The sequence below is a fragment of the Sphingomonas sp. CARO-RG-8B-R24-01 genome (assembly GCF_022662295.1).
Taxonomy (GTDB): Bacteria; Pseudomonadota; Alphaproteobacteria; order Sphingomonadales; family Sphingomonadaceae; genus Sphingomonas.
Genome location: NZ_JAKNQI010000005.1, coordinates 115343 through 173013, shown reverse-complemented (window position 1 = coordinate 173013; position 57671 = coordinate 115343). Strand labels below are relative to the sequence as shown.

Here is a 57671-nt window from a genome sequence, read left to right as displayed (position 1 = left end):
TTCGGCGCGTCATGCCCGATCAGCTCGCGCCCGATCAGCATCCGGCGGATCTCGTTGGTCCCCGCCCCGATGTCGAGCAGCTTGGCGTCACGGTAGAACCGCTCCACCGGCCAGTCCTTGGTATAACCAGCGCCACCAAGCGCCTGCACCGCCTCGTTCGCCACCCGCACCGCATTCTCGCTCGCGAGCAGGATCGCCCCCGCCGCGTCGAACCGCGTCGTCTTCCCCGCATCGCACGACCGCGCGACCGCATAGACGTAGGCCCGCGCCGAATTGAGCGCGACGTACATGTCCGCGATCTTCCCCTGCATCAGCTGGAATGCGCCGATCGGCTTGCCGAACTGCCGCCGCTCGCGAACATAGGGCACGACCACGTCGAGGCACGCCTGCATGATCCCGAGCTGGATCCCCGCAAGCACGGTCCGCTCATAATCGAGCCCCGACATCAGCACGCCGACGCCGCCATTGACGGGCCCCATGATGTTCTCCTCGGGAACCTCGCAATCGGTGAAGACGAGCTCGGCGGTCGGCGACCCGCGCATTCCCATCTTGTCGATCTTCTGGCCGATCGCGAAGCCCGGCATGTCCTTCTCGATCAGGAAGGTCGTGATCCCGCGCGAACCCTCGCCAGTCTTGGCGTAAACGACGAGCGTATCGGCGTAAGCCGCGTTGGTGATCCAGAACTTGGTGCCGTTGAGGACATAGCCGCCCTGCACCTTCTCCGCCTTGAGCTTCATGCCGACGACGTCGGACCCTGCCCCCGCCTCCGACATCGCCAGGCTGCCGACATGCTCTCCCGAGATCAGCTTGGGGAGATATTTCGCTTTCTGCTCCGGCGACGCCCAACGTGCGATCTGGTTGACGCACAGGTTCGAATGCGCGCCATAGCTCAAACCGACCGACGCCGACGCGCGCGAAACCTCCTCGCACGCCAGCACATGCTCGAGATACCCGAGCCCCAGGCCGCCGTCCTCCTCGGCGACGGTGATCCCGTGTAGCCCAAGCGCCCCCATTTCAGGCCACAAGGCTTGCGGGAACCAGTCCTCGGCATCGACCTTCGCCGCCAGCGGCGCAATCCGGTCGGTGGCGAAGCGCTGCGTCGTATCGCGAATCATGTCCGCAGTTTCGCCCAGCGCGAAGTCCATTTCGGCGATCATATCCATCTCCTTTTGCGCACCGCCTAAACGTCGCGCCACTATCGGGCAATGGTATGTCGCCGCGCGATGCGATACCGCATGGCGTCATGAGTGAAGAACGATTCGAGCGCCATCGCCAGCCCTGGACGACGGACGAAATCCAGAAACTGCACACCCTTGCCAAGAAGGGCATGGCGCTCAAGGCGATTTCCAAGGCGCTCAAGCGCAGCGAGGAATCGACCAAGGATCGCGCTAAAGCGGACGGTCTTACCATCGCAAAGTTGCGGTAGCTCTCCCGCAGCGCAATAGGGCCGTACCGAGACAGTTGATCCGCCGCCGGAACAACCCTTATGAGGCTTCGTTAGGCGACAATTGCGCAGGGTATCCTCCTGTGGCGCATACCCCTGCGGAGCAGCGGCTCGGATGAAATTGCGGTCTTTTCCCGTGTGCGCGATCGGCGCATTTGGCCTTGCAGCGATCACCCTCGGCGGATGCGCCCAGAAAACCGATACCAAGGGCGGCCGCGGCGGCGCCAAGGGGCCGCCGGAAGTCGGCTATGTCGAAGTGCAGAAATCCAGCGTGCCGACCGTGACCGAGCTCGCTGGCCGTACCTCGGCCTATCAGACCTCCGAAGTCCGCCCTCAGGTTACCGGTCTGATCACCAAGCGCTTCTTCACGGAGGGATCGATCGTCCGCAAGGGACAGGCGCTGTATCAGATCGACCCGAGCCTGTACCGCGCGTCCGCCAATCAGGCTGCCGCCAATCTCGCGAGTGCCGCCGCCAACGCGTCCGCGACGAAGGTCAAGGCGGACCGCTACAAGCCGCTTGCGGACATGCAGGCGGTCGCGGCGCAGGATTACACCGATGCGGCAGCCGTGGCTCGCCAGGCCGCGGCATCCGTCCAGCAGACCCGCGCGGCGCTGGACACGGCGAAGATCAACCTGCGTTTCACGACGGTTCCGGCGCCCATTACCGGCAAGATCGGGCGCTCGCTCTACACCGAAGGGGCCCTCGTTACGGCAAGCCAGACCGATCCGCTGACCGTCATCCAGCGGCTCGATCCGATCTTCGTCGATATTCAGCAGGCCAGTGCGGATCTGCTCCGCCTGCGCCGCGCGCTGGCGGGTGGCGGGTCGTCCGCCGCGGGCCGCGCCGACGTTCGGCTGAAGCTCGAGGACGGCAGCGACTACGGCATGGTCGGAGACGTCGAGTTCTCCGAAGCGATGGTCGACGCAACCACTGGGACGGTGACGCTGCGCGCCCGCTTCCCCAATCCCAACGGCCTGCTGTTGCCGGGGATGTTCGTCCGCGCGAGCTTCGCGCAGTCGATCGACAACAACGCATTCCTCGTCCCCCAACAGGCGGTGTCGCGGGATGCCAAGGGCAACGCGACGGTGTTCCTCGTCGGTCCCGGGAACAAGGCGGTGCAGAAGAGCATCACCACCACGCGGACGGTGGGCACCAATTGGGTCGTGACCAGCGGCCTCAATCCAGGGGACAAGATCATCACGCAAGGTGTCGGGAAGGTGAAGCCAAACCAGGTGATCAAGCCGGTTCCGGCCAATGCGCCGCAACAGATCCGCGATCCCGGCAAGGGTAACGCCGCCGACAAGAAAAAGAACTGACGCGCCGTGATATCCCGCATCTTCATCGACCGGCCGATTTTTGCCTGGGTCATCGCGATCATCATCATGCTGGCGGGCATCGGCGCGATCTACACGCTGCCGGTCGAGCAATTCCCCGACATCGCGCCACCCCAGGTCAACATTCGCGCCACCTATCCCGGTGCCAACGCGCAAACTCTTGAAAACTCGGTCGCTCAGGTGATCGAACAGCAGCTCACCGGCATCGACGGCCTGCTGTATTTCTCGACCAGTTCGTCGTCGCGCGGTCAGGTGACGATTGCTGCGACGTTCTCGAAGGGCACCAATCCGGACATTGCGCAGGTTCAGGTCCAGAACAAGGTCCAGCAAGCCCTGTCGCGTCTTCCGCAGCAGGTCCAGCAGCAGGGCCTGACCGTCACCAAGTCAAATCCGGACTTCCTGCTGATCGCCGCGATCTACGATACCAGCGACAAACAGACGAACCAGGACGTCTCGGACTATCTGGTGTCCAATCTGCAGGACACCATCGGCCGCATCAAGGGCGTTGGCGACATCAACGTGTTTGGCGCGCAATATGCGATGCGCATCTGGCTCGATCCCAATCGGCTCGCCAGCTACAGCCTGATGCCGTCGGACGTGACGACCGCAATTACCGCCCAGAATGCGGAAGTTGCGGCGGGCGAGATCGGCGGCGTGCCGAACACGCCGGAACAGGTGCTCGACGCGACCGTCACCTCCCAGTCTCGGCTGTCGACCCCCGAGCAGTTCCGCAACATCGTCCTCAAGACCCAGTCGGACGGATCGACCGTCCACCTGTCGGACGTCGCCCGCATCGAACTCGGTGCCGAAAGCTACGCGGTCACCAGCCGCGTCAACGGACACCCGGGTGCCGGCATCGCGGTCAGCCTGGCGCCGGGCGCCGACGCGCTCGGGACAGCGGAATTGGTCAAGGCCGAGATCGAGCGCGCATCGAAGGGGTTTCCCAACGGCTACGCCTACAGCTTCCCGCAGGATTCGACCGCGTTCATCAAGCTGTCGGTCGAGGAAGTCGAAAAGACGCTGTTCGAGGCGATCATTCTCGTCGTCATCGTCATGTTCGTGTTCCTCCAGAACTGGCGCGCAACGCTGATCCCGACGATCGCGGTTCCGGTCGTTCTGCTCGGCACGTTCGGGATTTTTGCGCTGGCCGGCTTTTCGATCAACACGTTGACGCTGTTCGGGCTGGTGCTGGCGATCGGGCTGCTCGTCGACGACGCGATCGTCGTGGTCGAGAACGTCGAACGGTTACTCGAAGAGAATCCCGAGATGTCGCCGCGTGACGCGACCATCCAGTCGATGGATGAGATCACCGTAGCGCTCGTCGCGATCGCGCTCGTATTGTCGGCAGTGTTCCTGCCGATGGCATTCTTCGGCGGATCGACGGGCGTGATCTACCGCCAGTTCTCGATCACCATCGTGTCGGCCATGGTCCTGTCGGTGGTGGTTGCGCTGGTTCTCACCCCGGCGCTGACCGCAACCTTGCTGAAGCGCAAGAGCGATCAGAAGCAGGATGGCTGGTTCGCCCGCAAGACCCAAGGCGCGAAGGATTGGTTCAACAACGGGTTCGATCGTACCGTCGACCGCTATGGTCGCGCCGTCGAGCGCGTCGTGGATCGCAAGTGGCTGTTCCTGCTGATCTATGCGGGGGTCATGGCGGTCCTGGTGCTGCTGTTCGTGCGACTGCCGACCGGCTTCCTCCCGACCGAAGATCAAGGCATCGCGCAGATCCAGTATAATCTCGCGCCGGGGGCCACGCTGAACCAGACGCGCGTTGCGCAGTTGCAGATCGAGAAATACTTCGCGGGCCCGGAAGCCAAGAACGTCGACGGGTATCTGACCGTCGCGGGTGGCGGTAATGGCGGTGGCGGCTCCAACGCCGGGCGTGGTTTCATCGCGCTCAAGGATTGGGCGGATCGCAAGGGCACCGAAAACGGTGCCGACGCGATCACGCAACGCGCGACCAAGGCGCTCGGCGGTCTTCGCGACGTGGAATTCTATGCGACCGTGCCGTCCGCGGTCCGGGGCCTCGGTCAGTCGAACGGCTTCACGATGGAGCTGCAGAACAGCGGCGGGTTGAGCCGCGAGCAATTCAAGGCCGCACGCGACGGCCTTCTGGCCGCCGCGCGCGCCGACCCCACGCTTGCGGCGATACGACCGACCGACCTCGACGACCAGCCGACGCTACAGGTTGCGCTGGATTCCCAGAAGCTGAGTACGTTGGGGCTGACGCAGGCCAATGTGAATGCGACGCTGTCGACCGCCTGGGGCGGCAGCTATGTCAACGATTTCAACGATCGCGGCCGTGTGAAGCGCGTGTACGTCCAAGGCGACGCGCCCTATCGGTCGTCGCCGGACGATCTGTCGAAATGGTTCGTGCGCGGCACGACCGGGACAATGGCTCCGTTCTCGGCCTTTTCGACCATTTCGTGGAGCAAGGCACCGCCCTCGCTCGCGCGATTCTCCGGAATTTCGTCCTACGAGCTCTCGGGGCAGGCGGCGCCCGGACAGAGCTCCGGCCAGGCGATGAACCGGATGACCGAACTCGCCGCCAAATATCCGGGAACGAGCGTGGCCTGGGCCGGGCTGTCCTATCAGGAGCGGCTGTCGTCCGGGCAGGCGCCGTTCCTGTACGCCATCTCGCTGCTGGTCGTGTTTCTCTGCCTTGCCGCGTTGTATGAGAGCTGGACGATCCCGGTGGCGGTGCTGCTGATCATTCCGCTCGGCCTGGTCGGCGCTGTCTTCGCCGTGACGCTGCGCGGGCTGCAGAACGACGTTTACCTGCAGATCGGATTGCTCACCACCATGGGTCTGGCGGCGAAGAACGCGATCCTGATGATCGAGTTCGCGGAACAGGCGGAGAAGCAGGGCAAGCGTGTCATCGAAGCCGCACTCGAAGCGGCCCGCATCCGACTGCGCCCGATTTTGATGACCAGCTTTGCGTTCATCTTCGGCGTTCTGCCGTTGGCCATCTCGACCGGCGCGGGCGCAAACAGTCGTATCGCGATCGGTACGGCGGTGATCGGCGGGATGCTAACGGCCACGATCCTTGCGATCTTCTACATTCCGCTGTTCTTCGTTCTGGTTCGCCGCGGCACACGCGATGTGCTCAAGCACTTCCATCACGACTCGCCGGACGCACCACGCCAGCCGGAGGCCTACGGCCCCCCTGCCCCCCGAACTGCAGATCGCCCGGAGGCAACGGCATGATGCGCAAGATCCTGCTCGGCGTGTCGCTCGCTGCCGTGTCGGCCTGCTCGATGGCACCGAAATACGTGCGGCCCGAACTGCCGGTACCGCCAAGCTGGCCCAGCGGCGACGCCTATCTACGCCGGAGCGAGGCGGCACTGCCCAGCGTTTCGTATCGCGATATCTTTCGGGACCCGCGATTGCAGCAGATCATCGTCGAAGCACTCGCCAACAATCGCGACCTGCGCCTTGCTGCGGCGAACATCGAGACGGCGCGCGCGCAATATCGCATCCAGCGCGCCGAGCTGCTTCCCGAACTTGCAGTGTCCGGGAGCTTTACGCATCGCGACAGCGGAAACGGTGCGACCACCACGACCACCGGAACGGGCACGACGACCGGATCGACCGGGTCAACCGGAACGACCGACCCGACGACCGGCGTCGGCACCGGAAACGGGACCGGCACTGGCATCACGACGACGTCGACGAGCGGCGTCCGGAACACCTTTTCCGCCAACCTCGGCATTACCGCGTTCGAGATCGACTTGTTCGGGCGCGTGAGATCGCTGACCACCGCCGCGCAGAACCGGTACTTCGCGACCGAAGCTGCAGCGCGTGCGACGCGCCTTACGCTGGTCGGGGATATCGCGACCGCCTGGTTGACCTATGCCTCTGACGTGAGCCTCCTCAAGATCGCGCGGGAGACCGCAGCGATCGCCCAGACCAGCGTCAACCTGACCCGGGCGCGGCTTGACGGCGGAATTGCGCCACGGACCGATCTCGCGCAGGCGCAGATCGTGCTGCAGACCGCCCAGTCGGATCTTGCCACGCAGACGACGCTCGTCGCCCAGGACGTCAACGCGTTGCAGCTGCTGGTGGGTGCCCCGGTCGACCCTTCGCTACTGCCGAAGTCGATCGAGGAGGCCGCACCGACCGTCGCCGAACTGCCGGCAGGGCTCAACTCAACCATCCTGTTCCGTCGTCCGGACGTACTGCAAGCCGAATATGAGCTGCGCGCGACGAACGCAGAAATCGGTGCGGCACGTGCCGCCCTGTTCCCGCGAATTTCGCTCACGGCGCTCGCCGGCTTGGCAAGCACGTCGCTGACAAGCCTGTTTACGGGCGGGGCTTTCAACTATTCGGTAGCGCCCAGTGCGAGCTATTCGATCTTTTCAGCCGGTGCTGCGCGTGCTGGCGTCCTGCAGACGCGTGCGCAACGCGATGCGGCCCTCGCGACTTATGAAAAGACGATCCAGACGGCCTTTAGCGAAGTGGCCGATGGTCTGGCGCGCCGGGGTACCATCGACCGTCAGCTGGCAGCCCAGATAGCGCTGTCGGCGGCTGCTACCGACAACTACCGGTTGTCCGATGCGCGCTATCGCGGTGGTATCGATACGTTTCTGCAAAGTCTCGACGCCCAGCGTTCGCTCTATTCGGCACAGCGCACGCTGGTTTCGACACGGCTGACGGGGGCGACCAATCGCGTCACGCTCTATCGCGTGCTCGGCGGCGACGCTCTGCTCGATCCGACGCCTGCGGGGCCACGTCCCGCTGCAGCACAGCCGGTGAGCGGTGCTTCTGCAACGATGAGGTGACTTTACGCCGCTACGCTGTATGGATCGGCGTGGCGCCAAGGTGACCGGTGGCACTGGCCGTCCGGGGGATCGGCCGGGGATATGTTCGACATGAGCCATCGCATCCGTCGTTTCACTGCCGACGATCAGCCCGCGATGATCGCGTTCGCTCAGCAGCTGCCGGAACATGACCTGTTGTTTCTAGGGCGCGACTTGAAGCATCCGCGCGTGGTCGCGGCATGGGTCGAGGCAATGGAAGCGGGCTATATCGATGGTCTCGTCGCCGAGGAAAACGACCAGCTGGTGGGCACTGCGGCGCTCGTGTGTGATCCGCTAGGCTGGAGCACGCACGTCGGTGAGGTGCGATTGCTGGTGACGCCCACGCGCAGGGGCGCTGGCGTCGGCCGTGATCTGCTCGAGGGTATCTACGTGATCGCGCGCGAGCGCGGGTTGCGCAAGCTGGTGGCGAACATGACGCCGGACCAGATCGGTTCCGTCATGCTGTTCGAAAGCCTGGGGTTTCGCGCCGAAGCCTTGCTTCGCGACCAGGTCCGCGACCGACAGGTCAACCCGCACGACCTCGCGATCCTGAGCGCAGATATCGCACGTGAGGCAGGGACGGCTACTGCCTGACCGCAATCAAGCTCGACGTTTGAGGGAGGACGCCCTCTCCCTCACCAGGAAGAGGACGTCGGTTTTTCATCCCTTGTCGCCGCGCATCACCCCAACGGTGTCACGGCCGAACTGCATGATCAGTTCGCCGATCTCGCGCGCCTGCGTCATGTTGCGGCTGCTCTGTTCCCGAATAAAATCCCCCTGGATCTTCATTACTTCGGACAGATCCTTCGCACCCGCCGCAGCGCGCATCGCATTGAACGCCTCGCGCGTGTTGGTCTCCGCCTGATCGAGCATCTTGAGGCTCACGGTCGATCCGGTCTCGGCGATCTTGCCGCCCGCATCGCGCATCGCTTCGCCGGCCTTGCGCGCCGGATCGAGGACCTTTTCGTTGAACGCGTTCTGCATCGTGTCGGTCATGCCATCGGTCCTTTTACTAGGCGCCGCCTGCCGAGCGGCCGGTCCCGGCTTGGGTGCCGGTGTCGTCTCATCCAAACGCACGAAAGGGAATTTCGTACCGTTCAAAGCAGTTGCGCGGCGTAGGTCGCCGGTGCGCGCGGCAGGACGAGGCGGGCCGCCGTTCCGCTGCAGATGACCAGCGCCAATGCTACCCCTCCGACCATCAGTTCGCGCCGCGTCAACGCGCGTTCGGCGACCAGGAGTACGATAGCCACCGTCGTCGCGACCATCGACCACAAGTGATACCGCAGGTCCGACGCAATACTGAGCACCAGGAAACTCGTCTCCAGCAGCACCGCCGACACCAGCAGCGCGAGCGCGAAGTCGCGGATCGCACCCACGTGCCGCCGCAGCGCCACAGTCAGGCCGATGAGCGCACAGCACAGGAATGCAATCGGCCATCCAAGCGGCGTATCGACGGTCCAGCCTTCGATCGTTTGCCAGACAGTCGCCGCAGCGCCCGGGCTCGTCAGACCGAGGTCGTTGGGTTGACTGCGGACGGGTGGCAACGCGCCCGGCGCCCCTGCCCCAACGAGCCAGCGCTCGGTCGAATTCCAATGCCCCAGCCTGTGCTGGAGGTACGCACCCGGCGCGCGGAGGACTGCGCCTGCCAGCATCTGGTAGAGCGTGCCAGGTGAATAGGCATGCAAGCCCTCGACCTGCGGGCCGCAGCGATCCGGTTCGCCGAGCGGATCCCAGAAATAGGGTTTGACGCAGTGCCGCGCCGCAATCGTGCGGATTTCGGACGGCGTCAGTCCGGTGAACACGCCGGGCGCACGAACCGCAATCGCACTCAAATCGTAAATCGCTTCGGTACGCTCGACCCCGCTTTTACCTGCGCCCAGCATTGCGTGATTGATCACCGGCGAAACCGCCAAGACAATCCCGACGCCGACCAGCGCCATCACGGCGCGAGCCCACCAGGACCGCGGGCCGACCAGCATGACGACCAGGGCGACCGTGGCAAACACGGCATTCGCCCGAACCAGCGTTGCATAGCCGAGCAGCACCGCGGCCAGCAGCCAGGCAAAGAAAGGTACGCGCGCCGCCCGCAACCGCCACCAACCCACGATCCCGACGGCCGCCAGCATCGCGCCGAGCATCTGAGCGTCCTTCAGCACCGTTCCCTGCCAGCCCAGGAACAGCGGAACGACACCGACCAGCAATACCGCGATCCCGCCCTGCAGTTTCCCGATCCTGACCAGGGTCACCGCAATCAGACCTAGCCCGAACCAGTACAGCGCCATCTGCAGGAGCAGCATCGGCGCAGCAGGCGGGACGCCGCCTGCGCTTCCTCGCAGCACCGCCCAGAGCCGCGCCATGATCGGGGGGTGCCAGTCCTCATATTCGCCGGCCAGCACTTGCCCGTATTGCGCCACCGTATCGTACATCGCGACGCCCGGCCAGAATAGCGCGAGCGCGGCGACGCACAGGACCAGCGCCGCCCCGGCCAGAATCGCAGGGCGGAGCCGGTCGGCGGTCATGTCAGAAGTGGATCGCCCGGCCGTACGCACCGAGGACGCTCTCGTGCATCATCTCGCTGAGCGTCGGATGCGCGAACACCGTCTCCATCAGTTCGGCCTCGGTCGTCTCGAGCTGGCGCGCGACGACATAGCCCTGGATCAGCTCGGTCACTTCCGCGCCGACCATGTGCGCACCGAGCAACTCGCCGGTCTTGGCGTCGAACACGGTCTTGACGAAGCCTTCCGCCTCGCCGAGCGCGATCGCCTTGCCGTTGCCGATGAACGGGAATTTGCCGACCTTGAGCTCGTAACCGGCTTCCTTGGCCTTCGCCTCGGTGAAGCCGACGCTTGCGACCTGCGGGCGCGAATAGGTGCAGCCCGGGATGTTCCACTTCTCGAACGGATGCGGCTTCAACCCCGCGATCGCCTCGACGCAGACGATCCCCTCATGGCTCGCCTTGTGCGCCAGCCACGGCGCGCCGGTCACGTCGCCGATCGCGTAGATCCCCTCGACGTTGGTGCGCGCATAGCCATCGACCTTGATGTGCCCGCGCTCGGTCTCGATCCCGAGCGCCTCGATCCCGATGTTCTCGGTGTTGGGCACGATGCCGATCGCGACGATGACGTGGCTATACTCTTCCGAGGTAACCGTCCCGTCCTTGCCCTTGATCTTGGCGGTGACGCCCTTGGCCGAGGTCTCGATCCCCTCGAGACCGGTCCCGACCAGCAGCTTGATTCCCTGCTTCGTCAGTGCCTTGTCCATGAACGCGGAAACTTCCTCGTCCTCGACCGGCAGGATCCGCGGAAGCATCTCCACGATTGTAACGTCCGCGCCCATATCGTTGTAGAAGCTTGCGAATTCAACGCCGATCGCGCCGGATCCGATGACCAGCAGCTTGGTCGGCATTTCGGGCGGGACCATCGCGTGCCGGTACGTCCAGATCCGCTCCCCATCCGCCTTGGCGAACGGCAGGTCGCGCGCGCGCGCGCCGGTCGCGACGATGATGTGGTTGGCTTCGAGCTCGGTCGTCTTGTCGCCTTGGCGGACGGTCAGCTTGCCCTTCCCGGTCAGCGCGCCGACGCCCTCGAACACCTGGATCTTGTTCTTCTTCATCAGGCCTTTGACGCCCGCGTTGAGCTGGCCCGCGACCTTGCGGCTGCGCTCGACCACCTTGTTCAGATCGAACGACACATTGTCCGCGCTGAGGCCGTAGCTCTCGGCATTCTGCATGTAGTGATAGATTTCGGACGTGCGCAGCAGCGCCTTGGTCGGGATACAGCCCCAGTTGAGGCAAATGCCGCCCAAGCGTTCGCGCTCGATGATCGCGGTCTTGAGGCCAAGCTGCGCCGCGCGGATCGCGGCGACATAGCCGCCGGGGCCGGAGCCGAGGATGACGAGATCGAACGTATCAGCCAAGGGAGGATCCTTCTTGTAGCGGGAGAGGACGATCGTCCTCCCCCATCGAAACCAGGGTAAAGCGCCCGCTCGCGGCGCGCTCGGTTTGATCGCCGTGTCGGTCGCGACGCCAGACCGAGACGGCGACCGTCATCGACGTGCGCCCGGTGGCGACGATCTCGGCGTGGAAACTGACTTCATCGCCAATCGCAACCGGCGCGGTGAAGCTGAAGGCGTCCGCCGCCACCACGGGCGCACGACCGCCACAATAGCGCGAGGCGACCGACCCGGCCGCAAGCGCCATCTGTCCCATCAGCCAGCCGACGAAGATCTTGCCATAGGGGTTGGCGTCACACGCCATCGCCGTCGCTCGGATCGCTGGCGCGGCACTGGGGGGCGCCTCAGACATTCCCCGTGTCGCCCTGTGCCGCCCGATCGCGCGCCCACGCCCGGCGTACCGGACCGACGCCCATCAGCACCAGCACGATCATCGAGACATAGGCGACACCCCAGATCGACCCGCGCGCGGCGGGGACCGACCAGGTCGCGAGCGATGCGAACACCGCCGCGCCGATCAGCCCCGCCACGATCCACAGCGCTTCGATCAAGGTGCGCCACATCGGCATGTCAGGCGAGCATGCCCAAGGGCGATTCGACCAGTGCCTTGAACGCCTGCATCAACTGTGCGCCATCCGCGCCGTCGATCGCGCGGTGATCGAAGCTGCCGGTCGCCGACATCACCGTCGCAACGCCGAGCGTATCGTCGATTATGTAGGGACGCTTCTCGCCGGCGCCGATCGCCATGATCATGCCCTGCGGCGGGTTGATGACCGCCTCGAACTGCTTGATCCCGTACATGCCCATGTTGCTGAGCGATGCCGTACCGCCCTGATATTCCTCGGGCTTCAGCTTGTTGTCGCGGGCGCGCGAAGCGAGATCCTTCATCTGGGTCGAGATCGCGGCGACGCCCTTGGTGTCGGCGTGCGAGACGATCGGCGTGATCAGCCCCGACGGGGTCGAGACCGCGACCGAAATATCCGCGCGCTCGAAACTGATCAGCTGGTCGGGCGTGAACATCACGTTGCACTTGGGCACCTGCATCAGGCTGGCGGCGAGCGCCTTGATCAGCAGGTCGTTGACCGACAGCTTGACGCCACGGCCCGCGAGCCCCTTGTTCATGTCGGCGCGCAGCTTGAGGAGTGCGTCGAGCCGGATATCCACCGTCAGGTAGATGTGCGGAACGGTCTGCTTCGACTCGGTCAGGCGGCGCGCGATCGTCTTGCGCACGTTGCTGAGCTTCTCCGCGGTGTGCGGGATGTCCGGGATCGCGGCGGGCTTGGGTGCCGCGGCCGGCGCAGCAGCGGTCGGTGCCGATGCGGCAGCGGCGGCACTCGCCTGTGCGGCTGGAGCGTGACCGGTCTTCGCGCCTTCGAGATCGGCGCGGACGATCCGGCCGTTCGGGCCAGAACCCTGCAACGCCGCGAGGTCGATGCTCTTCTCGGCAGCAATGCGGCGCGCGAGCGGGCTCGCCTTGACGCGCTCGCCATCCTGGCGCGCAGCGGGTGCGGGCGTCGGCGCGGGCGCAGCCGACTTCGGCGCAGCGCCGCCCTCGGGGTTGCCATGATCCTCGGCCTGCTCGGCCGTGCGCTCGACCGGCTTGGCTTCGCTGCCGGTCTTGTTGGGGTCGACGGGCGACGGCTTGGGCTCGGATTCCTTCGCGGCGGGTTCGGGCGTCGTCGCGCCGGCGCTCTCGCCGTCCGCGAGCAGCGTGGCGATCACGGTGCCGACCTTCACATTGTCCGTACCCTCGGCGACCAGGATCTTGCCGATCGTGCCTTCGTCGACGGCTTCGAATTCCATCGTCGCCTTGTCGGTCTCGATTTCGGCCATCAGGTCACCCGATTTGACGACATCGCCCTCCTTGACCAACCACTTGGCCAGCGTACCCTCCTCCATCGTCGGGGAAAGTGCAGGCATTTTGATCTCGACCGGCATCGACACGTCCTTGTTTTGACCGAATCCTATGGCCGCCGTCCTTCGCGCCCGATCAAGGTGCGGTCAAGACCGACGCTTGCGTCATGCGGCAGTTAGCCCCACTTATCCGCAGGGGAGAGCCGGTACAAATGCGCATCTATCTGGTCGTCATCGATGAAACGCCCGAAAGCAGCATCGCGCTGAGATTCGCCGCGCGCCGTGCGGTCAAGACGGGCGGCGGGGTCGAGATCCTTGCCTTGGTCCCGCCGACCGAATTCACGCCCTTCGGTGGCGTGCAGGCGACGATCGAGGATGAAGCACGCGAACACGCCGAGGCGCTGGTAACGGGCGCAGCTGGAACGCTCATCCAGGAATCGGGCTTGCGACCGTCGATCACCGTTCGTCAGGGCGAAGGCCCCAAGGTCATCCGCGAGATGATCGCCGCCAATTCCGACATCGCGGCGCTGGTACTGGCAACCGCCGCGGCCGGCGCGCCCGGGCCGCTGGTCACCCATTTTGCCGGGCTGGATGCGGGCGCTCTGCCGATCCCGTTGATGATCATCCCGGGATCGCTGGATCGCGAAGCGATCGATCGGCTGAGCTAGCGGGCGCGATACGCGTCTCGGAGCCGCCCCGTGCCATCTTGCCTGGTAGCGAAGCGATCGATCTTTTTCCGATCGTGATAGCATCTCGTCCAATCCCGTTGCAGCATGGCGCGCCCATCCGGCGAGCCCTGTTCCCCAAACAGGAGCCCTGACGGAGCGTTGCGGCGGGCGAAACGCTACCGGCAGGGGCTTCTCGCTGCGGCAGGAACAGCTAGGGCTCTACTCATCTCCCTCACTATCGCCCCATGCTCCGCGGTTCGTGCAGCGTAGACCGCGGCTCGCGCTGCGATCCTGAAGAAAGATGGCGCCACTACAACCTTTGTCTGGATACCATCATCGACTGACCGCGCGTATTGATAGTCGGCGAGCCAAAGGCCGCATCGAGCCAAAGACCTGAACCGCACTGCGTAGCATCTGCCAATGTCACGTGGTGCGGTTTTTGCGGCGCGTGCCACACCCCGTCCCGATGCGGGCGATCGTCGAGCCCTGACTGCTCGGTGTGATCGTCCGTCGCGATCATCCGTTACAGGAGCACGATCCATGTTCTACACGGTGCATCCCACGTCCGCCCCCAGATCATACCCCGTAGTAATGCTATATTGTTCATGCCAGCGCGACGCTGTTCCATGACGTGGGGCGAGACAAACGGGGAGGGCCAGCAGCACTCGCGACAGGCCCGCGTTCACCGTTCTTGGCGCTTCAGGGTGTTTTGGCGTCAGGCCATCCCGTCTGACGCCATGATCGAGTAGAAAGCGTATCATGGCAGAAGCGGGCGCTATCGCACGTCCTCGTTTTGGCTCCGAGCCGGAAGCGGACAAACACCGGAACGGTGGTCGCCAGGCAGGATCGATCCACGTCCATTTCGATGCGCACCGCGCCCTCATCGCGCGCAGGCATTCTGACACCGTGTTCTTTCCCGAGGTGTTCACGATCCACGATGGCATCGTCCAGTTCCGAAGCAGCACGACGCATGATCTGGTGGAACGCGCACTGAGAAGTGCCCTGGCCCAGGCACCGGCCAATGCCTGCCTTCGCGCGGTTTTTGCGCAACCGCGCTTTGCCGGCTTACCGCTCATTCTTCGATTGTTCGTACAACGCGTTGAAAACGGGCGTTTGGTCGCGCGTCTAACCATCCTCGATCTCGATACGTCGTATCACCTGTCCGAAACGCTGTTGTGCACGACCTTTGCGCTTACCAAGGCCGAGGCGGCCCTCGCGGCCGCCTTGGCCGATGGGGAAACGCTGCAGGACGTTGCCTTGCGGACTGGGGTCCGCGTTTCGACCCTGCGGACTCAGTTATCCAACATATTGGACAAGACCGGAACGGGTCGACAGGCACAGCTCGTCCGCCTGCTCAGCAAGATGCTGGTGATCGAAGCGGACGACGCGTCCTGACGCTTCCCCTCATTTCTCGCGGAACGCATTGTCGGACAGCTTGCTGAACGGCGTCAGCAGATAGCTCAGGATCGTGCGCTTGTGCCCCAGCAAGTCGATCTGCGCGGTCATACCAGCACCGATCGGCAAGGCGCTGCCGTCCGGCGCCTTGAGGGACGCGTCGTGGGTACGAACGCGGATCGTGAAGTGGCTTTCGCCGCTCCGTTCATTGACCGTCGCGTCGGGCGAAATGCCCTCGACCTTCGCGTCGAGGCCACCATAGACGTAATAGTCATAAGCGGTGAGCTTGACCGTCGCGCGTTGGCCCGGATGCATGAACGCGATATCCGCCGGCTTGACGTCCGCCTCGACGACCAGCGTATCGTCCTTCGGCACGATCTCGATCAACGGTTCACCCGGGCGTACGGTGCCTCCCACCGTCGCAACCAGGACGCGGTTGACCGTGCCCGATATCGGCGCGCGGAGCACGGTGCGGCGCACCCGGTCCTGCAACGCCGGCAGTGCCTCGCTCTGGTTGGCCAGTTCCGCGCTGCTCTGCGTCAACTGTTCGACCGCCTGCGCGCGCTGTTTGTTGCGGACGCTGCGCAGGCCCGATTGCGCCTCGGCAACCGCCGACCTTGCCCGGCGGATCGCGAGGACGGCTCCGTTCGCGCCACCGCGCGCCTGGGATTGTGCCGTTTTCGCTCGCAGGAGCTCGATCTGGGGTTCGATGCCCTTGTCGACCAACGGTGAAATCATCGTGACTTCGCGGTCCGCCAGCGCCGCTCCCTCCGCGCGCATCGCCGAGTCGACCTCGGCCTGACCCAATGCACGTTGGGCCTGGTCCAGCTTGGCCTGCTCGACCGAGCTCGCCGCGGCGAGCTCAGCCAATTGCGCCGAATAAAGCGATCGCTCGGTAGCGACGAGCTGGGGCGCGGCGGCGACCAACGCCGGCGGAAAGACCGGCTCCGTGCCGCTGACTTCGCCCTTCAACCGCGCGACCCGTGCCACGAGCGCATTGTATGTTTCCGAGGTCTTCCCGAACTCAGACGCAAATTGCGTGCTGTCGAGTTCGAGCAGTGGTTGCCCGGCGGTCACCGTGACACCCGCCTTGACCAGGATCGTCTTGACCACCCCCCCTTCGAGATTGGAAACGATCTGCAACTGGCGCGACGGGATTACGCGGCCGGTTGCCGTCGCGGTTTCATCGACCTTGGCGATCGCGGCCCAAGCCAGCAACGCACTCGTGAAGGCAGCGATGGCCCAGAACAGATATTGCGACGCCTGGCTGGGCCTGGCGGTCGGGCTGGCGAGGGTCGCGACGGCGGCAGACGACATGGCGGCTTCCTTCAGTTGACGGCGACGGATTTGAGCACGTCGTCGCGCGGACCGGCGGCGACGATCTTTCCGTGGTCCATGATGATGACACGGTCCGCCAACCGCAGCATGGATTGGCGGTGCGTGACGAGGACGACGGTCTTGCGCTGCAGCTCGGTTTCGAGCCGCGCGATCAGCGCGTTCTCGGACTGGATATCCATCGCGCTGGTCGGTTCGTCGAACAACAGGATCGGATGATCACTGGCGAGCGCCCGCGCCATCGCAATCGACTGCCGCTGACCGCCCGACAACCCTTCGCCGCGATCCGCGAGCTTCAGATCATAACCGTTGGGCATCTGGCCGATGAAATCATGCGTTCCCGACACGCGGGCCGCGCGGAGCACCGCGGCGTCGTCGACCGCGCTGTTCCCCAGAGCGATGTTCTCGCGGACCGAGCCGGTCAGGAGGAAGACGTCCTGCAGCACCGCGCCGATATTGCGTCGGAGATCCTCCGGATGAAGCTGGCGGACGTCGGCATCGTCCACGAGCACGGCGCCCTCGCTTGGCTCGTAGAGCCCCAGGATCAGGCGCGCGATCGTCGATTTGCCCGACCCGACCCGGCCGACGATCGCCACGTGTTCGCCGGGCTCGATCAGGAAACTCACGTCGTCGAGCGCGCGGACCGTGCTGCCGGGATACCGGAAGATGACGTTGCGGAACTCGATCGTGCCGTCGAGTTTGGGTCGACGCAGGTAACGGGTATCGTCCCGCGCCTCGCCGCCGCTTTGCATCAACTGGTCGATATGGGCGTAGGCCGAGCGCGTGTGGCTGATGCGGGTCAGCAAGCTTGCGATCTGCCCCAGCGGGGCGACGCAGCGGCTGCCGAGGATCGATGCGGCGATGAGGCCGCCCATCGTCAACTGGTGATCGGCCACGAGATAGACGCCGAGGATGACGACCCCGATGTAGCAGACCTGTTGCGCGGACTGCGCGACGTTGATGGTGACCGCGGCGACCAGGCGCTGCTTCAGCGACGATGCCGCATGATCCTCGACCGCCTGCGCCCAGCGGCGCGCCATCAAAGGACCGGCCGACGACGATTTGATCGTCTCCAGCCCCGAAATGGTTTCGACCAGCACGCCCTGCTTCGACATGCCCTGCGTCAGCCCCTTGCCCGCCAGTTCGCCAAGCGACGGCTGCGAGAACAGCCCTACCCCGATCACCGCCGGAACGAGCGCGAGCGGGACGATGACGACCCACCCGCCGATCGCCCAGATGACGGTCAGGAACAACAGGATGAACGGGACATCCACGATCGCGACGAGCGTCGCGGAGGCGAAGAAATCCCGCAGCGATTCGAATTCGCGGAGCAACCCAGCAAAGGCGCCGTTCGATCCTTTGCGGCTTTCCATGCGCATCGACAGCATACGGTCGAAGATCGCGGTACCGACAGTGGCATCGATCCGCCGCCCCGCGATATCGACGAAGTAGCCCCGCAGCGAGCGCAGGACGAAATCGAACACCAGCACGATGCCCATCCCGACCGACAGTGCAATCAGGGAGTCGGTCGCGTTGTTCGGGACGATCCGATTGTACACCGTCATCGAGAACAGGCTGGTCGCCAGGCTGAACAGGTTGACGAGCGTGGCGGCCAGCGCGACCTGCAGATACAGGCCGCGGCTCGCGCGGATCGGGTCCATCAACCATGCCGCCAGGCGCGGCTTGTGCAGGACGATCGGGTGTTCGGTCATCGTCATCGGCTCCCTGAAGACTCGTTGGAGACAAATTGAAGCCCAGCGAGCGGCAGAATTTCGCCCGTCCGCGTCAGCAGCGTGTACCGCGCGACGTCGACATCGATCGTCGCCTGCAGATAGCTGGTGGCGGCGACGAAATAGTCCTGTTCCGCGCGCAGCAACTCGATCAGCGTGCCGCGCGAGACGCGGAATTGCTCGGCATAGGCATCGCGGACACGGCGATTGGCGATATAGGCCGCCTCCAGCCGCGCCGATGTACGACCGAGCGCCTCGAGGTCGGTGAAGGCGACCCCGGCGTCGCGATCGGCCTCGCCCTCGACCCGGTCCGCGATGAAGTCGGCGGAGCGAGCCTGCGCGCTGGCCTGATCGATCAGCCCGCGCTGATGGCCGCCTGCAAACAGGCTCTGCCGCAGGACGATGGTGCCCCGAACTTCATAATCGCTGCTGGTGAAAACGTCGTAGCGCGCGCCGTTCACGCCCGCCGACAGGCGCGGCAGGCGGTCGTCCCGCACCGCGCGATAGTCCCGCCGCGCCGCTTCCGCGCGATGCCGCGCGACCTGAACGCTGGGCGATTTGCTGGCGAGCGCCTCGGCGGCATCCCGGCTGCGGGCAAGGCTGCTGCTCGGAAGCGGTCGATCGAGACGGTTTGGCGGTTCGTCCTGAAAGACTTCCCGGTAGCGATTGCGCGATTGCGCGAGTTGCCGGTCGAAGCGCGTCCCCTGCGCCTGCGCGTCGGCAAGCATCGCCTCGGCGCGCGCAATATCGCTGATCGGCCCGACACCTTGCGCGGCCCGCAACCGAACGTCGGCCAGTATTTCGGTCTGCCGGGTCACCATTGCGGAACTGAGGTCGCACAGGGATTGATAGGCCAACACGTCGTACCAGGCGGCAATCGCCCGCAAGGCGGTTTCGGCGGCGACGCGTTCGACCTCGGCACTTGCCGCCTTGATCCGGTCGTTGGCAGCGGCGATCCGGTTGCCCGTCGCGCCGAAATCGAACAGGAGCTGGTCGCCCGTGACGGTCAGGTCGGTCCTGATCCGCGGCTGCAGGCTTTCGACGATCGCGGTACGACCGGCGAAATCGCGGGAGAGGACGCGATTGTAGAGCAGTTGCGTGTCGAGCTTGGGAAACAGACCCGAGCGAACCTGGGTTCGCACCGCCTTGGTCGCCTGCTGGTCGGCGATTGCCGACTCGACCGACGGATGGTGTTCGACCGCTGTTCCCAATGCCTGCAGGAACGGTCGCTCCGGCGCCGCCGTATGCGCGAAACGCAACAGCGGGTCCTTGGTGAAGTCGATGTCGAGCGGCGCTCCGCTGGGGGGTGGAAGGAGAATGGGATCAGGCGTCGTTGCGCCTGCCCCCGATACGATCACCAGCGAAGTAAGAAGGAATGCTGCAACCCCGATGTGCCAATAGTGGCATCCACGCTTCATTATTGCTTCCCCATTTGACGAACGCCGCGCCCCGTCGCGGCAAAGCCGACACCGCCGCGATCCCCGCCGCCCGAAGCGGGGACCGCGACGGTGGCGTCAGACGATGAAGTCGACCGCGAGCGGCCCGGTCAGATTGGTGGGCAGATGGCTGACCTCGAACACCCAGTCCTGGCCGGCCTGGTAGCCCGCGATGCCATTGCCATCGATGACCAGGAACGTGTGCCCCGCCAGTGTTCCCGCGGTCGGCGTGAAGAATTCCGCCGAATTGGGTTGCAACGCACCGTTGAAGATCGCCGCCAGATTGGCGTTGAAGGTAGCGGTGCTGAGCGTCCCGCTAGTGATGGTGGGCCGATACGTGTTCCACACATCCACGGCGCCGGGCAGGACGATCTTGTCCTTGGCGAAGTCAAAGTCTGCGAGGAAATCGTAGTTCGTACCGGTGTTCGTACCGGTCGACTCCGAGACCGCGTTGTAGACGAAGCGGTTGCTGCCGCCACCGCCGCGAAGCGTGTCGGCACCGGCGCCGCCGACGATCGTGTCGTTCCCCGCGGAGCCCGTGATGATGTCGTTCCCCGCGCCACCGTTGATCGAACCGATGCCGGTCAGGGTGATGCCCGTGAAATCATAGGTATCGGCGTTACCGGTGCCGTTGATCACGACGTTCGCGAATGCCCCCGCCGAAATCGTTTCCACACCATTGGTGGCCAGGTTGAAACTCGTCCCCAGACCAATGACGACATTGTTCTGCGAGGCGACGATGGTGTCGTTGCCGATCCCACCGAAGATCGCATCGACCCCGCTATTGGCACCGATCAGGAAGGTGTCGTTGCCGACGCCACCGTATAGCGTGTCGTCGCCGGAGCCGCCGTCGATCGTGTCGTTGCCGGCCGACCCGGTAATGGTGTCGCTGCCCCCGCCGCCGCTGATGACGGTAATTCCGGTGAGCGTCGTGCCACTGAAATCATAGACGTCCGTTCCGTTCGTGCCGGCGATCGTTACCCCTGTGAAGGCCCCGGCGGAAATCGCCTCGATACTGTTGGCTGCCAGCGAGAAACTGGTCCCCAGCCCGATCGTCGCCCCATTCGCCGTGGCAAGGATCGTATCCGCACCAGCGCCGCCGTAAAGCGCGTCGACGCCGCTGTTCAGGCCGATCAGGAACGTGTCGTTCCCTCCCCCGCCGTAGAGCGTGTCGTTACCAGCGCCACCGTCGATCACGTCGGCGCCGGCCGAGCCGGTGATGGTGTCGGCGCCCCCGCCGCCATTGATCGAGGTGATGCCGGTCAGCGTGACCGTCGAAAAGTCGAGCGTATCGGCGGCGTTGGTTCCGGCGATGGTAACCCCGGCGTGGCCGTCCGCCGTGATCGCCTCGACATTGGCGATCGACGACAGTGCGATCACGGTATTGTCGGCAATCGCCTTGATCGTGTCGCTGCCCGCCCCGCCGTTGACCGCGACCGCGGCCGTGGTGCCACTGAAGACGAAGACATCGTCGCCCCCGCCGCCGCCCAGCGTGTCCGTACCTCCGAGACCGAAGACCAGGTCGGTCCCGGCGGTTCCGATGGTGGTGTTGGCACCTGCCGTCCCGATATAGGCGGTCTCGGTCGAGGCTACCGTGTGCTGCCCGAATGGATCGGTATAGGTTACCTGGAGCCGGACGAACTGGTTCGCCTGCGCCGCCGTGGTGGTCAGGGAGGCTGTGGTCCGCCCCGCGATATTGGTCCATGCGGTGCCGTTGGCCGACGACTGCCATTGATAGCTGAGCGTCAGCGCGCCGATCACGTCCGGGTCAGCAACCGTGCTGGTCGCGTTGAGCGTGACGGCCGCCCCGTTGATCGAATAGCTCGACAGGTTGAGGCTGCCCGTCGCGGCTTCGTCGACGTTGACGACGCTGACCTTGATATCCTGCATCGTTGCGCCGGCGGCATCGCTCGCCTGCACCACGACGTCGTAGATATTGCCGCCGCCCGCGGCGAGCGGTGCCTCGAAATTGGGTGCTGTGCGGAACGAAAGGGCGCCCGTCGTCGCGTTGATCGTGAACAGCGCCGCGTCGGCGCCGGCGCCGGCTCCGGTAACGATCGAATAGCTGACCGGAAGCGTCGCTACCGCCGCCACCGTTCCAGCGAGCGTCGTGTTCTCGTTGAGCGAGAAGGTCGCCGGGGACTGGAACACCTGCGTCGACAGGTTGAAGACCGTGCCGGTCCCGGTGGTCTCGTTGAAATTGAACTCGAGCGCCTGGATCCCGACCAGCAGGTCGGTGCCATCGCCTGGCGTGATACCATCCGCCAGCAGGCCGGTTGGCCCGACCGGACGATGATCGTGAACCAGCAAGGCCGAAATGACATGGCCGCTCGCATCGGTGACGGTCACGCTCTTGATGTCGTAATCGGTGAAGGCCCCGGTATAGGCCGCGATATTCGCTGTCCCGTCAGTCCCGTTGTCGCCGAGCACATAGTCCTTGTAGGCGCGCGATTGCAGCAGCGTCGTCAGGTGCTTCTCGAAGCTGACCCCGGCGAAGCCGTCGGCGACGACGGCGGCGTTCGCCGCGTCGAGCAGGCCGTTATGCTGCAGCGTCGCATCGTCATAGATGCGGTGGCTCGCCCCTTCGGCATTGGTCGAGAAGTCGTTGGCCGCCTGATAGGCGTCCGTCGGGTGCGAGGGGCTGGCGTAGGTGCCGATCAGGCTGTCGAGCCGGATCGATCCGCCGATGATCACATCGTTGCCACCGCGGCCCATGATCACGTCGTTGCCCGATCCGCCGACGAGCCAGTTGTCGCCATGGCTGACCGGTGTCGCGCTCGGATCGGCCGGGCTGTCGCCGTAGAGATGATCGGCGTTCTTGGTGCCGATGATCCCTTCCATCTCGAACCAGACATCGCCCGTCGTCGTTGCAGCGGTAATCCCCGGAGGCAACGGCGTCTTGTCCCTGGGCAGCTGGCTAACCGCCGCCTGGTTGGCGAGATCGCCGACTAGGCCGTTGGTGCCGGTCTGCTGGCTATAGTCCGCAAAATCGAACCCGTCGTCGGTGCTGGTGCCATTGGCGTTGGTCGCGGAGTCGCCCCCGATCAGCACGTCGCCGCCGCCGCCGTTGCCGGCGACATCGGCGATATCGCCGGGACGCAGGATGTCGTCGCCGCTGCCGCCGAACAATTGGTCGACGCCTGGACCGCCGTCGAGGATATCATCGCCATTGTCGCCGTTGAGCGTGTCGACCCCGGTACCGCCGTTGATATAGTCGTTCCCGTCGCCACCGAAGACGGTCGGGTCGGTATCCTGACCACCATAGATATAGTCGTCGCCGACGCCGCCGAAGATCTTGTCGATGCCGATGCCGCCGAAGATATGATCGTTGCCCGCGCCACCGATCAGCTGGTCGAGACCGTTGACGCTCGAACCCGAGGATTCACCGAAGATCCAGTCGTCGCCGGTGCCGCCATCGATCAGGTCGGGCGCGTCGCCGCCGACCAGATAGTCGTTGCCGTCACCACCGTAGATCGAGTTGTGCCCCGCATTGGCGTTGCCGCCGTAGATGATATCGTTGCCGCCATCACCGTAAGCGGTGTCGTCGCCAATCCCCATCTGGATGAAGTCGTCGAACTTGGTGCCGACGATCACTTCAGCAGAATTGGCGCCGCCATCGATGCTGCCGTCCTTGTTGACCGTCGTGGCGTCGGGGCGCGCATCGTAGATGTAATTCTCGCCGAAGCTGATCACCGGCGAACCCGGGGTGGTGTCGTCGCCGAATGCCAGCGTGACATTGTGCCGCCCGATGTTGCCGTTGAGCGCAGTGGTCGCCGCATCCTCGGAATAGATGCCGACGCCGTGCCCGCCGACGCTGTTCAACCCATTGTCGCTGGTCAGGCCGTTCGTGTCCGCCGCATGCGCATCGATGATCGCACCATATTTGTGCTGGTCCGCGCCGAGATAGACGAACGACGTCGGCGTGGCGCTGGCGACGCCGTTGGCGTCGGTGTTGGCGTCATAATAGAGCGGCTTGCTGCCATCGGCCAACGCCGCGTTGGTCCAGGCCATCGTCGTCCGGTCGAAGACCTTGACGTGGTTGGCGTCGAACAGGTCGGTGACCTGTTGCCCCCACAGGTCGTAGATCGCCCCGGTCTTGACGACCGTGGAATTGAAGACACCCGGCGTCGACCCGGACCACAGATGCGTGGCCGCGTCGAACACCTTGACCCAGCTGCCGTCGGATTTGGACCCGGCGTACAGATCGCCCGCCTTGGTCGGATCGCTCAGATCGCCGGTCGCGACTTTCGCGGCGCGACCCTGGTCGTAATATTCGTCCGCATAGGCAAAGATGTTGCCGTTGAGATGTTGCGTCCCGGTATTGCGCTCGACGATGTCCTTGAACTGTTCGTTCTGGATTTCATTGCCGAAGGACGTGTTGACCAGCCGCTGGAGATAATAGAAGCGGTCGCCGTCCATCAAATTCTCGATCTGGTTGACGAAGATCGCGTCGAACGTTTCACCGAGCAGGCCGCCGGCGACATGGACTTCGGCAAGGCCGCCGATCCAGAGGTCGATATGATTGACCCCGTCGGCAGGATCGCCGACGCCGATGTTGTTCATGAAATTGTGCGCGTAGAGCTGATCCCAGCCGTTGGTCGCGGCGATCGCCGCCTCGCTGTCGGACAGCGTCTGCCCCGCCTGCAAATTCGCGAGATCGACGATCGTCGAAGCCTTGGCCAGATCGCCATCGAAGGAATAGGCCGCGACGAAATCGGCGATCCTCTCAGGGTGGACCATATTCTGCTGGAACGCCGCCCAGCTCGTATAGACCTGCCCGATCCCCGCTGCCGCCTTGAACGCGTTGAGCGTGGGCAGGCCGATATCGCGACCGCGCGCGATGTTGATCGCGCCTAGATCGAGCGGTTGCGCGAGCAGCCCTTCGTTGAGGCTTGGCGTCACGATCTGGTCGACTTCGTTCATCAGCTGGCGCGCCGCACCCTGGACGACCGCGCCCGCACCGACGGTTGCGAACTTGCCGGGGTTGAGGAAGGCTTCCTCCAGCGCGTAGCTCATGATCTTGCCCGTGACGCCTCCCGCCGGATCCATCGTGTCGAGCGTCTCGCGCAGCGTCGAATGGCCGAAGCGATACGCCGCCTGCCCGAATTCGAGCGAGATCGCCGCGTTGCGCGCGGTGCTGACGCCGGCGAACTCCTGGATGTTGGGCGACACGGCGCGGGAGAATTGATCGACCGCGACATGCTGATACTCCATCTCGACGGTCACCTTGGCGCCGTTGAAGACGGTATCCTGGTTCCACGAGAGCAACCCGTTCGCATCGGTGTAATTGCCTGCCGCGGAGATGCCGTTGGTCACCACGCCGCCCTGGATCGTCGCGGACACCGTATTGTCGACCATGACATAGCCGGCAAAGTGATGCTGAGTGTCTGCCTGCGCCGTCGCGAGGGTGGTGCTGGCAGCGTAGAAGTTCCCGTCGGTATCGCGTGCCAGGACGCCGCCGGTCGCCTCGAAGTGGTTACCTGTCCCCTTCGCGTCTTTGACGCTCGAGACGAAGCTGTCGGTGATCGTCTGGTTGGTTACGGCAACCGCGGTTTCCCAATTGTGCACGGTCGTGTGATTGGGGTTGAGGCTGGTGCCGTTCAGATGATCCGACGCGGTCGCCTGCGCGTCGAGGCTGGCGATCGTCGCCTCGAGGTTCTGCACCTGGAAGCCATGCTCCTCGTGCCAGACTTGATGAATCGCGGTCAGGCCGAAATTCTCGTTCGCGCGCCCGTCGCCGGCGACATAATGGTCGCCGACCGAATCCAGCAGCACTTCCCCGACCGCCGCGTGCACCGCGTCGCTGATCGGCGCGCCGGGCGCGTTGAAGAGTGTCTTGGTGATGCTGAAATCGGTGAAGTTGACCCAGGGCGACAGGGCCGCAACGCCGGTATAGGTTCCCGCACCGGGCAAGCCCGCCGCGACGGTGAGCGTCACGACGCCATTGACGATCGCAAGGCTGCCGACTCCCGCAAGGCTCGCGTTGAGCGTGGCGATCGCATCGAGCGCAAGCGCCGACGTGAGGTGTGCGCCGTCCACGTGCGGGTTGATGTCGATCAGAAGCGGTTCGGCGCTGGAATGTGTGATCAACCCGGTCAGGTCGACCGGTCCAGCCTTGGTCGGGTCGACCCAGTGCAATTGTCCGCCGATCACCGTCGTTCCGTTGACGGTCTGGCCGTCGAGGTACGCGACCTCGGTCCCCGTGCTGTCATAATAGCCGACATGGCCTTGCGCATCGCGATGCCGGAGCGCGTCGGTCACGTCGTCCCACGTCAGCGCCGTTCGTCCGGTCGCCGTGACCGCCGCGCGCAGTTCGTTCAGCGTCGGCAGCGTGGCGGTCGTCGCTGCGCCGAATGCGTTGGTGTACGATACGGTCTGGTGCCCATCCAGCAACTTGGCGCCCGCGACATACTGCCCCGGGTGGTTCGGATCGGCCACCCATTCGCGCAGGATCTGCGTGACGTCGCTCGCCGAGCCGTACGTCTGGCTCTGGTCGATATAGGGCGACGAGTGGTTGATGTAGGTCGGGTTCTGCGGCGCGAGAACCGCGCCGACCGTGGAGTTCTGCGTCGCCCCGCCGAGCGAAGCGATGTCATCCGCGGTCCCCCAGACGCCATCCGCGCCCGCGCGCGACAAGGCGAGACCATTGGCATCCTTCACCGCGACACCGTTGGCATCGACCACCGAATGCGCCGGGTCGTGTCCATCGAGGACGTTCCCCGCGGTATCCTTCAGCCAGGTATTGTCGACGGTCGCGCGCGTGATGGTGATCGACGTCGTCGGCCGTCCGTCGTTGCCGATCACGCCGTAGAGCGGATCGTTGACCGCGAGCGGGATCGTGATGTTGACGCTATGTCCCTGCCCGTCGACCGCCGCCTTGCCGATGAAGTCGAGGCCATGATCGAAGAACTGTCCGAACAGCGCGAGAAACTGGTTGTTCGGTGCGTTGCCGCCGATCGAGGCGATATTGCCGTAAAAATATTCGTGATTGCCGAACCCGGTGATATTGTTCGCATCGGTATTCTGCTTGTCGTGCTGCCCGACGGTCGCGAGCGTCCCATACCCCGCGCCGCTGTACAGGTTGGCATCGCCGTTGGGCGTGACGCCTCCCGACCCATCGGGCTGCCCCGGCTGCAGCGGAACCGACGTATCGACGATCGCCGCGCCGACGACCAGTCCGCGGGTATCGATCGTCTTGCTCGCATCATATTGGAACGCCTGGAGCTGCGCCGAGGTCTGTCCCGAATAATAGACCACATGTCCCTTGGCATCGTGCATCAGGACGACGCCGTCGCCGCTGAGATAGTGCCCCTTGGCGTCATAGGTCACATGGCCGCCGGTGGTGACGGTCTCGCTGATCATTCGCGGGGTGTAGTCGACGACGCTCTTGCCCGGATTGTAGCTCGCCATGTCGAGCCCGGTGGTCGTGCCTACGGTCTGCGCCGCGGTGATCTTGGCAGCCAGGCCGGGGTGATAGGTCGGGTCGAGCTCGCCGCCCGAAAGATAGCTCGATGGCGCCAGTGGCGTCGTGACCGGCGCGCCCGCAGCATGGGTCCCGGACGCGTCCGAAATCATCGTCTGGACCGTCAGCGTCTGGCTCAACGTATTGGTCGACACGACGAGATGATGTCCGTCCGTCGTCGTCGTCGTCGTCGCCACGACACTGTGATCCAACGTATTGTACGTGACCGTCACCGTGCCGTTGCCGACCGGAACCGTGGTGGTATGGCTCGTCAGCGGGCCATCACTGGCGACGGCGCTCTGGCTGGTGGAGGTCGAGACTGCGCCCAGCACCTGTTTCAGGTAATGATTAAAATCCGCCGCCGACTGCCGCGTGAACGGTTGATTGGCCGCGCCCCAGAATTGCTGGCCAGGCAATAGGTTATTGTAATTTCCTGTTACGTAGCGCAGCCCCGCGATGTCGACATACCCGCTGTACGATGCGCCATACAGCGCGAGATTGGCGCTGATTTCCGTCGGCGTCGGGACATGCTGCCCGCCATTGGTCGGATCTACGATCAGCGTACCGTTTGCGTCGTAAACCGCACTATCGCCGGTCCAGTTGATGACCACAACCAAGACGCCGTTCGCATTCTTGGTGAATAGCGGGCGAAAGTTGATCTGCGCCAACAGAAATTCAATGTCGGAAAGATTGAAGGAGAATGTCCTCAGCGTCATCGAACTGATCCCTCTATAGAGCTAACACATGGTCGATCGTTAGCCGAACGGCATCTCTTGCCGCTCGACCTATCCACTACACACTCTCTATTGACGGCCCCTCTGCCCCGAAGCACGTTCTTGTGAGTTTATGCCCGATTCGGGGGTAGTGCCGCATCCGTTAAACAGATGATGCCGGAAATGATTTTCCGCCGCGCCGAAGGAGCATGGATCGCAGCGTTGATCGCGCACACGCTTGGTTTCGCGCGCGGCTCGGTCGAGAAAGAGGTCATTGGTATGTTTACGCGTACTCGGTCCCGCACTGCCCCCGCCGAGATCGGCTGGGCACTCATGCCGACTGCGGCAAGCCTGATCTGGGACGCGCCATCTGCGTTCGACCGCAAGGTGGCCAAACCGCAGTCGGCCAAATCCGTGCAGTTATGCCCCGCCGCAATTGATTTCGACGCACGCAACATCGTCGTATCCTGTCCGGTCGACCTGCACCTGCGCTTCGATTTCGATCCCAAGGGCCAGCCGCATCTGGTCAATATCGATGGACCGCAAAGCACCGTGCGTTCGAAGGCGCTCAACCAGATGCTCACCGTCGTGGCCCGCAATGAATGGCGACATCCGGATCGACCAATCATCCAGATCGTCACGCCCTATGTGTTTCTCTCTGACACGCCGGCCTGGTTGAACCAGTTTCCACCGTTCCTGGATTATGGGTCACTCGCCATGCCGGGCTTGATGATCGGCGGGCGGTTCCCGGTCCACATCTGGCCGCGCCAGCTGATGTGGGCGTTCGAGTGGCATGATGTGACTCAGCCGTTGAAGCTGCGACGCGGTCAGCCGTGGTTTTATCTCCGCTTCGATACCCCCGACCCGGATCGTATTCCACGCCTCGTCGAGGCGGTCCTCGTTCCCGACGTGAAGGCATATATCAACAGCCTCAGCGGCGTGGCCAATTACGTCAATCGCACGTTCGCGCTGTTCTCTCGCGCGCAGCACCGACGGCCCAAGCGGATGCTCGTGAAGGCGTGAGCGGTCCGCGTCCTCGGGCGTTCCGCGGATGGGGTCGTCGCTTTCTTCGTCAGCCAGGGTCCGGCCATGCGCCGCGTTCCCCCGGTGGCTCACATCAAGGTATCGATCACGCCCCCGTCGACGCGAAGAGCAGCCCCCGTCGTGGCCGACGCCAAGGGCGACGCGAGATAGACGACCATATTCGCCACTTCTTCGACCGTCGCCGCGCGCTGGATGATCGAGCTGGACCGGTGCTTCTGCACGAACGCCGCGGCGACGTCCGCGATCGGCTTGCCGGATCGGGCACGCTCCGTCTCCAGCATCGCCTCGACGCCCTCGGACAGTGTCGGGCCGGGCAGCACCGAGTTCACGGTCACGCCGGTGCCGGCCATCCGCTTCGCAAGCCCCCGCGCGAGAGCAACGTCGGCGGTCTTGCTGACCCCGTAATGGATCATCTCGACTGGAATGTTGAATGCCGATTCCGACGCCAGCAGGAGGAAGCGCCCCCAGCCTTTTGCTTCCATCCCCGGCAGATATGCTCGCGCCAGTCGTACGCCAGCCATCACGTTGACCTGCCAGTGCCGGTCCCAGGTGGCGTCGTCGGTCTCGAAGAAGTCGGCAGGCTGGAAGATGCCAAGATTGCTGACGACGATGTCCGCCTGCGGCACCGCAGCGAACAGGAGATCATGGCCCTCGACGCTGCCGAGATCGGCGGCTACGCCGCGCGCACTGCCGCCGATCCGCGCGACCGCGGCGTCGACCTTTTCCGGCGTTCGGCCGTTGAGCACCACCGCCGCACCCGCCTTTGCAAGCCCCTGCGCGATACCGAAGCCGATGCCTTCGGTCGAACCCGTGACGAGAGCGGTCTTGCCTTGGAGATCGATGTTCATGGGTACGTCCTTTGATCGCTGGAGCTGAAAGCGCGCGCCAGCGAGATGGTGTGGCTTGCTCCGATCTTGTAGCCCCGATCGCATGAGCGAAGCCGCGGCCGGCAACGCCCTCTCGGGCTGCCCAGGTGCGCCGCATCCCAGGAACGGGCGGCAGGCCGCCTGCCCTGGCGCGTTGCGCCTTTCCGTCCAAGCGCTTGCATCAGTCCCGTCGTCAGCATCCTCCACGGGCATGGGCAGGTGGTGACACAATGAAACGGCTTGGAATGATGACAGCCGCGGCGATGGCCGTCTGCGCACCCGCCTGCGCCCGTTCCGATCCTGGCACCCCAAGTTTTCCGGTCACCATCGCGATCGATGCAGGCAGTCCGGGAAAGCCCGTCGACCCGGTCTGGCGCTTCTTTGGTGCGGACGAACCCAATTACGCAACGATGAAGGACGGCCGCAGCACGTTGGCGACATTGGGTTCCCTCGCCCATGATCGCGTATACTTCCGAACCCATAATCTGCTGACGTCGGGCGACGGCACGCCTGCCTTCAAATGGGGGTCCACCGGCATCTATTCCGAAACTCCGGACGGGCGGGCGATCTACAACTGGAGCGTTGTCGACCGGATCTTCGACACGTACCGCGCCCGTGGGGTCAAACCCTATGTCGAACTCGGCTTCATGCCGCAGGCCCTGTCGACCAAGCCCCTCCCCTATCAACACGACTGGCGACCGGGCAGCGGCACGTTGCGGACCGGTTGGGCCTATCCGCCGCGCGATTACGGTCGTTGGGAGGCGCTGATCCACGCGTGGGTGCTGCACTGCATCGCACGCTATGGCCGCCAAGACGTGGCAAGCTGGTATTTCGAGACCTGGAACGAAGCCAATTTGCCGCAATATTATTGGGGTGGCACGCGCGAAGAGTTCTTTCGCCTGCACGACGCTGCCGTCCGTGGCGTGCGGCGGGCCTTGCCGGAGGCGCGGGTCGGCGGACCGGACAGCGCGGGCGCCGGTGACGATTTCCTCGCGGCGTTCATGGCGCACGAGCAAGCGGCCGGGATGCCCCTCGACTTCCTCTCCTTCCACGCCAAGGGCCAGCCCGAAGTCATCGCGGACGCGAACGGCCGTCATGTTCGCATGGGCTTGAACGCGCAGCTGAAGGCGGCCGATCACGAGTTCGCCGCGATCGCCGCGAACCCTGCCTTCCGGAACACGCCCATCATCATCGGTGAAGCGGACCCGGAAGGCTGTGCGGCCTGTCAGGGTCCGGCCAACGCCTACCGCAACGGCACCCTGTACTCGAGCTATACGGCCGCCGCGTTCCCGCGCCTGTTGGCGCTCGCGGGGCGGCGTGGCCTGCATCTCGAGGGTATCCTGTCCTGGGCATTCGAATTCGAGGATCAGGCGCCGTTCGCCGGTTTCCGGCAACTGACCTCGAATGGCATCGATTTGCCGATCATGAACCTCTTCAAGATGTTCGCCAAAATGACGGGGCGGTATCTCCCGGCCACGTCCGACCATCAGGTCGCGTTGGACACGGTACTGCGTGACGGCGTGCGCGACACCGCGGACGTCGGCAGCGTCGCCAGTCTCGACGGAGACGCCGTTTCAGTTCTGGTCTGGCACTATCACGACGACGATCAACCCGGACCAAAGGCCGAGATACACCTCCAACTGCGCCGCTTGCCGCGTGCGTTCGCGCGGGGCGTTGCGCTGACGCAGTATCGGATCGACGCGGACCACTCGAACAGCTTTGCCACCTGGCGCGCGATGGGATCGCCGCTGGCCCCCACGAACGAACAGCGGGCGGCGTTGCTGAAGGCCGCTGAGCTTGCGACGATGGACCCGGATCCAGAACAACTTCGCGTCCATGGCGGTATTGCCAGCCTGGCGTTTGCCCTGCCGCGACAAGGTGTATCGCTGCTGGTCATGACCCCGGTGCCGCGCGCGGCAGCACATCGATCGGTCGCTGTCGACCACTAGCGAAACGGCGCGAACGCTGGGGCTTCGACAGCACCATGGTCGAAGCGATTGCGGACGTTCGGAACCCGGCCGCCCATTTCCGCATCCGGACTTCAGTGAGCGGGGCGCATGCGGTCACGGGTTGACCGATCCCGTCTGTGCGCTTCCAGCACCACCCACCGCAAGATCGTGCCTGGCGGCGAAGAGCGACTGGTCACGACGCGCTCGGCCCGCTAGGGGGCCGGCTCCCTATCACAGACAGGACATGTCCCATGAACAATGCCGAGCTGAACGAGAAGATCGCGACCGCCAACGACATCTCCAAGGCAGACGCCAAGGCGATCGTCGACAGCGTCTTCGCAGCGATTGCCGAAGCGGCGCAGGCCGGGGAAGAAATCGCGCTTGCCGGGTTCGGCAAGTTCAAGGTCAAGGACAGCCCCGCGCGCGAAGGCCGCAACCCGTCGAACGGCGAGACCATCCAGATCGCGGCATCCAAGAAGCTCGGCTTCGCGCCCGCCAAGGCGCTCAAGGATCGTCTGAACGGCTGATCGGTCGTCGAGCATCGGGATCCCGAGCGATCCCGATGCTCGATCGCCCTTGCCGACACCGCGCGCAATTTGATCCTACGACCGGGCACGCCGCCACCGCGGCTGAGATCCGCGGTCGGCATCCACGGACAGGCGTAAGCCCCATCGGTTCACGAGACCGGGACGCGATCCCTCCGGCGAGCGCGCGGCATGATGAACAATAATTCATTCGTGTTTTCGAGACGTTGCTGGCTTTGTCGGGGCCGCCCGTCATCCGGCCCGCTCGCGCGGTCGATGACATCTGACCCACGGGAGCAGCATGTCGGTGGAATTGCCAACCATCTCGTCCGGGGGGATCTCTGCGGGCATCTCGCAGCTTGGTGCGGAGCTCCAGTTTCTGCGCGACGGGCATGGCCGCGACTTGCTGTGGGATGGTGATCCCGCGGTCTGGCATGGGCGCGCGCCGATTCTGTTTCCGGTGATCGGCTTGCTCGAAGGCGGATGCTATCGGCTCGACGGCCAGCGCTATGCCATGCCCAAACACGGTTTCGCACGCCATTCGACGTTCGATATCATAGACCAGGCAGCGGACGCGGTGACCTTCCGGCTGTCGGCATCCGAGCAGACTCGCGCCGTCTATCCGTTCGCGTTCCAGCTGGACATCCAGTTTTGCGTGTCGGCAACGCAGCTGCGCGTCACGGCAAACATCGCCAATCTCGGCGACGTTCCGATGCCGGCAAGCTTTGGGTTCCATCCGGCGCTACGGTGGCCGCTCCCGTTCGATCAGCCGCGTGCGATGCACACGATCCGGTTTGCGCAGGACGAACCTGCGCCGATCCGCCGGATCAACGCAGACGGTTTTCTCCTGCCCGATCCGCAGCCGACGCCCGTTTCCGGCGATACGCTGGTACTGCGCGATGACCTGTTCGTCGCCGATGCGGTCATATTCGATCGCCTGAACAGCCGCAGCGCAAGCTATGGTCCCCCGGTCGGTCCCCGGCTGGCGATCGACTTCGCCGATTTCCCGACGCTGGGGATGTGGACGAAGCCGGGCGCCGACTTCCTATGCATCGAACCATGGCAAGGCTTCGCCGATCCGGTGGGCTACGCCGGCGACCTTCGTGACAAACCCGGCATCCTCGAGATTGCGGCGGGATCGAGCAAGCGGCTCGCCATGTCCCTCGCCCTCACGACCTGATGACATCCCCGCACAAAGGAGCAAAGACGATGTTCGATACCAGCGTGGCAATCGTGACGGGTGGGGAATCGGGCATCGGCGCCGCCTGCGCAAAAGCGCTTGGCGATGCCGGGGCGCGGGTCGTGATCACCTATTTCAAGGATGCGGCCGCGGCGCAGCGGGTATGCGAATCGGTCGGCGGCGAGACGCGCGCGATCGCCGTTCAGGCCGACGTAGGCGACGAATCCGCGGTGGCACGACTGTTCGACATGGCGGAAAAGACGTTCGGCACCGTCAGCCTGCTGGTCAATTCCGCAGGCCTGAACATGAGCGGCGTGTTGCTGGCGGACATGGAACTGGCACAGTTCGACCGCGTGATCCGATCGGATCTCTACGGCCCCTTCCTGACGTGCCGCGCGATGGTGCGGCGGCTCGAAGCGAAAGCGATGAAGGGGCGGATCGTCAACATTTCCTCGATCCACGAACGCGCGCCGCGCCCGGGCGGGGTGGATTACGATTCCGCCAAGGGTGGGCTGTCGCAGCTGACGGCGACGCTTGCTCTCGAACTCGCGCCGAAGGGCATCGCGGTCAATGGCGTCGCGCCCGGAATGATCCTGACGCCGATGAACCAGAGCGCGCTCGACAACGCCACCGAGCTTGCCGCCAAGGAAGCCGCGATCCCCTGGCGACGCGCCGGGCGGCCCGACGAGGTTGCGACGCTGGTCGTGTTTCTCCTGTCGCCCGCGGCCGACTATATCACCGGCACCACGGTGACGATCGACGGCGCATTGTCGCTCACCGTCGCGCAGGGGGCCTGACATGGCGGTGGACTTCAACGTCGAGCAGATCGATCCGCTCGGGATGGTCGGCAACGAGGCGGTCTCGCGCCGCGACCTGATGAGCCCTTACGTCTGGGGGCTGGATGACGGCAGCCACGCCATGCTGGTCCGTGCCGTACCGCGTCCTGGCGAGACGGGCGACACCGGCACGATCTGGTATGCGACGAGCAGCGACGGGCTGCGCTTCACCGCCAGCGATACGCCCGTGCTTGCCCCTGGCCCGGGCTTGGACGACATCGGCGGCTGCGAGGACCCTACCCCGGTGTTCCGAGCGGATGGCAGCGTGGTGATCTATTATACGGGCGTCGACGCTACGCACTCGCACGGCGAAATGTTGTACGCCACCGGTCCCTCGATCGACCGTCTGACGAAACAGGGGGTCGCCATGCAGAACACCCCGAGCCAGGGCAACATCAAGGAGGCCACGGTCGATCGCACCAAAGGCGGCGGCTGGCGCATGTTCTACGAGTTCGCGCGGGACGAAGCATCACTCGTCGGTCTGGCGATCAGCGATGGCATCGCGGGGCCGTGGACCGATGAGCGGGATCCGTTCGCGTCGCGGACGGACAGTTGGGATAGCTGGCATCTTTCGACTGGTCCGCTGCTGACGACGGACAAGGACCGCCCGGTGATGTTCTATAATGGCGCCACCCATGACGCGCGCTGGCGGATCGGGTGGGTCGCGTTCGATGCCGAATATACCACGGTCGTCGGGCGCTGCATCGAACCGCTCATCACGCCGCCGCCCGCGCTGGAACGAACGGCGACCGACATCGCATTCGCAGCCTCGGTGGTCGTCGTGGGCGAGCAGATCTGGCTCTATTACTCCCTGGCCGACACACATCTGTACCGCGCGATCCTCCGCCGGAGCTGAACCCCGACGAAACCGTACGATCCAGCTCATAGGGCAATCGTCCCATCGGTTTTCCCCGATGGTTGACGGTCGGAAATCGATCGTATAATCCCGATGGATGCTCACCGACGATGCCCTCGCCATTCTCGCCGCGTTGTCCCACCCGACGCGACTGGGCGCGTTTCGGCTGCTCGTTCGACAGGAACCCGACGGCCTTTCCACCGGCCAGCTGGTGGACCATGCGGGTCTCACGCAAAGCACTTTCTCGACGCATCTCGCGGTGTTGGCGAAGGCGGGGCTGATCACCTCCGAGAAGCGCGGGCGCCAGGTCATTCAGCGCGCAAACATCGATGCGCTTCGCGACCTCATGCTGTTCCTGGCGAAGGATTGTTGCGAAGGCCGTCCGGAACTGTGCGAGCCGCTGCTTGCCGAACTTACCTGTTGCTGACCGGAAGAGCGTCATGACCGACATCGTCATCTACCACAATCCTGCCTGCGGCACGTCCCGCAACACCCTTGCGTTGATCCGCAACTCGGGTGTCGAGCCGCATGTGGTGGAATATCTGAAGACCCCGCCAGCGCGCGCGTTGCTCGTTCAGTTGATCGCACGCGCGGGGCTGCAACCCCGCGATCTGCTGCGGGAGAAAGGGACGCCCTACGCCGAGCTCGGGCTGGGCGACGGTACGCTTTCGGACGCGGCACTGGTGGACGCGATGATCGAGCACCCGATCCTGATCAATCGGCCGCTGGTCGTCACGCCGCTGGGCGTCAAACTCTGTCGTCCATCCGAAGCGGTCCTGGATATCCTGCCCGACGCGCAGCTTGGCGCGTTCGCCAAGGAAGACGGCGAACCAGTCGTCGATGCCACGGGTCAGCGCATCGCCTGATGCTTGCGGCCCTGCTGATCTTCGTCGTCACCATTGTTTTCGTGATCTGGCAGCCGAAAGGGCTGGGCATTGGCTGGAGCGCGATGGCGGGTGCCGGCGTGGCATTGCTGGCAGGTGTCATCGGGTGGGGCGACGTGCCGGTGGTCTGGCACATCGTCTGGAACGCGACCGCCACGTTCGTCGCGATCATCATCATCAGCCTGTTGCTGGATGAAGCCGGACTGTTCGAATGGACGGCGCTTCACGTCGCGCGCTGGGCCGGCGGCAAGGGTCATCGACTGTTCGCGCTCGTGGTGCTGCTGGGCGCTGCCGTGTCTGCTTTGTTCGCCAATGACGGCGCGGCCCTGATCCTGACGCCGATCGTGCTCGCGATGCTGCGCGCCCTCGGCTACGGGCCAAAGGCCACGCTGGCATTCGTAATGGCGGCCAGCTTCATCGCTGACACCGCCAGCCTGCCGCTGGTGGTCTCCAACCTCGTCAATATCGTCTCCGCGGACATCTTCCGGCTTGGTTTTGGGGCCTATGCGCTGGTGATGCTGCCGGTCGATCTCGCGGCGGTCGGCTCGACGTTGCTTGTGCTCTGGCTATATTTCCGGCGCGACATTCCAGCCGGCTACGACGTGGGAAAGCTCCGTCTGCCCGGCGCTGCGATCCGCGATGCTGCCACGTTCCGCACGGGTTGGGCCATGCTGCTTCTGCTGCTCATCGGCTTTTTCGTCCTTGACCCGCTCGGCGTTCCGATCAGCGCGGTCGCTGCATCGGGGGCGGCGGTGTTGCTGGCGGTCGCCGCGCGCGGTCATGTCATCGCCACCCGCAAGGTGCTCCTCGGTGCCCCGTGGCAGGTCGTGATCTTCTCGCTCGGCATGTATCTCGTCGTTTACGGTTTACGCAACCAGGGGCTTACCGACTATGTCGCTGTCCTGCTGAACCGAGCCGCAGCGGGTGGGGTATGGGGGGCGGCGTTTGGCACCGGGATCCTTACGGCGGTGCTTTCGTCTTTCATGAACAACATGCCCACGGTCCTGATCGGGGCGCTATCGATCGAGGCGAGCCACGCGACTGGCGCGGTCCGCGAAGCGATGATCTACGCCAATGTGATCGGCTGCGACCTCGGACCCAAGCTAACGCCGATCGGCTCGCTCGCGACGCTCTTGTGGTTGCACGTGCTCGGGCAGAAAGGCGTGCCGATTGGTTGGGGGTATTACTGCAAGGTTGGCGTCGTGCTGACGTTGCCGGTGCTGCTGGTCACGCTGGCGACCCTCGCCCTGCGGCTCACGCTCGTCTGAAAGGTTCGCCATGTCCCGGCTCCGAACATTTGCTGACCCTGACCATCTTCCGGCGCTGGACCGGTCGTTCGTCCTCGACCGACCCGGGCTCGGCTTGGGGGCGGACCAGCCACCGCCGCGCATCCTGCTGCTCTATGGCTCGTTGCGCGCACGGTCGTTCTCGCGGTTATGCGTGGAGGAGGCTGCGCGTCTGCTGACGCTGTTCGGCGCCGAGATTCGCATTTTCGATCCATCCGACCTGCCTCTGCCCGATCAGGCGCCAGGCGACGACCATCCGGCGGTGCACGAACTGCGCGCGCTATCGCTATGGTCCGAAGGGCAGGTCTGGTGCAGTCCAGAGCGGCATGGCCAGATCACCGGGGTAATGAAGGCGCAGATCGACCATCTGCCGCTGTCGATGGGTGGCATGCGCCCCACCCAAGGCCGGACACTTGCCGTCATGCAGGTGTCGGCCGGGTCTCAGTCGTTCAACAGCGTGAACACCTTGCGCCTGCTCGGCCGCTGGATGCGGATGGTCACGATCCCCAACCAGTCCTCGGTCGCGATGGCGTATAAGGAGTTCGGCGACGACGACCGCATGCGCGCCTCCGGCTATTATGACCGGATCGTGGACGTAATGGAGGAACTCATCCGGTTCACCCTCTTGGTGCGACCGCATGCCGCACAACTGGTTGACCGCTATTCCGAGCGCAAGGCCGCTGGTCCGGCCGTAACGCCCGCGTCCGAACCGGCCGCACGGGCCACGGGCAACGGCTAGTATTTGAGGAATGCCGGGTTCGTCAGCGGTTCGCTGACCAGAGCCAGGGCGCCGATCGAAGAGATCATGCCGCCGGCTTCGCGAAACACCATAGCTCCTTCGCCAGCAACCGCGGTCGCGGACACACGCCTGCGGGCAAGGGAAGCCGCGATCCCGGGCGCCAGAGCCCAAGGCGCTGCTGAAGATTGGGCATTTCGGAGTCGAGGACCGCCAGCGGGTTTCCATCATCGTAGCGGGTCGCGCTTCGGTAGCGGAGCGTCTGCCTATACCGCCCGCCGGCACCGAGCTGGTTGACCGTGATCCAGAAGCCGAACGGGGCGTTGCGCGTGGGCTCGGCGGAGAGGATCGCGCCGCGGAGTGGCCCTGACTCCACATAGCGGATCTCCTGATTATTGTTTGCTCCCGTCTGCTTCGCGTACACGGCTACGAATCCGTCGCTGGCAGCGTCGAACACGAGCGCCGTGGTCGCAACGCGCTGATCCCCGTCTCCGCTGTGCAGGCTTGCCACTTGAAGCAACAGGAGCGGAACGTCGGGGCGCGGATGGACGACGCGGGCGTCGTTGAGGAAATGCGGCTCCGTATAAAGGTCGGTCTTGTCGGTAACCGTCAGCAGCCGGTTCAGGCTGGGGCGGCATGTCTTACCTGCGTCCCGACTGATGCACAGCCGAACGACACCCGGCGCTTTCTCGGCCGGATCGCCGAGCGGGTCGGAAATCTCGGGACCTTGCGACGCCGTGAACCGCCAGTGCCCGCTCATGGCGAATGCCCGGGAGAGATCGATCGACGACAGTATGGCATCGGCGGGGGAATGCGCTGCCACGCCGCCGGTCGCATGACTTCCGCTTGATGCAAGGCATAGGGCCCCCGAGAGGACTATGATGACACCGCGTGCACGCATCCGACGTCTCCGGCAGATCCCGTCTGCATGGCATGCTCGTGCGAACAGGCCGCCGTGTCCAGCGGAATTCCGGAGGCTTGGACAACGGCGATTCTCTACGCTCGACCCGGCATCTGCACGTCCGGACGGGTTCATGACCGGCGACGGATATCGCGCGTTCGTCCCCTGATCATGGGTGAACCGTGGGTCATAAGCGAGCGCAGCGCGCTGGCGACGGCCAGACTGGCGTTGAAGAGGACTGCCGGATGGACGCCTTCGGACGCGACGTGAAAGCGCGGTGTCCTGTTCCGTCGGCCTCTGGTTGCTGCGAGCCACAGGACGGCTCAGGCCAGAACGAAGAAGCCTACCGATGCCGCCCCCATGACTGCGGTTGCAACCCCTCCGGCGGCGGCCATGGCGGGACTGAGTGTAAGCCGTCCCATGACTCGCTTGTTCATCGCGATCATGATCATGACCGCCATCAGCGGCGCGGCGAGTACGCCATTGACGACCGCGCTCCAATAGAGCGCCTTGATCGGGTCGATGGCGGTGAAGTTGAGGGCCGCGCCAGCCAGCGTCGCGACCGCGATGACGGCATAGAACGCGCGCGCCTCGCGCGGCTTGCGCCGCAAGCCCGACGTCCAGCCGAACATTTCGCTGACGCCGTAAGCGGCAGACCCTGCAAGGACCGGGATCGCGAGCATACCCGTGCCGATGATCCCGAGCGCAAACAACCCGAAAGTAAACACGCCAGCGATCGGCCGCAACGCTTCGGCCGCCTGCGACGAGGTCTGGATATCGGTGATGCCGTGGGCATGCAGCGTGGCCGCCGTCGCGATGATGATGAACAGCGCGATCAGGTTGGAGAACCCCATCCCGACGATCGTATCCGCCCGTATCCGGGAAAGCTCGGCAATCGCGGTTTTCGGCGTGACGCACAGCGGCTTCACATGCCGGCGATGCTGCTCCTCCACCTCCTGCCCGCTCTGCCAGAAGAACAGATAGGGGGAGATGGTCGTCCCGAGGATCGCCACCAGCGCCATGGCGTGCGCGGCGTCGAACGTGAAGGACGGGAACAGCGTGGCGGTCAGCGCCGATCGAAGGGAGACGTGCGAGGCAAACACCACGCCGACATAAGCGAACAGCGACAAGGTCGACCATTTGAGGACCGCCGCATAACGCGGATAGTCCATGAAAACCTCGAGCAGAACGCAGATGATCCCGAACAGCAGCGTGTAGATATGCTCCGGTCCCCCGATCAGCAGGCCGACCGCTGCCCCCATCGCCCCCAAATCGGCACCGAGGTTGATGACGTTGGCGACAACGAGCAGCAGGACGACCAGCCGCAGGAGCGATCGCGGATAATGCCGCCGAAGGTTCTGCGCGATGCCGACGCCGGTCACGCATCCGATCCGTGCCGCTATCTCCTGCGTCACTACCATCAAGGGATAGCTGAACAGCATGATCCACTTGAGGCTATAGCCGAACTGAGCGCCCACCTGGCTGTATGTTGCGATTCCGCTGGGGTCATCATCGGCCGCGCCCGTGACGAGGCCGGGGCCCATGACGGAGAGCGCGCGTTCGGCCCAGGGTCGACGATCCTCGACGGCGGCAGAGGGTGGAGTCGCTTCGTCAGAACCGGTCATTGCGGCCTCCTGCGCCCACATCGGCAGGGACGTCGCGCGAAGCAACGCCTACAGGGTCCGACGGTGGACCGCATTTGAATTTACGGACATGTCATCACTCGACCGATCGTGTAGCGGTCGGACCGGAACCTGCGCTTGCTCCTTCATCCCCATCGTCCCGAGCGGCGCTGCGCTCTTATGACACGATCGCGCCATCAGCACGCTTCGCTCGAGCTGGCGACCAGCATCGCGGCGAAGCGGGTAAGTCTGAGCGCAAATATTTCCTATTGCTTGTCCCCTTTATCTTGCGGGCGCAATATCTCCATCGAATCAAACCGGACACACTGGATCGCTGGGCAATCCACAGTATTGCTGACACTCGGCTGGTTCGCCATCATGCGACCAAACACCCTGGTTTTGCATTTACACTCTGCCTCGGAGCGAGCGCCATGTTCCACCGCAGCGGACCGTGTATAATGATCGCAGCGATGTTTTCTTGTGCCTCACCTGCTGCGTCGCGCGCCAGAACGGCCGTGCCTGTCGAACGCTTTCTTGCCAGTATCGGCGTCAATACGAGCTTTCCGGATCGTGGCCAATCGCTCGAAAAAACCATCGACATGCTGAAATTTGGTGGATTCCGATGGGTCCGCGCAGGCATCGAGGGCCTGTCGGACGACGGACCGTCGACAATCCGCACCATGCTGAAAATCCATCGGGCCACCGGGGTCACGTTCAGTTGGGGATTACTCAGCGGCGGCACGGACATCGCCAAACTCGTTGCTACCGGGCGGGTGCTTGCCCAGTCCTCGGCTCTGCTCGCGTTTGAGGGCAATAACGAGCCCAACAATTGGCCTGTCACCGTGGATGGCGTCCCGGGCGGCGGCCGCGGTCTGTCGTGGCAGCCAGTCGCACGCCTGCAGCAGCGGCTCTACGCCGCCGTCAAGGCCGACCCGCAGCTGGCACGCTATCCGGTGTGGTCGATATCCGAGGCTGGCGCCGAAACGGACGACGTCGGCCTGCAGTTCCTGACCATTCCGCCCCGCGCGGGGTCGGCGCTTCCAGCGGGCACGCGCTTCGCCGACGCGGCGACGCTGCACAATTACCCGAGGCGGACCTCGCAAAGCCCCCTCCCCGACAACCTCGCCTGGAACGCGGCAGATCCCTCGGTCGCTTCACAAACTGACGGACTTTACGGGAATTACGGCAGCACATGGCGCAATCACTTCAGGGGCTATAGCCAGGCTGACCTCGATCGCCTGCCCCGCGTCACGACCGAAACCGGCATCACCCTGAGCGGGATCGTGAACGAGGAAACGCAGGGCGCCGTGCTGCTGGATATCTATCTCGCGCAATTTGCTCGCGGGTTTTCGAACACGTCGGTCTATATCCTGCGCGATCGGACGGACGAAAGCGGCAACCAGACCTTCGGCTTCTTCCGTCCGGATTATACGCCACGCAAAGCCGCGGTCTATTTGCACAATTTTACATCCATCCTCAACAGACCAGGTCCCGGCCGGAGACATGCCGCGCTGGACTATGAGATCACCGCCCAGCCCGATACCGTCCATGATCTTGCATTGACGGGGCGCGGCGGCCGTTCGTTGCTCATCGTCTGGGACGAGCGTGGTCACGGAGAGGATCACCCGGTCATCGACCTCAAAGGAAAGCACGCCATTGCCGTGTACGATCCGACCGTGGGCGCGAGGGCGATCCTGCGGATGGCCGACTGCTCCCATCTGCAACTCAGCCTTACTGATCATCCCGTCATCATAGAGCTCAACTGAACTGGGGCTGATCGTTGCAGTCGGGCGTCGTCGCCAACGGCGCACGTGCCAAGGCTCCATCTGCCGCCGATCGCCGGATCGCCTTTCAGTGCCGCCATAACTCGTAGATGTTGAGGACGACCTCGAAGGCAATCAAGCCGATCACGGCAAGCTCGAGCCTCAGCGAACGCTTGTCCTGCACCAGGTCGAGCAGCCATTCCGCCGCGTCACCGATGACCTCGAGCTTGCGTTCCATCGCACGCGCGCGGTCACCCAGTTCGAACTCGGCTTCGAGGCGCCCATAGAGGCGGTCGAGCTCGGGATGGTCCCATAGCAGGTCCGGCTTCTCCACGATCTGCGCGCGACCGACGACGCGGTGCTGCGCTGCGAGGACATCGCCGATGCTCCTCATGACCCGCCGGATCGGCATCACCGCGCGACCATGGACGCGCAGCTCGTGGATCAGCGGCTCGACGCGATCGAAAGCTTCGGCAATCCGCCCCTCGTCCCGCGCCAGCACCACGCTTCTGGCGACGACGGTGGCGGTCAGCAACAGACGTTCGCGCGACGCTTCCTTCAACCGGATATGCCCGTCCGCGCTGACGGTCTCTTCGCGGTCCGGGTGGATCTCGATCCAGGCGGTTTCGGTTTCCGGCGTGGCCAAGGGTTCGATCACGTGGTCGGAGAGCTGCGCGATGAAGCGGCGTTCCACTTCGGCGGACGCCCCGATCAGGACGAGAACGCCATAGCGGAACACGAATGCCGCTCCAACGCCGGACAGGTGGAGAGTCTCGGGTTCGACGAAATCGCGCAGATGGCGGGTGTCGACACGCGTCCCCAGCAGAAGCGCGCGGACGTCCCCGCGCGTGGGTTCGCCCGGCAGCGCGGCACCAAGCACCTCTCGCACGCCGACGCTGATCGTGCGCAGGGATCCGCCTTCAACCATGTCGTGTCAGCACCATGTGCGTGCCCTTACCAGCTTTGCGGCCGTTACGCCGCGATCAAATGGTGCGCCGCGCCGAATGCGTGCGGTGCAGACGCAACGCGATCGAGCGCCTGCAGCGTATCCCCAACCGGCCCTTCCGCACGATCGCCGTTCGCGGATGCCGCGACGATCCGGCGCCCGCGGTCATGCACGCACCCAGACGGATGAAACGCCAGCGTACCACCACGCCGAGGGGTGCGCTGGCCCGACCACCCGCATGGCACCTCTGCGGCGGCGTTATATCCGAAGTCCTCACACAACACCCTCCCTGTGCGTTCGGATGTCCCGGGTCAGCCGACCGACAGAAAAGCTCAACGGCCGTGAGTTGGCATGAAGACGCCGTAGCGCTCGCGCCAAGCGCTCACTTCGTCCTCCAGGTGTGGGGGCGCGGGTTCTCCCGAGAGGACGAGGCGTGCGACATCATCGTCGGGGTGCAGCAGCATTTTCGACGATCCGTCGCTGAACCAGACCGGAATCAGTTGGTCGCACAAGCTGTCGAGCACGACGGCAGCCATGCCGTTCTCGATCGCCTCGCTGCCGGCCAGCACACGGACATTGATCGAGACGCCTTCAAAGCAGTTCTGCGGCGCACGCACGAAATTGAGTGAGACGAGCAGCCCGGACCGATCGGGGCGGGCGTCCTCCGGCATGGTCGCAACCCGTCGCCACGCGCAGAACCATGTTCGACAGATGTGCGGGCGTTCAGCGTGGATGCGGCACCCGCCTTCGAAGAGGTTTTCGCAAGGCTGTCCCGCGGGTTTCTTCAAGTCGGGCGTATCGATCGTGAGCACGGTGCAGCACGCGGTGCAATCGCCGCAAGACCGATCGGCCAGGACCGGCCCGAGCAAGGTGGTTTCGACGTCGGTCTCAGGCGCCGAGCGCATCGGGGGCCTTCAAAGTCTTCCGAGACTGAAGAGCTTGCACGGCATGCACGCCTTACGCGCCCTCGGCATCTACGGTAAAAACGATCGGCCTGCCGCGCGACAGCGGGTCCCATCCGGCCAGTAAGGCCGCGCGCACGCCTCGCGAAACGGTCGCGGTATCGACTTGAAGACGACCCCGTTGCAGCCCTTTCAACAGCCGTTTGGGCGGCGGGAATTCCAGCAGGGCCTCGCGCTGCGCGTCGCGCTGGATCAGGGAAATCGCCATCCCTTTCCAACCGTCGTTATCCGACCATTTCGGCTCGCGCTGAAGTTCCCAATCGTACTGGAGCCCATCCACCTCGACGGTGCCTGTATTGCTTCTTGAGTTTGACATGGTCCCGTCCGTAGCATGTCGATCGGCCCATGCCACGCGTTTGGCGCACGATACGCATCATCAGGGGATACCCCGCTGCTTGGCCTGCCGCGCGATCGCTGATGGTCGCGCTCTGGACAGTCCGCCCTCGGGCATGACGCGTTCCGGGTGCAGCATGGTATCTCTGTCTTCGTTCCGTCCCTTCCGGGGATGGGTTGCGCGTTGAGGGTATCTCACCGAGCGTCAGCTCTGCTAGACTGCCCCACCCCAACCCCTCCCCTGAAGGGGAGGGGCTTTTTGCGGCTTGAGCTTCCCTGGCCAGTTTTCTTCAGGCGACGGTTTTGTCGATCCGCCGACCAAATAGTAGGCGCTCTCGGGCAAGTGTCCCTACTCGCCCCATTCGCGCCGGATAGACGCCTGCGCAACCATCGCCCGGCCGTGTCCGCAGCGATGGGTTCGACCGTTACAACAGCTTGTCCAGGGTGATCGGCAGGTCACGGACACGCTTGCCGGTCGCGTTGAAGACCGCGTTCGCCACCGCGGCGGCTACCCCGGTAATGCCGATCTCGCCGATGCCATGCGCACCCATCGGGGTATGCGGATCGGCGATATCGGTCCAGATCACGTCGATCTCAGGCACGTCCAGGTGAACCGGCACGTGATATTCGGCAAGGCTCGGGTTCATGATCCGGCCATTGCGTTCGTCGAACTGGGTTTCCTCCATGAGCGCCATGCCGAGCCCCATGATGATGCCGCCGCGAAACTGGCTGCGGGCTGTCTTGGGGTTGAGGATCCGGCCGCAGTCGAACGACCCGAGAATGCGACTGACGCGAGTTTCGCCGGTTACCGCATTGACGCGCACCTCGCAGAAGATCGCGCTATGCGAATGCATCGACCAGTGCATCAGCTCCAGTGGCGGTGAGGCCTCCTTGCTGACAACCAGTTCGTCCCGCTGCGCGCGCTCGAGGATCGAGGCGTAGCTCTCGCGTCGTGAGCGGTCGTCGCGTTTGGCAAGGCCGCCGTCTTCGCTCCCCACCTCGTCCGGGGACAAGCCGGCGAGCGGCGAATCATTCCCGGCGAGCTTGAGCAGTTCGGCGACGAGCGCATTGTGCGCGGCGATCACCGCGGCCCCGATCGCCGCGGTCTGTTGCGAGCCGCCGGCCATGATCGCGCCGGGAATGGTCGAATCGCCGTAACCGACCTCGACCTGGTCGAGCGAGAGGCCCAGCCGTTCCGCCCCGACGATCGCCGTCGTGGTAGCCGTCCCCATCCCCATTTCCGCAGCGGCGACCTCGATCCTCGCACGCACGGAAGCGCCGTCGCGTATCAAGGTAATCCGCGCCGCGGCGCCGGGCATCCGGTAATAGGGGTAGGTACCGGTCGCACAGCCCATGCCGATCAGCCATTCCCCCTCGCGGCGGGTCCCGGGCACGGCACTGCGCTGATCCCAGCCGAACCGTTCCGCCCCCGTTTTCCAGGCCTCGACGATATGGCGCGACGAAAAGGGCAATCCGGAGGTGGGATCCTGCTCGGGCTCATTGCGAATGCGCAGCGCGATCGGATCCATGCCGAGTTCGACGGCGAGTTCGTCCACCGCCGATTCCAGCGCGAAGGTGCCGACGGACTCACCCGGTGCCCGCATGAAGGTGTTGGCCAACATGTTCATCTTGGCCACCTGCACCTGCAGCTTGATGTTCGGGCAGGCATAAGCAGCGCGCGTCCCCAAAATGAAGGGTTCGGGCATGTTGTTATGCGGCGTCATGATGGACAGGCCGCTGTGGATCAACGCCTCGAACCCGCCGTCGGCCTGCGCGCCCAGCGCGACGCGTTGCTCCGTCAGCGTGCGCCCGCCGACCACCCGGTAGACGCCTTCGCGCGACAGCGTCATGCGGACCGGCCGTCCCGCGAGCTTGGCCGCGGCGGCACCCAGGATCTGATGATCCCACAAGCCCTTGCATCCAAAGCCGCCGCCGACATACGGCGAGGTCAGGCGCACCTGTTCCATCGTGAGATCGAATACGTCGCCGATCGTCTTGGCCTGCGCGGTCACCATCTGGCTCGCGTCATGCAGGACCAGCCCGTCCCCGATCCAGGCGATCGTCGCGGCATGGGGCTCGATCGGATTGTGGCTGTGGCGCGGCGTGCGGTAGACGTGATCGACGGTGTGCGGTGCCGACGCGAGCGCAGCTTCGGCATCGCCGATCTTGTTGAGCAACGGCTGGCCCATGAAGAGCCCCTGCTCGATTCCGTTCGCCTTTGCCTCGTCGAGCGACGTAGTCGACGGTTCACGGGCATAGGTGACGTGGATGAGCGACTTGGCGTGGTCGGCCTGTTCCTGGGTCTCCGCCAGCACGACCGCGACGGGCTGGCCATTCCAGTGAACGCGGTCGTCCTGCATGATCGGCAGGTCGGCTGGCCCGACGGCGGTCGGCGACGCGCCGAACACCGCCGGTGGGTTCATGCGCGGCGCGTTGAGGTGCGTCATGACCAGCACCACCCCGGGCGCGGCGACAGCAGCATCGGTGTCGATCGCGGTGATCCGCCCGCGCGGGATCGTCGCATAGGCCAGCGCGGCATAGACCATGTCGTCAAACGAGAACTCGGCTGCGAAGCGCGCCCCGCCGCCGACCTTGAGCGGACCATCGATCCGCGAGACGGGGGTGCCAATCTTGCCGTGCTGATGCGCGATCAGAGGATCGGGCACGCCACCCGGGATCCAGCTGTCGGGCGCGAGCGGGACCAGCTTGGCCATTGCGCCTTGGACGAGGCCCTGTGCGGTGCCCTTGACGGTTTCGACGATGCTCATGCTGCTGCTCCGGCGGGTGCGCCCGTCAATTCCATGAGGACGGCGGTGAGGGTGCGGGTCGCGAGTTCGGGCTTGAAGCCATTGTCGCGCAGGGGCTTTGCGTCCGCAAATTCGGCGATTGCGGCGTCACGGAACGCCGCTTCGGTGGCGGGACCGCCACGCAGTACCGTTTCGGCCTTCAGGGCGCGCCACGGCTTGTGCGCCACGCCCCCGAAGGCAAGCCGCACGTCGGTGATGCGATCGCCCTCGATTTCCAGAGCAGCGGCGACGGAGATCAACGCGAATGCGTAACTCGCGCGGTCGCGGACCTTGCGATACGTCGATCGTGCCGCGAACGGCATCGCCGGGAGTTCGATCGCGGTGATCAGTTCGCCATGGTCGAGCACGGTGTCGAACTCCGGCGTGTCGCCGGGCAAGCGGTGGAGTTCCGTGAAGGGCAAGGTCCGGCGGCCTCCATTCCCCTGCAGATGCACCGTCGCGTCTAGGGCTGCGAGCGCCACGCACATATCGGAGGGATGCGTTGCCACACAGGCGTCCGACGCACCCAGAATGGCATGGATGCGGTTGAACCCCCCGCGCGCGTCGCATCCCGATCCCGGGCTGCGCTTGTTGCAGAGCGACCCATCGGTGTCATAAAAATAGGCGCACCGCGTCCGCTGCAGCAAATTGCCGCCGACCGTCGCCATGTTGCGGATCTGTGCCGACGCACCCGCCAGGATCGCACGCGACAGCATCGGATAGCGGGTGCGCACCGTGCGGTGCTCGGCAAGGGCGGTGTTGCGGACCGCCGCGCCGATCAGCAGTCCGCCGCCGTCGGTTTCAACGATCGTGTCGGCAAATCCGGTGACGTCGACGACCGTGGTGGGAGTCGCCACCGTCTCGCGCATCAGATCGACGAGGTTGGTTCCTCCCCCGAGATAAGCGGCGTCCTCGACCGCACCGAGCCGGAGGGCTTCAGCGGAGTCGCCCGCGCGGGCATAGCTGAACGGCGTCATGCTACCATCTCCGTGGCGAAGGCGTCCTGGATCGCCTCGATGATCCCGTTATGCGCGCCACACCGGCACAGGTTCCCGCTCATCCGCTCCTGCACCTCCGCGCGCGTCAGCGTCACGTCCGCGGCGAGATCGACGGTGACGTGGCTCGGCACGCCGCGCTTCGCTTCGGCGGCCATTCCGATCGCCGAACAGATCTGTCCCGGCGTGCAATAGCCGCACTGAAACCCATCATGCTCGATGAATGCGGTTTGGAGCGGGTGGAGCCCGGTCGTGTCGGACAGGCCTTCGATCGTGGTGATCTCGCGGCCATCGTATTGAACCGCGAGCGCGAGGCAGGAGAGGATCCGCGCGCCATCGACCAGCACGGTACAGGCACCGCACGCGCCCTGGTTGCACCCCTTTTTGGTACCGGACAGATCGAGATGTTCGCGCAGGAAGTCCAGCAGCGAGACCCGGGGGTCGCCCGGCCCGGCGACGGCCGTCCCGTTCACAAAGATCGACATCATGACCTCCTGCTATTGACGTTTGAGCTTCGTGACGCGACGACCACGCCGCCGCATGGGTACCGCGATGGGCACCCCTGGACTTTGAATACGCACCATTTCGAGCGACTCGGCACTGCATTGCCTTTTAGCATGTCGGGCGGTTTGCGCCTCCTCTGCGGAAGCCGCGTTCTCGGGCTGTTGGTCAAGCAGGGTCACTCCACCGCCCAGCAAGCGCGGCGCGCGCCGGGTTCCCTCCGGCCAACGACGCGCCGGGTCCGGCCCGGTACGAGTGATCATGCCCACATGCTCCGACGGAACTCCTTTTCGCGCTGCGGCGCCGACGGGAGTAGTTCATATGCGCAGATACGCTGTATGCGTGCACCCTACGGCCCGGAGTCGCCCTGCGCAGGCGCGCTCGCGATCGACCGGGTGGCAAGGCGTTGAGAGGATTTGCAATGACCCGTTCCATGTGGATGCTGCCACTGTTCATCGCTCTGGCAAGCACGGCCTCTGCGCAAACCAGCGTACCGGGCGACGTTCATGCGTCCGATCCGGTCGGGATTGTCGCAGACCCTTGCCCCCAGCATCCCGATCCCACCTCCGGTGCCGGCTGGGAGGCCTGGAAGCTCCACATGATGACTCGCGATTTCGCGCAGCTCTGCCGCTACGCCGCTGCCAACCGGACGCTTGCCAGGAGCGGGGCACCGGTCCGGGTCGTCTTCATGGGCGACTCGATTACCGACAACTGGATCCATTCGGACGCGGCGCTCTTCAGCAAGGGCGTGGTCGACCGCGGCATCAGCGGACAGACCACGCCGCAAATGCTCGCGCGCTTCCGCGCCGATGTGATCGCGCTGAAGCCCAAGGCAGTACATATCATGGCCGGCACCAACGACGTCGCGGGCAATACGGGAGCCGCGACGATCGAGACGGTCGAAGGCAATATCGCGAGCATGGCGGAGCTCGCCCGCGCCCATGGCATCAAGGTGATCCTTGCCTCGGTCCCGCCCGCCGCCGCTTTCCCGTGGAGCCCCTCGAAACAGCCGGTGCCACAGATTGCCGCGCTGAACGCCTGGCTGCGCGCATATGCCAAGGCTGAGGGGTTCGGCTATGTCGATTACTTCGCCGCCTTGGCGACGCCCGAAGGCGCAATGAAGCCGGGGCTTGCCAGCGACGGCGTCCACCCGACCGCGCAAGGATATGCCGTGATGCGCCCGCTCGCGCTCGCCGCCATCGCGCGAACGCTCGGCGAGTGAGGCTCAACCGACGCTCGATCCTCGCCGGCATGGCCGCGCTGCCGATGGCACGCGGCGCGCTGGCGCAGAGCCCGATGGGGCTTGCGCGCGGTCCGGTCGAACCCAACTGGCCGTCCCTCGTATCCAACTATCGCTATCCCGACTGGTTTCGCGACGCCAAGCTCGGCATCTGGTCGCATTGGGGCCCGCAATCGGTGCCCGAGCAAGGCGACTGGTACGGTCGGTTCCTGTATATGCAGGGCCATCCAATGTACGCGCATCATCTCGAGACCTATGGCCACCCTTCGGTCACCGGGATGAAGGATATCCAGAACCGCTGGACCGCCGACCGCTGGGACCCCGACGCGCTGATCGCGCGCTACAAGAAGGTCGGCGCGCGCTATTTCATGGCGCTGGCGAACCATCACGACAATCTCGATTGCTACGACAGCCGTTATCACGCGTGGAATTCGCTGCGTGTCGGCCCAAGGCGCGACGTGGTCGGGACGTGGGCGAAAGCCGCGCGCCAGGCCGGCCTCAAATTCGGCGTATCGAACCATTCGGCACATAGCTGGCATTGGTACCAGACCGCTTATGGCTACGACCCGACCGGCCCCAAGCGAGGCGAGCGCTACGACGCGTTTCGGCTGCGCAAGGCCGATGGCGCGGGCCAGTGGTGGGACGGGCTCGATCCGCAGGAACTCTATACCGGTGGTCATGCGGTGATGCCGAACGGGATCGATACGATCCCCGGCATGGAAGCGTGGCACGACACCCATGACGGCCAGTGGATCGAGACCGGCCCCACGGACGACCCCGCTTACGTCACCAAATGGCTGTTGCGGCAAATCGACTTGGTCGAGAAGTACAAGCCCGACCTCGTCTATTTCGATGATTACGGCCTGCCCTTCGGGTCGATTGGGCTCGAGGCGGCGGCGGATTACTACAACCGTTCGATCGCATGGTCGGGCAAGATCGATGTCGCCTTGTTCGCCAAGCAGCTCAAGCCGCACGAACGCTTCGGGGTGGTGCAGGATGTCGAGCGCGGCTTTTCCGACCATCTGTGGGACGAACCGTGGCAGACCGATACCTGCCTCGGCGATTGGTTCTACAACGTCGCCCGCTTGAACGACAAGAGCTACAAGACCGCCGAGCAAGTGGTACAGCGGCTTGCCGATGTCGTGTCGAAGAACGGCAATCTGCTGCTTTCGGTCCCGCAGCCAGGCCATGGCTCGATCGACAGCGAGGAAGAGAAGATCCTGGACCAGCTCGGCGGCTGGACCGCGATCAACGACGAGGCGATCTTCGGTTCGCGGCCATGGCGCGTCTATGGCGAAGGCCCGACCCGGCTGGCCGCGGGCATGCAGAATGAGGCCGGCGCGAGCAGCTTCACGCCGCGCGACGTCCGCTTCACCACGAACAAGGGCGCGCTTTACGTGCTGTTCCTGGGATGGCCGGTGGGGACCGCGTCCGTCGCGTCGCTCGCCCATGGACGAATGTCGGGTGTGATCGAGCGGGCGACCTTGCTCGGCGGCGGGCCGGTAGCGCACCACCAGGACACGACCGGACTGCATTTCGCCATGCCACACCAGCCCGTTGGCGGGTTCGTACCGGTGATCCGGCTCGACGGGCGCGGGTTGGTATAGCCTTGGCTGCCTGGATTTTACCTCGAAGCGACAACACCGGACGACGCCGGACCGACCGCGAGAATGATCTGACTCATCCGGGTGCGGGCGCTGCCCTGCCCCCGTTCCGGCTCAGGCAACCGCTGCATCGATCACTCCCGACCGACGCCGTTGCCGTCGTCGTCGGGCCTTGGCTCTCGCATGAAAAAAAACTCGTCCGGGCGACATCGCCGAAGCGATGCCATCCGGACGAGCAGGGGGAGGAAGCGGGGATCCGCCCGTTGCCGCGCGGATCAGACCGACCGTCGGTCAACCTTAGAAGGTGATGCGCGCAACGCCCGTGATCTGGCGATCGCTCATGATCGAATCGCGCGGGCGGGTGAGGATGCCGTAATAGGTCGAGCGCACCGTGTTGGTGAGGTTCGTCCCATTGAGCGTCAGCGAGAAGTGCGGCGTGATGTTCGCGGTGATCGACGCATCGAGCTGGCCCGACGCCTTCTGGAAGATCGGCAGATTGCCGGTCCCGTTGGCGGAGGTCGTCACGAGGAACTTGTTGCGCCAGTTGTACGCGGCTCGGGCCGAAATAATCCCGCGCTCGTAGATACCCACCAAATTGAAGTTGTACTTCGATAGCCCTTCGAGCGGCAATTGCGTCACCGGGCCCTGGCTCGCCGGGCTCGGCGCCTGGGAGTCGACATAGGTAAAGTTCGCCTGCGCGCCGAGGCCGCTAAGCGGGCCGGGCAGGAAGTCGAAGAATTGCTGATAGGCGACTTCCACGCCCTTGACCTTGGCCTTGGCGGCATTGTCGTAGGTCGTCACGTCGAACGTGGCAGATTTGCCGTCCGCGAAGGTCACGGACGATTGATTGATGACCGTCTGGATGTAGTTCGAGATATCCTTGTAGAAGCCCGCCACCGTCAACGAGCCCGTTCGCGTGAAATACCATTCGGCCGAAACGTCGAAATTGGTCGACTTCATCGGCTTGAGATAGGGATTGCCGGTCGAGGTGGTGTGTTGCTGGTTGGCCTGCGCATCGCCCGGCTCGGTGAACGTAACGGTCGGGTTGACCTGATCGAACTGCGGACGCGAGATGTTCTTCGACGCAGCGAAGCGCAGTTGCAGCTTTTCGGTCAGGTGAGCCCGCAGATTCAAGCTCGGGAGGACGGACGTATAGCTGTTCGTTTCACCAAGCTGGGTAAAGGTCGGCGGACCCGACACCGGGCCATTCGTCCCCGGGATGAGATCGACGCGCTGATAATAGCCGGAGACGGCGGACTGCGTCCGAACAACGCGCACACCAATATTGCCGTCGATCGGCACCGGCAGCGTGCTCGCCTTAAAGAACGCCGCGGCATAGCCGGCATAGCTCTTTTGCGATTCGGTGTTGATGCCGCTCGGCAGATACGCCGGCGTCGTGGTGACACCAAGTGCGGCGCGCGTTGCGTCATAGTTCAGCACGGTCGGGAGCGAGAAGGCCTGGATGTTGCCGAACAGATTGGCCTGCCCACGGTAAAAGTCGCTCAGATCGACATAGGTCAGGTCGCTCGCCGGTCCGGACTGGCTGGTATAGCGATAGCCGGTGTCGTTGGTCGTATTCTTGCGATCGGCATAGCGGATACCCGCCTTGATCGAGCTGAGGATACCGCCGTCGAAGCGATATTCGCCATCGAGTCGGCCGACCGTGTCCGTGCCTTTGGAATTGTTGAGGTCGTCGAGATAATAGGCGTTGCTGTAGGTCCCCGGGTTCGACAAGCCGGCCGCCGAGGCGATCTGGAACGACGGGGTGGTGCCCGAGATATTCTGCGTCAGCGTCGTCGCGGTGCCGCTCAGACCGACGATCGAGTTGAGATTGTCCGTCTTTGAATCGACATATTGGAAATCGCCGGTGATCGTCAGATTGGCCGACGGTTTCCACTTGCCGTTGAGCGAATAGTCGCTGGTCACGGAATGGCGCGAGCCGATCGACGTGTTGTCGCCAATCGGGACGTTCGTGAAGGTGCCACTCTGGAAATCGCCGTTCGAGGCGTACGTGAAGGGCGCTCCTGCCTGCGGCGTGATCGCCGCTCCGCTGGTGTAGGCGAAATAGCTATAGCCATAGTCGCGCACCTTGTAATCGTTCCGGAAATATTCCCCGGTAAAGTCGAGCGTGCTGCTCGGGCGCCATTGCACCGACACGTCGAGGCCGAAGCGGCGGCGGTCTCCGATGACCTCGCCGATGCCGGTGCCGTGCGGTAGCGTCGTGGTCTTGCCGGTGCGCCCGAGCTGCGCGGCGGTCGCGACGTCGCTCGCGCTATTGGGCGTACCGTCGGCCTTGAGGCTCTGATCCAGCGTGTAGAACGGCTCGGTCGAGATCGTGTCCTGGCGGAAGGCGGTCTTCTGGTACGACGCGCTGGCCAGCACGCCGATTTCGCCAATGCCGGTATTCCAGCGGTCGCTGATCAGCAGCGACGCGGCCGGCTCGCTCTTGCGGACGAGGTCGAAATAGGTGTTCGCCGCCGAGCCCGAAATCTTGAAGCCCTTGAAATCGAACGGCTTGCGGGTGCGGAAATTGATCGTGCCGCTGAGTTGATCCTCGATCAGATCCGACGACGGATTCTTGTAGACGTCGACCCCGGCGAGCAACTCGGAGGGCACGTCCTCGAGGCTGAGGGCATTGGTCTGGCCGTTCGCCGTGAAGATGTCGCGGCCGTTGAGCTCGGTGCGAACCTGCGTCAGCCCGCGGATCGCGACCGAACTGCCCTCCCCGAAGTTGCGTTGGATCTGGACGCCCGAGACGCGCTGCAGCGCTTCGGCGACGTTGCGGTCGGGCAGCTTGCCGATGTCCTCGGCGACGATCGAATCAACGACCTGATCCGCATTGCGCTTGATGTTCTGCGCCGACTGCAAGCTCGCGCGCACGCCGGTGACAACGATATCCTGGGCCACCGGTACGGGTTCAGCCCCAGTTGGTTGCGGCGCGGTCGCGGGTGCAGTCGACGGGGCGGATTGGTCGGCGGCGGGGGCCTGGGTGCCTGACGGAGCCGTAGTCTGCGCGACGGCGGGGGCGGCGATCGCCACGAACGGCAGGATCGACGCGCTCAGCAACAGCGCCTTATCAAGCCCCAAGCGGCGGACCGCATCAGCAGCAAACATGCATATTCCTTCCAAAGCGCGGCACTCCGCTGGCGCGGGGCTCGTAAGTCATCCTGGGAAGGGAGTGGCCATCGGCGTTGCCTCGCCTCTCCCTGCAAGCCTCCCTCGCATCAACCGAGGTTTCGAGGAGGTCTTTCGATGGCGGTCGGCTAGGCGCGCCATATCGCGCGGTCAACCTTAATTTGTATAGGTGATTATGGTTTTCATATGTGAACAGATTGTTATATTTCGTTAGCGCTATCAGAAATCGCGGAATCGCTGGCTTTTGGACCGGTGCCGTCATCGCGAGCGGTTAGCAGGGCGGCGGCATTCCGTTCGACCTGTGTGACTTACAGGCAACGGTTCTTTGCGCTGCCGACCAGCACAGACCGGGCAACACGGCCGCGGCAATCTGCTGCACCTCAGTCCTTCCGTCCAAGATGCGGGACGCGCAATTCTCCGGTCCACAACTGCGCGCCGCTTTCGCACGGCGGTTCGAGCTGATAGCCTCCGCAAGACGGTTGATGGCGGGGGCGTTTTCGATGCGACGGAACACGAAATACTGGCTCGCTCTTGCTGCGAGCACGATGACCCTGGCGAGCAGCAGTGCTGCCGCGCAAACCCCGCAAATGCTGTTCAACACCGCACAAGCCGCGTTCGATACGGGCGACTTTGCCGCGGCGATCGTAAACTATCGGGCCGCTCTGGCTGTCTTGCCGTCGACCGCCCATTCGGCAGCGGTGATCCATGCGCGGCTTGCCTATGCACTGCGCGAGACTCGCGCGTTCGATGCTGCAATCGCCGAGGCGACCCTCGCGGTCCGCGCGTTCGGGACGCAGAAGGTCACGCGCGACGACGACCTCTCTTACGCGTTCTTGCTGCTTGGCAGCTTGCACCGCGGCGGCGAGACCAATGCGCAGGCGATCCCCGAGCTGCAAAGCGCGATCGCGGCGGAAACAGACCTGTCGTCCGCAAACGCGCTGTCCGCGCGCTACACGCTCGCGCTCGCGGCCCTCACCGAGCAGCCCGATCTCGCCGCCCGGACGCTCGATGCGATTCGCGCCGACGTGCCCCGCTTTGGCAAATTACCAAAGACCGATCAGGCCAACGTCCTGAGCACGCGGGCGCTTGCGGAGCTCAACCGCGGGCAACCCAAGCTGGCCGTCCCGTTCATCGAACAAGCGCTCGACCTGACCGGGCGGACCTCGACGCGGGTCTCGATCAGCGAAGTCCGTATCCGCGGCAATGCCGCGCTGATTTATGCGCGCCTCGGCAACGAGGAGAAGGTCCGGCAGTATCTCGCTTATTCGGGCGCCGGGCATTTGCCGGACCAGAGCTGGCTGACGGTCTCGGACAAGGACCTTCCGGTGTGCGGCGACGATGTGACGCCGCAGGATGTCGCGGTGGTCGAATTCGCCATCGCTGACGACGGGCGCGTGACCGGCACGACCCCCGTGTTCGCGAGCAGGCCCGGCCCGCTCGGCAACGTCTTCGCAGCCAGCGTGAATGCCTGGCGCTGGCAACCCGCCGCGCTGGCGAAGCTCGACGCATTCTGGCGGCAGTCGGTGCGGCTCGAGCTACGCTGCGTCAAGCGGCCGCCATTGCTGTCGCTCGAAGACGCGTTCCGCGATCGCACGCGGGACTGGCTGACCCAGAACGGAGTCGATCCCGATGCAGTCGATTCCACGTTCGACCCCGATCGGCACGGCGGCGGTGCGATCCCGAAAGGACTGTTCGCGGTGCGCAGCGCCAGGGACAACCACAGCCGGGCCGAAGCGCTCGCCGCGCTCGATACGTTGCTGGTCGCCCGGAACGCCCCCGCCGACGTCCGCGCGTTCGCGCTCTACGTCGGGTCTCAGTCGGTAAACGCGGCGTCGCGACGGGGCTGGCAGAACGACAAGGCACGGCTGCTCGGCACCGCACTCGCACGGCTCGACGACCAGCCCGGCGCGGAACGTGCCCGCGCGTGGCTGCGCACCGAGCAGGCGCTGGCGTTCGAGGCGGGGGGCACGTTCGCGCCGTTGCAGGCGCTGCTGCAGGCGGCGATCGCGACGCCGCCAGCACTGCTCCCGCAGGACGACCCGATCCGCAGCCTCGCGCAACTTCACCTCGCGTTGCTCGACAGGCGCAAGGGCGCCCCGGCGCGCGCCGACGCGCGGTTGACCGACGCGGGAATTACCCCCGAACAATGCTCGCTGCTCGATGTCCGCCCCGTGCCGCAGAATACCAGCATTTCCAGCGACGCCTTCCCGAGCGAGGCGCTACGCTGGGGGTTCGAAGGAAATGCGCGCACGGCCTTCGACATCGCACCCGACGGGAGCGTCACCGACGTCCGCACCGTGATTGCCTATCCGCCGTTCGTGTTCGGCCCCTCGACCGAAAAGGCAGTCGCGCGGTTCCGCTATCTCCCGCCGACGCTCGGCAGCGAGGTCCTCGGCTGCGTCGGCCAGTCGATCAACGTGGTGTATCGCCCGCCGAAGTGACGCCGAGCAGCGCGTCGACCAGCCGCGCGATCTCGCCCGGGCGAAACGCGCCCGCCTGAACCGCCACGACGCGCCCGCGGGAGTCGATGAGCCAGGTCGTCGGCACGGCACCGCCACGCGGACGATAGGGCGCGCTGATCGCGGTCGCGATCGGCACG

At 64.7% G+C, this 57671-nt stretch carries 44 protein-coding genes (2 of these 44 running past the window's edge); 21 read left to right on the top strand and 23 right to left on the bottom strand.

Annotated features, from left to right (window positions below; all coding sequences use genetic code 11):
- A protein-coding gene (locus L8G49_RS11910) for an isovaleryl-CoA dehydrogenase (RefSeq protein ID WP_242185924.1) crosses the window boundary here: on the bottom strand, positions 1 to 1157 show its 5' portion. Its footprint begins 10 nt before the window's first position; only the first 1157 of its 1167 coding nucleotides appear in the window; it begins with the start codon at positions 1155 to 1157; the stop codon falls past the left edge of the window.
- Positions 1158 to 1243: 86 nt separating this feature from the next.
- Between L8G49_RS11910 and L8G49_RS11905 the strand changes: the two genes are divergently transcribed.
- The 5 genes from L8G49_RS11905 to L8G49_RS11885 all read left to right on the top strand — a co-directional run bounded on the left by L8G49_RS11905 (position 1244) and on the right by L8G49_RS11885 (position 8173).
- Complete coding sequence (locus tag L8G49_RS11905) at positions 1244 to 1426, top strand: hypothetical protein (protein ID WP_026046530.1); 183 nt, start codon at positions 1244 to 1246, stop codon at positions 1424 to 1426.
- A gap of 154 nt (positions 1427 to 1580) precedes the next feature.
- Positions 1581 to 2762, top strand: a complete 1182-nt coding sequence (locus tag L8G49_RS11900) for an efflux RND transporter periplasmic adaptor subunit (protein WP_242139262.1) — start codon at positions 1581 to 1583, stop codon at positions 2760 to 2762.
- 6 nt (positions 2763 to 2768) lie between these two features.
- Positions 2769 to 5987 carry an efflux RND transporter permease subunit gene (locus tag L8G49_RS11895; RefSeq protein WP_242185922.1) on the top strand — a complete coding sequence of 1073 codons (3219 nt, stop codon included), beginning with the start codon at positions 2769 to 2771 and terminating at the stop codon, positions 5985 to 5987.
- Positions 5984 to 7561, top strand: a complete 1578-nt coding sequence (locus L8G49_RS11890; protein ID WP_242185920.1) for an efflux transporter outer membrane subunit — start codon at positions 5984 to 5986, stop codon at positions 7559 to 7561. Before L8G49_RS11895 ends, L8G49_RS11890 begins: the two co-directional genes overlap by 4 nt.
- Positions 7562 to 7651: 90 nt before the next feature.
- Complete coding sequence (locus tag L8G49_RS11885) at positions 7652 to 8173, top strand: GNAT family N-acetyltransferase (protein WP_242185917.1); 522 nt, start codon at positions 7652 to 7654, stop codon at positions 8171 to 8173.
- 66 nt (positions 8174 to 8239) lie between these two features.
- Here the strand turns inward: L8G49_RS11885 and L8G49_RS11880 are convergent, their stop codons facing one another.
- From L8G49_RS11880 to L8G49_RS11855, 6 genes are all read right to left on the bottom strand, one after another.
- Positions 8240 to 8575, bottom strand: coding sequence for a phasin family protein (locus L8G49_RS11880; RefSeq protein WP_242138904.1), 336 nt, complete (start codon positions 8573 to 8575; stop codon positions 8240 to 8242).
- Positions 8576 to 8676: 101 nt separating this feature from the next.
- Positions 8677 to 10098 (bottom strand): hypothetical protein, encoded by a 1422-nt coding sequence (locus L8G49_RS11875; RefSeq protein WP_242185916.1) that lies wholly within the window; start codon positions 10096 to 10098, stop codon positions 8677 to 8679.
- 1 nt (position 10099) lies between these two features.
- Positions 10100 to 11494: a dihydrolipoyl dehydrogenase gene (gene lpdA / locus L8G49_RS11870; RefSeq protein WP_242185914.1), complete on the bottom strand. Its 1395-nt coding sequence runs from the start codon at positions 11492 to 11494 to the stop codon at positions 10100 to 10102.
- A complete protein-coding gene (locus tag L8G49_RS11865; protein WP_242185913.1) occupies positions 11487 to 11882 on the bottom strand; it encodes a hotdog domain-containing protein in 396 nt (131 codons plus the stop codon). The genes lpdA and L8G49_RS11865 overlap by 8 nt, the downstream gene beginning before the upstream one ends.
- Positions 11875 to 12093, bottom strand: coding sequence for a hypothetical protein (locus L8G49_RS11860; RefSeq protein ID WP_242138900.1), 219 nt, complete (start codon positions 12091 to 12093; stop codon positions 11875 to 11877). The genes L8G49_RS11865 and L8G49_RS11860 overlap by 8 nt, the downstream gene beginning before the upstream one ends.
- 7 nt (positions 12094 to 12100) lie before the next feature.
- A complete protein-coding gene (locus tag L8G49_RS11855) occupies positions 12101 to 13468 on the bottom strand; it encodes a pyruvate dehydrogenase complex dihydrolipoamide acetyltransferase (protein ID WP_242185912.1) in 1368 nt (455 codons plus the stop codon).
- Between the two features lie 128 nt (positions 13469 to 13596).
- On the opposite strand from L8G49_RS11855, the gene L8G49_RS11850 reads away from it, so the two are divergent.
- Entirely contained in the window at positions 13597 to 14052 is a 456-nt protein-coding gene (locus L8G49_RS11850) for a universal stress protein (RefSeq protein WP_242138898.1), read from the top strand.
- 759 nt (positions 14053 to 14811) lie between these two features.
- A complete protein-coding gene (locus L8G49_RS11845) occupies positions 14812 to 15447 on the top strand; it encodes a LuxR family transcriptional regulator (RefSeq protein ID WP_242185911.1) in 636 nt (211 codons plus the stop codon).
- 9 nt (positions 15448 to 15456) lie between these two features.
- Here L8G49_RS11845 and L8G49_RS11840 read toward each other — a convergent pair whose 3' ends face one another.
- The 4 genes from L8G49_RS11840 to L8G49_RS11825 form a co-directional block, all read right to left on the bottom strand.
- Positions 15457 to 16764 (bottom strand): HlyD family type I secretion periplasmic adaptor subunit, encoded by a 1308-nt coding sequence (locus tag L8G49_RS11840; RefSeq protein WP_242185909.1) that lies wholly within the window; start codon positions 16762 to 16764, stop codon positions 15457 to 15459.
- Between the two features lie 11 nt (positions 16765 to 16775).
- Positions 16776 to 18494: a type I secretion system permease/ATPase gene (locus L8G49_RS11835; RefSeq protein WP_242138895.1), complete on the bottom strand. Its 1719-nt coding sequence runs from the start codon at positions 18492 to 18494 to the stop codon at positions 16776 to 16778.
- Between the two features lie 2 nt (positions 18495 to 18496).
- Positions 18497 to 19930: a TolC family protein gene (locus tag L8G49_RS11830; protein WP_242185908.1), complete on the bottom strand. Its 1434-nt coding sequence runs from the start codon at positions 19928 to 19930 to the stop codon at positions 18497 to 18499.
- A 96-nt stretch (positions 19931 to 20026) separates the two neighbouring features.
- Positions 20027 to 28126 carry a peroxidase family protein gene (locus L8G49_RS11825; protein ID WP_242185907.1) on the bottom strand — a complete coding sequence of 2700 codons (8100 nt, stop codon included), beginning with the start codon at positions 28124 to 28126 and terminating at the stop codon, positions 20027 to 20029.
- Between the two features lie 276 nt (positions 28127 to 28402).
- Between L8G49_RS11825 and L8G49_RS11820 the strand changes: the two genes are divergently transcribed.
- Entirely contained in the window at positions 28403 to 29146 is a 744-nt protein-coding gene (locus L8G49_RS11820; protein ID WP_242185905.1) for a hypothetical protein, read from the top strand.
- A gap of 89 nt (positions 29147 to 29235) precedes the next feature.
- Here L8G49_RS11820 and L8G49_RS11815 read toward each other — a convergent pair whose 3' ends face one another.
- A complete protein-coding gene (locus tag L8G49_RS11815) occupies positions 29236 to 30015 on the bottom strand; it encodes an SDR family oxidoreductase (RefSeq protein WP_242185903.1) in 780 nt (259 codons plus the stop codon).
- Between the two features lie 248 nt (positions 30016 to 30263).
- On the opposite strand from L8G49_RS11815, the gene L8G49_RS11810 reads away from it, so the two are divergent.
- The 9 genes from L8G49_RS11810 to arsH all read left to right on the top strand — a co-directional run bounded on the left by L8G49_RS11810 (position 30264) and on the right by arsH (position 38287).
- Positions 30264 to 31982: a beta-xylosidase gene (locus L8G49_RS11810; protein WP_242185901.1), complete on the top strand. Its 1719-nt coding sequence runs from the start codon at positions 30264 to 30266 to the stop codon at positions 31980 to 31982.
- 251 nt (positions 31983 to 32233) lie between these two features.
- Entirely contained in the window at positions 32234 to 32509 is a 276-nt protein-coding gene (locus L8G49_RS11805) for an HU family DNA-binding protein (RefSeq protein ID WP_242138888.1), read from the top strand.
- A 298-nt stretch (positions 32510 to 32807) separates the two neighbouring features.
- Positions 32808 to 33686, top strand: coding sequence for an aldose 1-epimerase family protein (locus L8G49_RS11800; RefSeq protein ID WP_242185899.1), 879 nt, complete (start codon positions 32808 to 32810; stop codon positions 33684 to 33686).
- Between the two features lie 29 nt (positions 33687 to 33715).
- Positions 33716 to 34483: an SDR family oxidoreductase gene (locus tag L8G49_RS11795; RefSeq protein WP_242185897.1), complete on the top strand. Its 768-nt coding sequence runs from the start codon at positions 33716 to 33718 to the stop codon at positions 34481 to 34483.
- 1 nt (position 34484) lies between these two features.
- Positions 34485 to 35378, top strand: coding sequence for a glycosidase (locus L8G49_RS11790; RefSeq protein WP_242185894.1), 894 nt, complete (start codon positions 34485 to 34487; stop codon positions 35376 to 35378).
- 97 nt (positions 35379 to 35475) lie between these two features.
- Positions 35476 to 35805, top strand: coding sequence for a metalloregulator ArsR/SmtB family transcription factor (locus tag L8G49_RS11785; RefSeq protein ID WP_242185892.1), 330 nt, complete (start codon positions 35476 to 35478; stop codon positions 35803 to 35805).
- Between the two features lie 13 nt (positions 35806 to 35818).
- Entirely contained in the window at positions 35819 to 36244 is a 426-nt protein-coding gene (gene arsC, locus L8G49_RS11780; protein WP_242185891.1) for an arsenate reductase (glutaredoxin), read from the top strand.
- Positions 36244 to 37530, top strand: a complete 1287-nt coding sequence (locus L8G49_RS11775) for an arsenic transporter (protein WP_242185889.1) — start codon at positions 36244 to 36246, stop codon at positions 37528 to 37530. Before arsC ends, L8G49_RS11775 begins: the two co-directional genes overlap by 1 nt.
- Positions 37531 to 37540: 10 nt before the next feature.
- The gene (arsH, locus tag L8G49_RS11770; RefSeq protein WP_242185887.1) at positions 37541 to 38287 is read left to right on the top strand and encodes an arsenical resistance protein ArsH; all 747 of its coding nucleotides are present in this window, start codon (positions 37541 to 37543) and stop codon (positions 38285 to 38287) included.
- Between the two features lie 64 nt (positions 38288 to 38351).
- Here arsH and L8G49_RS11765 read toward each other — a convergent pair whose 3' ends face one another.
- Both L8G49_RS11765 and L8G49_RS11760 read right to left on the bottom strand, forming a co-directional pair.
- On the bottom strand, positions 38352 to 39107 hold the full coding sequence (locus L8G49_RS11765) for a hypothetical protein (RefSeq protein WP_242185884.1): 756 nt from the start codon (positions 39105 to 39107) through the stop codon (positions 38352 to 38354).
- A 401-nt stretch (positions 39108 to 39508) separates the two neighbouring features.
- Positions 39509 to 40810 (bottom strand): divalent metal cation transporter, encoded by a 1302-nt coding sequence (locus L8G49_RS11760; protein WP_347272060.1) that lies wholly within the window; start codon positions 40808 to 40810, stop codon positions 39509 to 39511.
- A 455-nt stretch (positions 40811 to 41265) separates the two neighbouring features.
- Here L8G49_RS11760 and L8G49_RS11755 point away from each other — a divergent pair, with 455 nt between their 5' ends.
- Positions 41266 to 42573: a hypothetical protein gene (locus L8G49_RS11755; protein WP_242185880.1), complete on the top strand. Its 1308-nt coding sequence runs from the start codon at positions 41266 to 41268 to the stop codon at positions 42571 to 42573.
- Positions 42574 to 42658: 85 nt separating this feature from the next.
- On the opposite strand, the gene L8G49_RS11750 is transcribed toward L8G49_RS11755, so the two are convergent.
- From L8G49_RS11750 to L8G49_RS11720, 7 genes are all read right to left on the bottom strand, one after another.
- Complete coding sequence (locus L8G49_RS11750; protein WP_242138877.1) at positions 42659 to 43498, bottom strand: RMD1 family protein; 840 nt, start codon at positions 43496 to 43498, stop codon at positions 42659 to 42661.
- A 44-nt stretch (positions 43499 to 43542) separates the two neighbouring features.
- On the bottom strand, positions 43543 to 43689 hold the full coding sequence (locus L8G49_RS11745; protein ID WP_242185878.1) for a hypothetical protein: 147 nt from the start codon (positions 43687 to 43689) through the stop codon (positions 43543 to 43545).
- 159 nt (positions 43690 to 43848) lie between these two features.
- A complete protein-coding gene (locus L8G49_RS11740; RefSeq protein WP_242185876.1) occupies positions 43849 to 44421 on the bottom strand; it encodes a YkgJ family cysteine cluster protein in 573 nt (190 codons plus the stop codon).
- Positions 44422 to 44473: 52 nt separating this feature from the next.
- Positions 44474 to 44794: a hypothetical protein gene (locus tag L8G49_RS11735; RefSeq protein WP_242139261.1), complete on the bottom strand. Its 321-nt coding sequence runs from the start codon at positions 44792 to 44794 to the stop codon at positions 44474 to 44476.
- A gap of 442 nt (positions 44795 to 45236) precedes the next feature.
- Positions 45237 to 47579 (bottom strand): xanthine dehydrogenase family protein molybdopterin-binding subunit, encoded by a 2343-nt coding sequence (locus L8G49_RS11730; protein WP_242185874.1) that lies wholly within the window; start codon positions 47577 to 47579, stop codon positions 45237 to 45239.
- A complete protein-coding gene (locus tag L8G49_RS11725) occupies positions 47576 to 48574 on the bottom strand; it encodes a xanthine dehydrogenase family protein subunit M (RefSeq protein ID WP_242185872.1) in 999 nt (332 codons plus the stop codon). Before L8G49_RS11725 ends, L8G49_RS11730 begins: the two co-directional genes overlap by 4 nt.
- A complete protein-coding gene (locus L8G49_RS11720) occupies positions 48571 to 49077 on the bottom strand; it encodes a 2Fe-2S iron-sulfur cluster-binding protein (protein ID WP_242186103.1) in 507 nt (168 codons plus the stop codon). Before L8G49_RS11720 ends, L8G49_RS11725 begins: the two co-directional genes overlap by 4 nt.
- Before the next feature lie 437 nt (positions 49078 to 49514).
- Here L8G49_RS11720 and L8G49_RS11715 point away from each other — a divergent pair, with 437 nt between their 5' ends.
- Positions 49515 to 50315 (top strand): SGNH/GDSL hydrolase family protein, encoded by an 801-nt coding sequence (locus L8G49_RS11715; RefSeq protein WP_242185869.1) that lies wholly within the window; start codon positions 49515 to 49517, stop codon positions 50313 to 50315.
- The gene (locus tag L8G49_RS11710) at positions 50312 to 51940 is read left to right on the top strand and encodes an alpha-L-fucosidase (RefSeq protein ID WP_242185867.1); all 1629 of its coding nucleotides are present in this window, start codon (positions 50312 to 50314) and stop codon (positions 51938 to 51940) included. Before L8G49_RS11715 ends, L8G49_RS11710 begins: the two co-directional genes overlap by 4 nt.
- 294 nt (positions 51941 to 52234) lie before the next feature.
- Here the strand turns inward: L8G49_RS11710 and L8G49_RS11705 are convergent, their stop codons facing one another.
- The gene (locus tag L8G49_RS11705) at positions 52235 to 55051 is read right to left on the bottom strand and encodes a TonB-dependent receptor (RefSeq protein ID WP_242185864.1); all 2817 of its coding nucleotides are present in this window, start codon (positions 55049 to 55051) and stop codon (positions 52235 to 52237) included.
- Positions 55052 to 55572: 521 nt separating this feature from the next.
- Here L8G49_RS11705 and L8G49_RS11700 point away from each other — a divergent pair.
- Positions 55573 to 57513: an energy transducer TonB gene (locus tag L8G49_RS11700; protein ID WP_242185861.1), complete on the top strand. Its 1941-nt coding sequence runs from the start codon at positions 55573 to 55575 to the stop codon at positions 57511 to 57513.
- Here the strand turns inward: L8G49_RS11700 and L8G49_RS11695 are convergent.
- Positions 57485 to 57671, bottom strand: partial view of a TlpA disulfide reductase family protein gene (locus L8G49_RS11695; protein WP_242185859.1) — the 3' end only. It continues 314 nt past the right edge of the window; 187 of the gene's 501 nt are visible here — the last part of the coding sequence; its start codon lies off the right edge, out of view; the stop codon is at positions 57485 to 57487. The two genes, L8G49_RS11700 and L8G49_RS11695, sit on opposite strands and share 29 nt — an antisense overlap.

Bases quoted from the DNA above. Each gene is read 5' to 3' on its own strand.
- L8G49_RS11905 (WP_026046530.1), top strand. From the start codon at position 1,244: ATGAGTGAAGAACGATTCGAGCGCCATCGCCAGCCCTGGACGACGGAC.
- L8G49_RS11890 (WP_242185920.1), top strand. From the start codon at position 5,984: ATGATGCGCAAGATCCTGCTCGGCGTGTCGCTCGCTGCCGTGTCGGCC.
- L8G49_RS11885 (WP_242185917.1), top strand. From the start codon at position 7,652: ATGAGCCATCGCATCCGTCGTTTCACTGCCGACGATCAGCCCGCGATG.
- L8G49_RS11880 (WP_242138904.1), bottom strand. From the start codon at position 8,575: ATGACCGACACGATGCAGAACGCGTTCAACGAAAAGGTCCTCGATCCG.
- L8G49_RS11875 (WP_242185916.1), bottom strand. From the start codon at position 10,098: ATGACCGCCGACCGGCTCCGCCCTGCGATTCTGGCCGGGGCGGCGCTG.
- L8G49_RS11865 (WP_242185913.1), bottom strand. From the start codon at position 11,882: ATGTCTGAGGCGCCCCCCAGTGCCGCGCCAGCGATCCGAGCGACGGCG.
- L8G49_RS11860 (WP_242138900.1), bottom strand. From the start codon at position 12,093: ATGTGGCGCACCTTGATCGAAGCGCTGTGGATCGTGGCGGGGCTGATC.
- L8G49_RS11855 (WP_242185912.1), bottom strand. From the start codon at position 13,468: ATGCCGGTCGAGATCAAAATGCCTGCACTTTCCCCGACGATGGAGGAG.
- L8G49_RS11850 (WP_242138898.1), top strand. From the start codon at position 13,597: ATGCGCATCTATCTGGTCGTCATCGATGAAACGCCCGAAAGCAGCATC.
- L8G49_RS11845 (WP_242185911.1), top strand. From the start codon at position 14,812: ATGGCAGAAGCGGGCGCTATCGCACGTCCTCGTTTTGGCTCCGAGCCG.
- L8G49_RS11840 (WP_242185909.1), bottom strand. From the start codon at position 16,764: ATGTCGTCTGCCGCCGTCGCGACCCTCGCCAGCCCGACCGCCAGGCCC.
- L8G49_RS11835 (WP_242138895.1), bottom strand. From the start codon at position 18,494: ATGACCGAACACCCGATCGTCCTGCACAAGCCGCGCCTGGCGGCATGG.
- L8G49_RS11830 (WP_242185908.1), bottom strand. From the start codon at position 19,930: ATGAAGCGTGGATGCCACTATTGGCACATCGGGGTTGCAGCATTCCTT.
- L8G49_RS11825 (WP_242185907.1), bottom strand. From the start codon at position 28,126: ATGACGCTGAGGACATTCTCCTTCAATCTTTCCGACATTGAATTTCTG.
- L8G49_RS11820 (WP_242185905.1), top strand. From the start codon at position 28,403: ATGTTTACGCGTACTCGGTCCCGCACTGCCCCCGCCGAGATCGGCTGG.
- L8G49_RS11815 (WP_242185903.1), bottom strand. From the start codon at position 30,015: ATGAACATCGATCTCCAAGGCAAGACCGCTCTCGTCACGGGTTCGACC.
- L8G49_RS11810 (WP_242185901.1), top strand. From the start codon at position 30,264: ATGAAACGGCTTGGAATGATGACAGCCGCGGCGATGGCCGTCTGCGCA.
- L8G49_RS11805 (WP_242138888.1), top strand. From the start codon at position 32,234: ATGAACAATGCCGAGCTGAACGAGAAGATCGCGACCGCCAACGACATC.
- L8G49_RS11800 (WP_242185899.1), top strand. From the start codon at position 32,808: ATGTCGGTGGAATTGCCAACCATCTCGTCCGGGGGGATCTCTGCGGGC.
- L8G49_RS11795 (WP_242185897.1), top strand. From the start codon at position 33,716: ATGTTCGATACCAGCGTGGCAATCGTGACGGGTGGGGAATCGGGCATC.
- L8G49_RS11790 (WP_242185894.1), top strand. From the start codon at position 34,485: ATGGCGGTGGACTTCAACGTCGAGCAGATCGATCCGCTCGGGATGGTC.
- L8G49_RS11785 (WP_242185892.1), top strand. From the start codon at position 35,476: ATGCTCACCGACGATGCCCTCGCCATTCTCGCCGCGTTGTCCCACCCG.
- arsC (WP_242185891.1), top strand. From the start codon at position 35,819: ATGACCGACATCGTCATCTACCACAATCCTGCCTGCGGCACGTCCCGC.
- L8G49_RS11775 (WP_242185889.1), top strand. From the start codon at position 36,244: ATGCTTGCGGCCCTGCTGATCTTCGTCGTCACCATTGTTTTCGTGATC.
- arsH (WP_242185887.1), top strand. From the start codon at position 37,541: ATGTCCCGGCTCCGAACATTTGCTGACCCTGACCATCTTCCGGCGCTG.
- L8G49_RS11760 (WP_347272060.1), bottom strand. From the start codon at position 40,810: ATGACCGGTTCTGACGAAGCGACTCCACCCTCTGCCGCCGTCGAGGAT.
- L8G49_RS11755 (WP_242185880.1), top strand. From the start codon at position 41,266: ATGATCGCAGCGATGTTTTCTTGTGCCTCACCTGCTGCGTCGCGCGCC.
- L8G49_RS11750 (WP_242138877.1), bottom strand. From the start codon at position 43,498: ATGGTTGAAGGCGGATCCCTGCGCACGATCAGCGTCGGCGTGCGAGAG.
- L8G49_RS11740 (WP_242185876.1), bottom strand. From the start codon at position 44,421: ATGCGCTCGGCGCCTGAGACCGACGTCGAAACCACCTTGCTCGGGCCG.
- L8G49_RS11735 (WP_242139261.1), bottom strand. From the start codon at position 44,794: ATGTCAAACTCAAGAAGCAATACAGGCACCGTCGAGGTGGATGGGCTC.
- L8G49_RS11730 (WP_242185874.1), bottom strand. From the start codon at position 47,579: ATGAGCATCGTCGAAACCGTCAAGGGCACCGCACAGGGCCTCGTCCAA.
- L8G49_RS11725 (WP_242185872.1), bottom strand. From the start codon at position 48,574: ATGACGCCGTTCAGCTATGCCCGCGCGGGCGACTCCGCTGAAGCCCTC.
- L8G49_RS11720 (WP_242186103.1), bottom strand. From the start codon at position 49,077: ATGTCGATCTTTGTGAACGGGACGGCCGTCGCCGGGCCGGGCGACCCC.
- L8G49_RS11715 (WP_242185869.1), top strand. From the start codon at position 49,515: ATGACCCGTTCCATGTGGATGCTGCCACTGTTCATCGCTCTGGCAAGC.
- L8G49_RS11705 (WP_242185864.1), bottom strand. From the start codon at position 55,051: ATGTTTGCTGCTGATGCGGTCCGCCGCTTGGGGCTTGATAAGGCGCTG.
- L8G49_RS11700 (WP_242185861.1), top strand. From the start codon at position 55,573: ATGCGACGGAACACGAAATACTGGCTCGCTCTTGCTGCGAGCACGATG.